Origin of the sequence: Nocardia amamiensis, from assembly GCF_015477605.1 — a bacterium.
Classification (GTDB): domain Bacteria; phylum Actinomycetota; class Actinomycetes; order Mycobacteriales; family Mycobacteriaceae; genus Nocardia; species Nocardia amamiensis_A.
The window spans coordinates 171,969-228,660 of the sequence record NZ_JADLQX010000002.1; the positions used below are offsets into that span (position 1 = coordinate 171,969).

Sequence of the window (56,692 nt, forward strand, 5' to 3'; positions counted from 1 at the left end):
CGGCTGTGGTGACAGTGATGTTCACCGTTCCGGTCCCGGCGGGGGAGACGGCCGTGATCTGCGTGTCGGAGTTGACGGTGAACGACGTTGCCGGTGTGGCACCGAAGGTGACCGCTGTGGCTCCCGTCAGACCGGTACCGGTGATGACCACCGTTGTTCCGCCCGCTTCCACGCCGGCGTTGGGGACCACCGTGGTGAGGGCGGGCACCGCGACGTAGGTGTAGGCGACGCCGTTCGTCGTTCCGCCCGCGGTCGTGGCGGTGACTGCCACGGTTCCGGTCCCCGCTGGGGCGACGGCCGTGATCTGGGTGGCGGAGTTGACGATGAACGAGGTTGCCGGTGTGGCACCGAAGTTCACCGCGGTCGCTCCGGTCAGTCCGGTGCCGGTGAGGACGACGGTTGTCCCTCCGGTCACCGGGCCGACATTCGGCACCACCGTGGTGAGGGTGGGCACCGCGACGTAGGTGTAGGCGAGGCCGTTGCTGGTTCCGCCCGCGGTGGTGACCGTGACTGCCACGGTTCCGGTGCCCGCCGGGGCCACGGCCGTGATCTGGGTGGCCGAGTCGACGGTGAACGAGGCCGCCGGTGTCGCACCGAAGTTGACCGCGGTTGCTCCGGTCAGTCCGGTGCCGGTGATGACGACCGTCGTCCCGCCCGTCACAGGGCCCACATTCGGAACCAACGTGGTCAGTGTGGGAACCGGGATATAGGTGTAGGCGATACCGTTGCTCGTTCCGCCCGCTGTGGTGACGGTGATGTTCACCGTGCCGGTCCCGGCTGGGGCGACCGCCGTGATCTGGGTGGCGGAGTTGACGATGAACGACGTTGCCGGTGTGGCACCGAAGTTGACCGCCGTTGCTCCGGTGAGTCCCGTGCCGGTGAGGACGACCGTAGTCCCTCCGGACACCGGTCCACTGTTCGGAACCGCCGTCGTCAGGGTCGGCGCTCCGACGTAGGTGAAGCCGACGCCGTTACTGGTTCCACCGGCCGTTGTGACGGTGACCTGCACGGTTCCCGATCCGGCCGGGGTGACGGCCGTGATCTGCGTGTCGGAGTTGACGATGAACGAGGTCGCCGGTGTGGCACCGAAGTTGACCGCGGTCGTTGTGGTCAGACCCGTTCCCGTGAGGATTACCGTCGTCCCACCCGTCGTCGGGCCCGTGTTGGGAACGATGCTGGTCAGCGTGGGGACCCCGGCATAGGTGTAGGAGACGCCGTTGCTGGTTCCACCCGAGCCGGTGACCGTGACTTGTACCGTTCCCGGCGAGCCCGGGGGCGCGATCGCCGTGATCTGGGTCGGCGAATTGACGGTGAAAATGGTTGCGTTGGTGCCGAACCGTACCGTCAGGGGGCCAGTGAAGTTGGTGCCGGTGATCACGACACTGTTGCCGCCCGCCGCCGGTCCCGCGGTCGGGGAGATGGAGGTGATGGTCGGGACGATGACGTAGACGAAGGTGACCGGGTTGCTGGTTCCGCCCGGGCCGGTGACGGTAATCGACACGATGCCGGATCCGGCAGGGGAGACGGCGGTGATCTGGGTGTCGGAGTTGACCGTGAACGAAGTGGCCGGTGTGCTACCGAAATTGACCGCGGTGACTCCGGTCAGGCCCGATCCGGTGAGCGTGACGGTCGTTCCGCCCGAGGTCGACCCTTGGCTGGGGCTGACGCTGCTCAGGGAGGGAACCGGGAGATAGGTATAGGGAACCCCGTTGCTGGTACCCTCCGCGGTGGTCACGGTGACCTGCACCGTACCGGCCGAACCGGCGGGTGCGATGGCCGTGATCTGAGTGGGGGAGTCGATCGTGAACGTGGTAGCGGTACTACCGAATCTGACGGTCGTGGGACCGGTGAATCCGGTGCCGGTTATCGTCACACTGGTGCCACCTGTGGTGGGCCCTGATGTGGGGGAGATGGAAGTGATGGTAGGCATGGCGCTGCCTCCTCGTCGCCGTGGTGATCGTTCAACTGCACCGGGGGGTGCCCGACTCGCTCAATGGCCCGGCTATTTCCATTAACACTCCTGAACCAGCGCTGCGGCAATGAGTATCGAATCCGTTTTGGTCCGTTTTCGGATTGTCTGCGTGTCGGTCGTGACCAGGCCGTTAGGCATTGCGGCAGCGGCATTTTCGCCGAGCCGCCGCGACGCCGCCCGCCCAGGGCGCGTGCGGCCGTCGCCGAAAGCTCGGGGCTGCCGCGAGCGTTCGGCAACCACGGACGAAACGGACACGGCGTGGCTCGCCCCGGGGCGTGGTGACCTCGTCACAGGAACAGTTCGGGCGGGTCCTCGAATTCGAGGCCCGCCTGCCGCGCACGCGTCACCATCTTCCGATCCCATTCCCGGTGGGCTCGCAGTGCCATACGGAACTCGCCCATCTGCTCGGACATCAGTTGCGTTTGCGAAATGGCAAGGTCGCTCAGCACCTTCGCGGCGTCGGCCTTCGTCTTGGTCATGGTGGCGTCGACGTCGCCGCGCTTGAACCATGCCGTCACGATTGCCGACAGCACCGAGGAGCTGGCGATCAGCACGAGCGCCGCGAACACCGGCGACTGCTGGGCCATGTTCATGGCTCCTCCTTCATCTTCACCGCGTGCAGGGTCTGCACGTCCTGCAACACCTGCCGGCGCTTCCACAGGAACGCGAGACCCAGCGCGATAGGCAACGGCCCGCCGAGAATCGTGGCGGGCCCGAGAGTTCGATGCTGGAACTGCATCACCAATAGCTGAGCGCCGAATGCCATCAGCGACCAGCCGAGCGCCCCCAATCCGATCTGCTCGACCAGGTAGCCCCACACGCGCCGGGCGAACACGCCGACGAGTGTCGCGAGGCAGCCGATCAACATGAGGACCAGCCACAGCACCCGGAATGCCGGTGGCATGCTCGAGGTGGCGGAACCCGGTGGCGGACCGTAGAAGGTCTGCAACAGGGCTGACATCCCGAAGACAGCGCACAGGACGACTTCGAAGGGATCGTGGCGAGTCGTCGCCTTCGGAGACTTCATGCGGGTTCACCACTGTCCGGCGGCGCCGGGCTCACCCGGTGGCGCGCCGACTCGACGGCCGGAAGTCCCAGCGCCGCCGCGACAACGGCCAGGATGAATCCGGACGCATCGGCCGAAACGACACCCTTGGTGACCCCGTACCCGATGACCGCTACCAGCAGCGGGTACAGCAGGGCGCGAACGGGCTCGCTGCGCAGGGTGGTGAGTACTTTGTTCATTGGTTTCCCTTTCTCATTTGTGTGGGTTGTGCGGAAGAACTGTTTTGGTCGGCGCTGGGGTCGTGTCGTCTTACCGAGCCCGGTTTGTCGGAGTGGTCCGTATCCCAGCGGGTTTCGAACTGGCCGAGGTGGCTCTCGGGTCCGCCGGTTTCAGCGGTTCGCGGATCACCGCGGATACGGCAGGGCTTCCTGCCTTTGCGCCGGTTCAGCGTGTCCGGCTGGAAGTCTCTGCACCTCCCCGCCGCTCGCGGCTGGAGTCGTTCGGCTCGATGCGGTCGGAGCGTCGGATCGTCGACGAACAGCGGAACCTAGTCGAACCCGTATCTGGAAGAAGACGGTTCGTGGTGCCGTTCGTCCGCGCGCACCGAGGGACGGAGATCGGCTACGGTGCGGCCGGTTACGGTGACACGGGGCCCCCACGGGTGCTGCCCCGAGGGCGGGGAGAGGAAAGTCGGCATGCGCTGCCTCCTCGTTTGCTGATTCCTCTACACCGGGGGGCGCCCGACTGTGGTAGTGGCCCGGCTATATACCTCCATTAACACCCCGGGACCTGCACTTACGCAACGCGTCCCGGTATCCGTTTTTGTCCGTTTTCCGTATTGTTGCCAGGTGTTGACGGAGTCGGAACAGTTCGGCGCGGCAGGTGGCCGTCTGGCGTTGTGACAGTGGGTACTCGTGAACCGGTGCGCGGGCTGCCCGCATGCTGCACGACGTCCAGCCGAACCTGGCTATCTGCCACGGACTTTCGCCGCTGGACCTCGTCATCGGTCAGGCCGCCGACCGACCGTCCCCTGGTTTGCTACGGGCAGGTCTGCCAGTACGGCAGATCCGGGACCAGGGTGCGCCCACCGGTCGGAAGGCCAGCGTGCTCACCGCCCCGACATGGCGCACGGTGCCCGCCGATTGCCTCGGCCCGGGTTCGTGACGTCCCGCGGAGGATTCGATGCTTCGGGCCGCTGTCAGTGGTGGCGCGGCTTGGTGGCGATCCAGCGGCCGGTCGACTTCAACGCGGCGAGAACAAGAATGGGCTGCACCGGGATCGCCATTATCAGCAAAGCCGGGTCTTCTGCACGTATGACGGCGGCGAGGACGTAGATGAGTCCGAGCACGGAGTCGATGATCACCAGTATCCGACCGGCTGCGGTGCGACAGAACAGCAGGATCGCGCCGAGTGACCAAAGGATCGCCCCGACCCCCACCAAGCCGATCGACCGGATCGTTCGCCCGACAGGTACTCGTGGTTGTCAAACGCGACCGCGGCCCACGAGAAGGTGCCGAGCGCACATATCAGTCCGATGCCCAGCGCTAATGCAGCCGCGGCAATCGCGGTGGCTCCGCTGCGTTCGGGTTCTGGACGAGCGAAACCATGGCCGTGGTACCTCACCGCCATACGGATACCCCATTGAAATCCCCTCCTCTTCGATCGGAAACCCTACCAGCAGGCCTGACGTCACGTCCTGCCCTACGGCGACGGGCATGAGACCGGGACGCTAATTGCACTGCCATATCGCGCCTGCCAACTGGCGCATCGCAGGTCGGGCCAGGGTTCGGTTCGGTAAAGCAATTACCACTTTCGGGGCGGGCGGCTGCCAGGTGGCGGAGAGGTAGTCGATCGAGGATCTGAAGTAGGTGGGGAAATGTGGTGGCTCGAGAGTGGGACCGGCCGCTGGTTCCAGCCGTCGGACCCGTGGCTACCCGCTGGCGTGCGTGGTGACGCGGGGTTGGATCATTCGATGTCCGCCCGATCTTGGTGCTCTGCGTAGCGACGTCAACCGCTACGATCAGACCATGACCGGGGATGATGAGGATGGGCCATTGTTTCGTCAGGCATACCGTCATGCCGACGCTTTCGACAATTCGCCTGAGTCCGACAGGAGTAAGGGGGCGATCGCTCGTCTCATGGGGTGGGCAGTAGCAGCTTTCGCTGAAGGATTCCTGCGCTTCGAGTTGCTGGTCGGCGCAATATTTTTCTCGATCGTTGTTACCGTGATCGGGGCATCGACGGACAATCCGGCCTGGATGAGCGGCTACATCGCGGCCGGGCTTATCGGGATCGTCTTGGTGGCTGTCGCGTTGAAGCGTCGCTGGTCCTTCGGACGGCAGTGGGCTGTCATTGTCGGAGTGCTGGTCGCCGATTGGATCCTGATGACCGTGTTCTGGACAATTCACTGATTGAGCCATCTTGTACCCGTAGGGAATCGGCGTGGGCCATCGCCACGGCCCTCGTTCTGCTCCACATCGAGCGCGGTGCACCGCCTGATCGAGGGTCGACTGCGAGACTGCTATCAGTAGTCTCGCAGCCGACCGAGGTAGGCGCCGAAGGGAGTTGACGAGCGCGGCCTATCTGTATAGATCGTCAGGCTTTGGATCAAAACTCGTATCACCTTGGATCGACGCGGTTACCGCGCCGCCATGCTCGGCGAGCATGCGACTCACATGGCTGTCGAGCAAGTGGGAGTTGGATGACTTGCCGGAACAGAGTGATAGCCAACTTTCCTGGCCGCTCGAAACCAACGCAGCAGCCGACTGCATATCAGCGCCGAGTTCACCAGCAGCGGCCATTTTCTGCAGTTCTTGAAGATCTGCTGCGGTCGGCTGACCTTGCTGCTTATAGGTGTCGAGATCCTGCTTGGCCTGCGCGATAGCTGCGTCGAGCCGCTGGATCGCCGCCGCGATCGAGGAATCTGGAGTGCTTGTGGCCATCGTAATCCTTAACTGGTCGCCGGGGTGGGCAACGATTCCCTGGTGAACACGGCAGTGGTTGCCACTATGAACGACTTGATCATGACCAGCAATTGCCAGAAGGTCATGATCACCCCCCGGGCCTTATTGATCATGACGATACCGTCTTTTACGCTCTTGATCAGCTTGATTTGCCCGACGACGGGTATTGCCGCATTGGTCAGGGCAGCTGTGACTAAATTGATAACCGTCAGGATGATGTCCACCACCACCTGGGCCAGCTTGATCGCCTCGTCCAGTGCGTCGCTCAAGTGTTCAGCCATCTTCTGCATAGCGTTCTTCTGATTGCTCAGAGCGGTATTCCATTTATCGAACTGCCCAGCCGCGGAAGTCGATGCCTTTCCTGACCACGTTTTGGAGATCGCTTTCTGGCCCTGCTCGAGATTCGCTCGGACGGCCTCGGTGCACTCGGCGAGGTGCCGCCACGCCGAGACCTGTGTGCCAGCCTTGCCGATGTCTCCGGCGAGCCATTTCGTGATGTATTCGCGAGGGTCGGGCCCTCCGACGAGCACGACAAGGTCGGCAATTCGGTTGTAAAAGATACCCAAAGAGATTTCGGCGAGCGCCCGGGAATCGGCAGTCGGTGCAGCCAATTTACCTGCGCCGGACACTAGATCGCCGAATCCGTCGGCCACACCGTCGTCGATTACCGTCAGGGGAGTGTCGTCTAGCTTTGCGATTTCGCTGGCGAAGTTCCTGTCGGTCCTTCTGTATTCCTCGGCGGCATAAATTAGCGACAAACGCGCCTTGTCCTGGCCCTCGCTATCGGCCAGCGTGACATCATGGACCAATGGTAATAGTTTGGTGTACTCCTCTGTTATCAGCTCTAAGATCTTGCCGAAATCTCCATCCGCTATGTTGTGTTTCGCGTAGTTATGGGCTGCGAACATGTCTGTTCCGGCTCGACCCACTTGCTCCGCCCACCCTTTGAGGTCGGCCACCTCAACTGAAAAATTCAATCCCATCCCCTCCAGATACCGCCGCGACGACGTTGCGACCATGTGGCAGTGAACCACCTCAGTGTCGAACAATCAACTGATCGGCACTTTCCGCAGTGCATTCTCGTGTGCGTTAGCGCAGTTGCTACGCGACCGGCGGGGCAGGTGCGGCTGTGGAATCCAAGCGCAGCGCACGCCGGTGGCCCTGTGTCGTCATGGCACGCCCCCGTCAGTTTGCGCCGGTTACCAGGTTTCGGGGCGGGCGTCAGCGAGGTGGTGGAGGGCTTGGTCGATCCAGGTGGTGAAGTGGGTGGTCAGGTCGGTGGGGGTGGTGGGGCGGACGGTGATGTGGTGGGTGCGGTGTTCGGTGTAGCGGCCGTCGTTGGAGATGTCGTGCCACTGGAGGACTTTGGCGGGTTTGGCGGGGGTGTGCAGGGGAGTGGTGAGGAGGACAGCCGTGGCGCCGCCGTCGACTGGGCGGCCGAGGAGGCGGCGGTATTGCTCGCGCGGGGTGTTGCGGGCGTTGTCCTGGAGGTAGGTGTCGCGGCGCGGGGTCAGATCGTCGGGGTGGAAGGTGGCGGGTCGCTCAGTGCCGGGCTTGCAGGCGGGGATCGCGTTCACCAGGCGAGTAGGCAGTTGGTCGGCCGGGAACATGCGCGCGCGTATGGGGCCGTGCTCGTGTTGGTTGCCTGCCTGGCTGAGGACGACGGCGTGGTAGTCGGTGCGGGCGCCGAGGATCCGGTATTCGCGCAGGTCGTCGCGGCCGGTGCTGTTCTTGTGCTTGCAGGTGCCGCCGAGAATTTCGATGCGGAGCGCGGACGTGCCCAGGGTGTGCAAGGCGGCGTTGATCTCGTCGTGCTCGTCGGCGGAGTAGCGGTCCCAGACGGCGGCACGGTGGGCGTGGAACTCGTCGCGGAAAACGAAGCGGCTGGTGTAGCGCACTGGGCTGGGGATGCGGTCGTGGGCGTCGCTGAACCATAGGGCAGCGAAATCGTCTGGTTCCCAAGTCCATTCAGCCATGCGATGGTCCAATCCGGTCGCACCGGGGCGACCCGCTGTCATGCGCACACGCCCGTGGCTGTCGCCTGCGGGCGTGTGTCGAAGTCGAAAGGTTGGATGTCGTCACTCCGGGCGGCCCCGATGTCGATCCCGTGCACGCTGCGCGAGACGATCGGAGGGTGGGCCGCCCAAACCGCTGTCGAGCATCCCTCCAGGGTTGCGGTGCCCGGATTCGCGGGACGATCGGAGGCCGGGGCACCCGAATCGCCCGTGGGTATCCGATCGGGGGTGATGCGGAGTCGGATTCGCGAGTCGATCGGAGGCCGGGGCACCCGAATCGCCCGTGGGTATCCGACCGGGGGTGATGCGGAGTCGGATTCGCGAGTCGATCGGAGGCCGGGGCACCCGAATCGCTCGCGAGTATCCGACCGGGGGTGATGCGGAGTCGGATTCGCGAGTCGATCGGAGGCCGGGGCACCCGAATCGCCCGTGGGTATCCGATCGAGGGTGATGCGGAGTCGGATTCGCGAGTCGATCGGAGGCCGGGGCACCCGAATCGCCCGTGGGTATCCGATCGAGGGCGACGCGTACCCGGTTCTCGAGTCCGTCGAAGGCGTTCTCCGATGGCACGCTCAGTCCGGGATCTGGCCGATGACGCCGCCGGGCAGCGTCCTCGGGAGCTCGCCGAGCAATTCGTCGGTGTTGTCCTGATTGATCAGGTAGTCCGGTGTCTTGTGTTCGGACTCGTCGTCCTTGCCGCCACCGCGCGCGCCGGGAGACATCATGCCGGGGAGTCCCGCCGTTCCGCGTGCACCGGCGGTCGCCGCGGCGGCCGCGGGCTTCGCCGAGGGGGTCGGCGTTCCCGGCGTGCCCGGGATGCTGCGTCCCGGTTGCGGCTGGTTCGGCGTTCCTGGCATGCCGGGTGTGCCTGGGCCGTGAGGGGTTCCCGTACCGGTCGGCACGGTTCTGGCGGGGTCCGTTGTCGTGGTCGGGTTCGTCGCCGTGGGATCCACGCCGGCGGGTGTGGTCGACGTGTTGGCCGGTGTCGTGTCGGACGACTGCTGCTCCTGCGACGACTGGTCGGCAGGCTGCTGCTCCTGGGCGCTCGGTTCGTCGGGCTTGCCGTCGCCGTCCTTGTCGCCTGGGACGCCGGAGTCGGTGCTGCCGGGATTATTGCCCGGGCTGGTCGAGTTGGGACCGCCGTTGTCGCTGCTCTGGTATCCGCCCGGTGGGGGAGCCGGAATGTCCACCGACGCGGTCGGACCGACCGGCGTGGGCAGCACAGGAATCTTGCCGTCCATCTCGCTGAACGGCTGCACGTAGAACTGCTTCATCGCCGCGCGCGCGGCCTGCTCGGCCTCGGATTGCTCACCCGACAGACTCCAGCGGCTCGGGTGGAAAACACGTTCGGTCCAGGGGTAGTGGACGGTGTCCGGAAGCGCCTTCTTCGTATTCTCGATCGCGGTCGCGGCGTCGCGCACGCGGCAGTACAGCTCCTCCAGTGAGTTGGTGAGGTTCTGTGCTTCGCTGGTGTACTTGGCGATCGCGTTCTTGGACTGTTCCGCAGCCGGACCCGACCAGGCTTGGGCGATCGAGGTCTGGATGGACCGGGCGAAGGTTTCGACGCCCTGCTCCCACAGGTTGCGTACCTGCCAATACTTATTCGCTTGGTCGACCGCGTCTGTGACATCGAGCGGCTCGAAAGAGTCATTGATTCGTGAGTGTTCCCAGCTGTCGGGGTGTTCGCCGCCGCTCGGGATCCGTGTGTTCTCGTAGCCGCTCATCTGCCTGTTCCGTCTGGGAGCAGCACCGGTCCGGCCGGGCGTTGGACGGGTGGGCGCTCGGGAAGTGTAGCGTTCACGTGGTTGAACTCGGCGGCAAACTTGCTGTCCGCCTGAATCATCCGATCGCGGGCAATGCGATGTACCTCTTGAATGTCCTCGACGATTCGGTAGTGCTGCTCCGCAATCTCCCAGACCGCGTTGCCGTCTGCCGAGCCGCGAGCCTTTTCTTTAAAGCGCGCGACCAGGGTGCCGCCCGAAACCATGTCGTCGTTGTTCTCCCCCAGGCCCCAAGTGGGCTGATCCGATACCTCGGCCATAATCCGTTGGATCTGTCGAATCGTGCGCTTGAAGTACTCGCAATCTCGATCGATGTACACGAACTCTTCAGCCGTCATCTCAACGCCGATGCTGCCCTCCCGTGCAGCGCTGACCATGTTCATCATTGGCCGCTGCGTTGGGGCATTGTCCTCACCCATCTATCTCTCCCTCCCGGTTGAACAAGTCCTGCTCGGTAGCTTTACGCCGTGTCGGGAATCGTCGGTACCACCTTCTCGGCGAGTGTGCGCGCCAGATCACAGGTGTCGAGATGGCCGGTATTCCGGTTCGATGCAGGGTTTGTGAGACCGAACTCGAGACTCCCGCCCTCCATCTCGACATTGAGGGTGCACTCGGCCTTCGGATGGGCATCGGACTGGCGCGTCGAGACAGCGCGGCGACCGTCGATGGTGAAGTCGCGGGTGTCGGAGAATCCCTTCGCCGACACCATATCGACCGTAATGTTGGTCGTCCGGATGCTTGCAGCGTAGCCGTCTGTTTGGGCCCAGAGGCACCCACGCCACTTGATGCCGCCACTTGCGTTCGAGTCGTCCGGCGTCTTGTCGAGCAACTTCTCCGAACTGAGCACCGCCTGCGGGATGTCCTCACAGGGTCGGTAGCCCGACGGTACGTCGGCGGCGACGGTCGGCGTTGCGGATGCCCGGTTGTCGGTCGGCTGGCCTGTGCCACCATTCGAGCTCCCGCACGCGGCCAGCGCACACGTCAGGCTGGCGGTGAGAACCATTAGCTGCCACGCACTAGGCCTATTTGCCATGGGATCCCCTCTGCCGCCGGGCTTTAGCTTGGAATCTGCAGGGCCGGACCGGCTCCTCCGCCCCCCTCAGTGAATGTTGACGCTACCGGCGGGTTTCCCCGGGTGCAAGCGACCTGAACGCATCGCCCGTCCTGGAACCGCCGCTTGAAGCGAGTGCCCCGAACCTGCCGTGTGGGAGGGTTCGAGGCGGTGGCCGGGCAGCATAGTTAGGGCTGTGGCCGGTCGAGTTCGCCGCCGGTAATGCGGCCAGTGAACGAGTCCCACTCGCTCGGTGTGAACACGAGAGCCGGGCCGGTGGGATCCTTCGAGTCGCGAACGCCCACCGAGCCGCTGCCGAGAAACGCAACCTCGACGCATTCCTTGTCGGAGCTGCTGTAGCTGCTCTTGAACCACGAGGCAGCGGATAGATCGAGGTTCACTTGGCGTACTCCTTTGCGATCTTGCGGAGGAGGGATCGGCTGTGTGCCTCATCAAGTGCCGATCGCTGGATGTCGGCCCAAGCTTGCCGGTATCCCCTTACCTCTTCAGGCTTCTCAAGATACAGGTCGCCGGTGAAGCCCTGCATGTAGATGATCGGAGGCTCGGTGAGATGTGCGGTCGGGTGCTTGGGAAACTCGAGCATCACGAACGGGCCGACACGCAGGCCCGGATATGCCTCCGACTCGAGCGGAACCACCAACACCGAAATGTTCGGTTGCTGCTCACTGACTCTGGCCAGATGCTCGACCTGAGCACCCATGACCGATGGACCACCGATTGGTCGACGCAAAGCAGACTCATCGATGATCGCGTTGAGGCTCAAAGGGTCGGAGTCGCTGCCCAAGCGGGCCTTTCGTCGGGTGAACACCTCGATGCGTCGTTCAACCTCCGGACCGGGCAACATGGGGTAGTCGACCCATATCAGTGCCCGCCGGTATTCGTTGGTTTGCAGCAGTCCGGGCAGAAGAGTCGTTTGGTAGGAGAAGACGCGGCGGGCAGCTGCCTCCAATCCCACATAGTGGCTGAACCCCTTTGGGATCGCATCGTCGTAGTGGTACCACCACTCGGTGTGCTTGGTCTCCTCGGTCAGGTCGAGCAGGATGGCGGTCTGTTCGTCGGATGACCCGTACAGCTTGCACAGCCGCTCGATGAGCGGCGGAAGCAGCCGGACCTGTTGTCCGGTCTCCATCCGCCACAGGGTTTGCTTGCTTACGCCGAGCACGTCGCGGGCGTACTCGGCGCTGACACCCGCGCTGATCCTGAGCGCCCGCAGCTGACGGCCGAGCATGCGGCGGGGCAGGCTGGAACCTGTTGGATTCATGACGAATTCCTTTCGTAGCCAAACTACTGGCCAGGTTGCTAACTGGAACCTTTTGGCGGGGATCCTTGGAACCTGGGCGGTTTCCGCCCGATTCCACAACTGATTACGTTCCCGCCCAGCAATATCCGGTGCTCTACTGAACGCGCCCGGTCCGAATCGAAGAAGTGCTGAAACCTTAACCGCGACAACGGTTCCAGGTCCAGCGATCGGGCATTTGCTCTCATCGGACCAATTGAATCGAGGCTGGCGAATGAACCATGCGGCATTCGCGGATACACCCGCGTCCCGCTGCGCGTTTTACCGCCGTACCTGCGGCCTGCCCGCCGGGATACACCCGGAGATCGGGCGGATCGTCGTGAAGGCGGGTGTGGTCGGCGGCATCACGATGCCCGACCGGCTGGGGCAATGGGTGCGCGACGACATGCTTTTCCGAGGTAACTCGCTGGGTCCGGTTGTCGCGCATACCCGTTCGCGCCGTTGGACTTTCCTGTGCCGCCCTGACCTTCCCGACGACACGCGACTGTTCGCGGCGCTATTCCGGCTCGACGTCTCGGTCGTGCCCTTCGGCGGCGAAATTGCGCTACCGTCCCCCGCCGACGCAAACGGCGGTTTTCGCCGCTGGGTGATCGCACCGCGGGACACTTTCCGTCCATCCGCTGGGATGCTGGTGAATAGTGTGCTCACCTGCACGGGCCGGAGCATCGTCAGTGAGCGCGAGCGAGTAATCCGAGAAGACAGCGCGCGATCGCGCCCGGCGGACCCCAATCCCGGGGAGGCGCGACCGTGAGTACACGTCGGCGAGTGACCCGGGAACGCGGTGCTCGGTCGTGTCCACCGAAGCCGAGCTCGAGCGAGGCCCGGTCGTGAACGATGTGCTGCCGACGCGAAGTCAGCTGCTGCAAGCCTGCCGGGATGGCGAGCCGCCATCGGATCACCCGGTGCTGCTGCGTGCCCGCGCCCTGGCCGACCTGCACGTCCGCCGGCTCGACGCCAACCGGGGTGGCGTGTCCGATATCGATGCGTCTCGCGCCCACTTGGTCCGCGACATCGACCGCTGGGCCGAGCGGCGCTTGCCCGCCGCCCGCGGCGGCGCCTACCTCCACACCGAGTCCCTGGGTTCGGTGATAGACCGCCTAGCCAACCTCAGCGCCACCGCCTACGCGGCCCTTGCGGCCGACGAGGAATGGGACCTGTGGTTCGCCTGGGAGCGGCTGGCCGAACTGGCCATCGCTTATGAGGACCTGGTTACCGAACTGACCGCCGGACGTCGCCGCTTGCCGAACGCGTTCTAGTCCGGGTCGTGTGGATTCGATTGTGCAGGTCAAGGCGATGCTCGGACTATTCGAAGTTCTTGGTTCGACAATGTCGAACCCAGTGATCGCTGCGCCACACCCTTCCCGCCATTTGTGACCTGCGTCATAACACTCCGATTGATAGCAAACGCTGACGTGAGTGACTCAGGCCACTTTCGACGTTCGGCATTGTCGAACTTGCCCGGTGCCCGCGTCGGAAATCCGTCCGTAACGTCGGGGCTCATCACCGTCGCAACCGGCGCGGTAGGGCCACACGAATCCTCGAACCGGCACCACCCGGACCTGGACGAATCCGAAGGGGTGAGAGTCATTCCACTGTTATCCGAGACGCGCCTCATCGGACGTCGTCCAACCTGCTCACCGACGAACTCGTTCCGTGCGAGCCGTGGGATCGGGTCGACGCCGAGGGGTCGACCATGACCGCTGGCATTTCGCCGAGGCCGCAGGAAGCGGACGTTCACCTGTCGGTGTTCCTGCACGGGCTGCGAATGGACTTCCGGGCATGCATGACCGCCGCGAGCGTTTTCGTCCAGGAGTGGCGGCACATGCATTGGCATGAACCAGTCCAGGTCTTCACCGATGATGGCAGTCAGTACCCGAGGCTGCCGTGTGAGCGCCTGTATCTGCACCCTCGATGCCATGCCAGGGGATGCTCGGGCGGCTGGTCGTAGAGCGTCGTTCGTCCAGCTCGAGTCCTGGCCGGTGGCGGTGCGGACAACGGCGGCGATACTCAGCGCGCCTGAACCTCGCGCTCAGTCCCGCCGCAAGGTGGCGGCGAGGTGGTGTTGCAGCGGCTCGCCGACCGCCGCCATGCGCAGTGTGTAGTCGATGGTGTCGCCGGAGAGGCGGATGGAGCGGCCGAGGGCGGTCACCAGTTTCGCGGTGCCGCTGCGGCCGAGGCTGGTGGAGTCCAGTTCCAGGCGCAGGGTGCCGTCTTCGGCGGTGAGTGAACCCTCGCAGATTTCGGTGATCCGGGTGGGATGGGCGAGGATCAGTTGGTCGGCTCAGAATACGGTGTCGCTATCGGAAGTGGCCCGCTGATCCGAGTTACCGGCAGTTTCTGCAGCAGTAGAGTTGGCTCAATTCGGCTTCGATCGCCCGCGCGGCGTAATGGCGTCCGACCGCATGCAGCGAAGCGATCCGCGAGACCACGGCATCGAGTCCATAGGCGGCGACGATATCGACGAGAGTGATGCGGTGGTCGAGGATTCTCCGCAAGCTCGCTGGAGGCATCGTTTCAGACAGTACTTCCGGGCGGTGCGCCGATCTCTCCCCTCCATGCATTTCAGATCGGTGCACCGTCCGGAAGTACTGTTCTGCCCGTAGCCCTTCTCATCGAGAGCTCTCGAGTACCGCCCCTACCGCACGGTCGCTCGTCAATAATCGGCTGGGACGGGACCGGTTGTCGGCGGGGCGCATCGTGGGCACATCCAGGACCAACATCGTGTCCCGCGACATGCGGGCTCGGTGTTCTGGTCGCATCGCGTTCATCTGAATAGGGCCTGCCGGTGGCCCACTTGCCAGCGACGGCAACGACCGCTCGACACCGGCGCGTGGTCGCGCCCATCTCGCGACGGGACCTTGCACTCATACCTCGAATCTAGGGCGCATGGAAGGGCATGTCAACGCATCGGTGTGCATCTATGTGCGCTACGCCTCTGTCGCGTCGTTGGCTGCCGGGTGTGACAAGTCGTCGGAAGCTAAGGTACAGGCCAGGTTTGGTGATGGACTTGTCCAGTGACGATCAGCCGCGGATCGGATGTATGTGCATGGCGACCATCGCTGTGCGTCGAGGCGTTACGATGCAAGCTATGGATGGGCGGCGGTTCAGTCCGGAGCGTACCGATGAGTCCCGCCGGTCCGAGTCGGCTGGGCAACGATTCGGGCGGTTGATAAAGGCCTTCCGTCAGAGGGACCTCCCCGACGAGTTGATAACGCACCAGCGTATCCATGATCTCGGAGGTCCGACGCGGAACGTCCAGTCCCGAATCGAGGCCGGGCAGGTTCATGCGATCAGTGCTACCACCGAGGCGAAGTACAACCGGGCGCTCATGGCTTTGGGATTGCCGCCGGACAGCGCAACCGCGGCCATCTATCACGGCAGCACGTTCGATCCGATCCCTGGCGGGGACTCGACATCGGGAGTGCCGGACGATGTCGAAAGCGGCGTCCGGGCTCTGAAGAAGCTCAACCGTGAGCACAAGTCTGTCGCGGATCTGGTCACCGAGCTCGACCGGCTCGGCATCGAGTTGAAGCAGGCCCGCAGCCACGCGGACGGTTACCAACTGACATTCGCCAGATCAGCAATCGATCAACTGCTCCAGACGTTGCAGAACGCGACCGAGATGACGCGCAAATCCGGTCACGACGATCCGCCGCAGCTCTGAGAGCCGGTTGGCTGCTGTCCTAAGTGCATCCGGGTTCGTGGCAGCAGCGATTTCGCAGGTGCCCACAGCCGGAGCAAGGTGTCCTCGCCGGGCACGTCGGCTGCTTGCGCGGATGGCTCACCAGCCGAGTCGCCCGTGCGGCCTGCAGCACGCCGCTGAGCCGCGATGACCAGCTCGGTCACGAGCCGCGCCAACTCCTGATCGTCCTCGGCGATAGTGCTCTCGATCAACTCGTCGACGTCGGCAGGCAGCGGCCGCACGTACCTGGCGACGATCTCGGCCGCGTCACGTATCTCGATGCGCAGACGCTCCACGCGTTCCGCTGGGGAAGCGCCCCAGCGGTCACGCCAGCGCAGTGACAACACGACCTCCGGTGCGGCCGCGGTCAAGTCACGCCACAGTGGGTATAGCCGGGCCGACTGCCGCAGCCGCGCCGCCGCACGGACGCAGGATGGCACTACCACCAACGCCAGAACCGCCCCGAACAGCAGCTGCGGTTCACCCGAGGCGAGCCCGGCGGACGCGAAGTCGTACATCCGGCGGGTGAAGTCGGTACCGACTCCCAGCGCACCCGGCGCCGCGAAGAGCAGGAGCGAGCTAACCGGGACCACGCTGAGAACAGCGACGACGGCGAGTATGCGAACAATGTTCTTTTCCCGCGGTGAAGTCGCACGCCGTCGCAACGCGGGCAGGGTCCTTAGCATGTAACCGGATACGAATACCGCTGGCGCCGAAAGCAGTCCGACGTAGATGCCGTACCGCCAGCCTCCGTACTCCGCGATCGAGACGCCCTGTGCCCGTGCTGGACTGCTCAGCAACACCATCGTCACGCCGAGGGCTCCCGCCATTGCGATCGTGATCCGGAATCGGGTCTTGTAGCCCACCGGTCCGTACGCACGCAGCAGCCACAGTCCCAGCCCCCACGTCCAGGTCAACACAGTCGTCCAGTGCCACACGTCGAACAGGGTCGATAGTCCGCCGGGTACGAACGGGGCGACCTCGCGTGCGACGGCAGGTTCACGGAGAAGGACACCGACCGCGGTGATACCCGCCATTACATTGATCAGGTGGTCGGCCTCGGAAGCGCGGCGAACCAGCACGATCCGGACAATCGCGAGAGCGATGATGAATACCGTCGCCACGACGGTGACTGGTGTCGGCAACGTTTGCGGCCACATCAGAACACTTTCAGAAATCTGTCCCGGCGCGGACCGCCGGCGCGGACACGGGTCCTGATCATCGTCGCGAAGAGCTCGGCCTCGTACTCTTCCGGCGCGTCGTAGCTGGACGCGCCACGGAAGGCGCGGACCGTAGCGACGTCGTGGTCGAGCTCCACACCAGGCAGCAGCGTCGTCAGCTCCTCGGCCGGCGAATCCTGACCATGATCGAGCAACATGTGGCCGAGTTCATGGAAGACGTCGTGCGGATCCGGCGAACTGCGCAGAAAGAACACGTCATAACCACCGCACGCCAGCCACATCCCGCACAACCCGACCGGCGACTCCGGCGGCAGCGGCAAACGCACGATGCGCCGACCCCGCAGGCGTTCGACCGATGTGAACAGTTCCTCGGCCGTCCAGTCTTCGGGCAAAGTCTCATCGAGGCGATCGACAAGGGTATGCAGTCGGGCGCGTGTAGACCATTTGCGCCACCAGGTCCTCCGCACGCTACTGCCATCCTCGTTCGAACCGCGACGGGAGTTCATCGGGCGCGGCACCTGCCGGGTAGCGAAATGAACGGGGTGCCGGCATGGATCATGCTTCTGTTCGGTCGAGCCGGATTCCGAGCATGCGCTGGACGCGGGAATTCAGCATCGGCGCAATGCCTCCGAGGACTACACCCATCCGCATCTCGAACGGCGCGACCACGGTTTCGCCGATATCATCCTCGATCGCGCGGATCACCGCATCGGCGACCTGTCGCGGAGACGATGTACGGAATCCCGGAGGTAAACGCACACCACTGTCGGCGAACATCCCGGCCTCGCGCACGAATCCCGGCTCGACCAGAGACACTCCAACTCCACTGCCGCGCAACTCCTCGCGCATGCCCAAGGCGAAACCGCGTAGGCCGAATTTCGTCGCGTTGTAGACCGCTGTGTCGCCGGAAGTGACACGACCACCGATGGACCCGAGGAAAACGATGTGGCCCTTCCCCTTGGCCCGCATCGATTCAGCCACTTGCCGAGCCATCACAATCGGTGCCCGCAAATTCACAGCGATCGCATCGTCCAGATCAGCGATGGTGAAATCCAGTACCGGGCCGCCAGCGGGCACACCCGCTCCCGCGACGAACACGTCAATCGGCTCGACCGCCTCCAACAGTTTCGTCACATCGTCGGCGCAACCGAGATCAGCGGCGACAGGTCGAGCATCCAGCTCGGATGCTAAACGATCCAGCACTTCGAAGCGCCGACCCGTCAGAATCAGCTCAGCGCCCCGCGCTTTCAGAGATTTGGCGATCACGTGGCCGAGACCACCCGTGGCACCCGTCAACAGAACTTTCGCTCCCGACAACGTGGAGTTCCGGCTCATACAGTCGCCCCCTCAAAGCTCGAACCGGACGAAACCGACTTCACCGCGCGTCCAGCCACATCTCGCAGTTCACCCGATCGCCGAAGACGTGATCGCGGTCCACTGTCCGCCAAGGCTAATGCAGATGCCGCGCATGTGCGACGGACTCCTTCGGTCGACGCCTGAACCACGGCTTCACGCTCGTGGACGCGGCCCCGGCGCACCAGCCCTCGCGCTCAGTCCCGCCGCAAGGTGGCGGCGAGGTGCTGTTGCAGCGGCTCGCCGACCGCCGCCATGCGCAGTGTGTAGTCGATGGTGTCGCCGGAGAGGCGGATGGAGCGGCCGAGGGCGGTCACCAGTTTCGCGGTGCTGCTGCGGCCGATGCCGGTGGAGTCCAGTTCGAGGCGCAGGGTGCCGTCGTCGATGGTGAGTGAGCCCTCGCAGATTTCGGTGATCCCGGTGGGATGGGCGAGGATCAGTTCGACGCGGTCGGGACGCGGGCAGCGCAGATAGCCGGTTTCGGCGTGCAGCGGCCTGCCGTCGTCGCTGGCGCGGGTCTTCTGCCGGTAGGTGAGGAAGGGGCGGCCGAGATGGCCGAACCGGATCTCCTCGACGTAGCCGAAGGGCTGGATGGTCGGGTATTCACCCTGGCCGTTGCCGCGCCAAGTGCCGAGCAGTGGAGCGAGCGGGGCGATATCAGGATGCGGAGCAATTGGGGGCTGGGGTTCGACCACGGCGAACAGACTAGACCCGTACTCCGAGTACTGCTCATATACTCCCCGAATTGCGCCACGCTAAGGTTAGGTTCACCTAAGCACCAGGGTGCTGCCGGAAAGGAAACAGGAAAGTTGAACGGACGTTGGAATGAGTCGCGGCGCGGTGGTGCGCCCCGGTCGCGGGGCAGAAGCGGTCTGCTGCGCGTGTCGGCGCTGAGCGCCGCGCTGCTCGTCGCGGCCGCCTGCTCGGACTCGAAGTCCGACGAGGTGCCCGCCCTGGACGGCAACAAGTATGTCCAGACCAATCTCGCCGCCAACAACGCGGAGTACAAGGCGCAGTTCACCTTCCCCGACCTGGTGAACGCGTGGGGCCTCGCCGATCGGCCCAAGGGGGCGGGCGGGCACTTCTGGGTGGGCGCGGGCGGCAAGTCGTTCCAGTTCGTCGGTGACGTCACCAAGTCGTCGGACGAGCAGGTGCAGAAGCTCTTCCAGGACGGGCTGAAGCTCGTCACCATTCCCGGCGCCGACGCCGACACCTCGGACAACAGCGTGGGCAAGACCACCGGCGTGGTGTTCAACCCGGCGCCGATCACCTCGGATCTGTTCGTGGTGCACGACCAGCCCGTCGAGGCGGAGGGCGGTCCGCTGAACGGCTCGGCGCGGTTCATCTTCGCCACCGACTCGGGCAAGATCTCGGCGTGGACCGAGCAGGGCTTCGAGGGCCGGATCGTGCGGCACGACGGCCCGGCCAACCTGGTCTTCGACGGCCAGCCACAGGGCATGCAGTTCTTCGGGATCGCGCTGACCCCATCAGGCGACAAGCTGCTCGCCGCCGATTTCGGCGCCGACCCGCAGGTCCGGACGTTCGACAAGAACTGGCAGCTGATTCCCACCGCCGGCTTCGCCAACCCGTTCGCCACCGGTGACGCGATCGACCCGGCCACGCCGGAGAAGGGCAAGAAGGCCAAGCCGGGCGACCCCGCGCCGTTCAACGTCTCGACGATCGGCAACCGCGTTTTCGTCGCCTACGCCACCACGCAGCCTGATGAGGCGGACGCAACCAAATTCGATGCGGGCGAAGAGGATTCGCTGGACGCCGACCAGGAGAAGGCGGCAAGCGGCAAACCGGACAAGGGCAAGCTCGCCGAGTTCGACGCCGAGGGCAAGCTGGTGCGCATCATCGACGACGGCAACCGCCTGAACGCGCCGTGGGCGGTGACCGTCGCGCCGGAGGGCTTCGGCCCGCTCAGCGGCAAGCTGCTGGTCGGCAACTTCGGCGGCGCGGGACACGTGCTCGCCTACGACGACGCCACCGGCAAGTTCACCGATTACCTGCGCGACGCCGACGGCAAGCCGGTGGCGATCGAAGGTCTGTGGGCGCTGATGTTCGGCAACGGCGAGAGCCTGGGCGACGCCGACTCGCTGTACTTCACCGCGGGACCCGACGATGAGAAGGACGGCCTGTTCGGCAAGCTCCGCTTGAAGTAGATCCCCGTCGCAGCGGCCCGCGTCATCCGGCGCGGGCCGCTGCTGCGTCAGCGACCCCGGTCGGGGCCTGATCCAGCGTTCGGTGCGCCGCTCATGGATTGACGACTCGCCCCCATCGGCCGGACCGTCCCGGGGCGGGAACAGGTCGATCGGTGATGGCGCAACAGCAGCGACGTCGCCTTGCGGCCCGGCGGGCGTGCAACCTCCGCGGGCGGCGCGCCGAGGTGGCGCCGCCTCCGCGGTCGGTGCCGGAGATGGTGCGGGGCACTGCTCAGCCGGGTCGGTGCACTGCGCCGTGTTTGGCGCAGGTGAACTGCGCGACGTCGATGTAGCCGCGGCGGAAGTAGTCCGCGGACCCGGTCAGATACCTGAGGTAGGCGTTGTAGGTGTCCGGACCGGCGAGCTCGATCGCCCGGTCGCGGTGTTCACGGAGAGCGGAGGCCCAGTACTCCAGGGTGGTGGTGTAGTGCGGTCCCAGCTTCTGGACGCCGGTGACGCTGAACCCAGCCTCCTGCGCGTACTCGGTAATTCCTTTCGGCGTGTGACCGATGGGTGCGGTGAGCTGGCCGCCGGTGAAGATGGTTCCACGCAGGAACCGCAGGAACGCCAAATCGCTCCTGGTGAGATGTGTCCCTTGCGCACGCAAGTGATCGCGGTCGTAGCCGACGACGGTCTGCAACACCAGCACCCCGTCGGCAGGCATGAGCCGGTACGCGAAATCGAAGAATTCGCCATAGCGGTCCCGGCTCATGTGTTCCAGCGCGCCGATGCAGACGATCCGGTCCACTCGGCGGTCGAATCCCTCCCAGCCTTGCCGACGCACCCCACCGTAGGGGCGGCCTCGGACCAACCGGTCGACGAGCAGATTCCGCACATATCGGTACTGGTTGCGGCTGGAAGTCAGCCCGATCGCGTTCACCCCGTAGGCATCCATGGCGCGCACCATGGTCGAACCCCAGCCGCAACCGACGTCCAACAAGGTCATCCCCGGCCGCAGATCGCACTTGGCCAAGGCGAGGTCGATCTTCGCCGACTGGGCTTGCTCGAGGGTGTCGTCCGGGTGGGTCCAGAACGCGCAACTGTAGGTCAGGGTCGGGTCTAGAAACAGCGTGAAGAACTCATCCGGCAGCTCGGCGCGGGACCGGACCTCTGTGAAGGTCGGCTCCCAGGACAGTTCGGTGATGTTCCGATGGCCCTTGCTGAGGATCTGATGGCTCACACGTCTTCCTTCCTCCTGGTTTGCTGGGTGACGCACATTTCCTGTGCTTATGACACAGCGGAAGCGATAAGCTGACCGTGTCAATCTGAGACACGCCATTCACCAAGACGGCCGCCATCATGGGCAGTGACAAGCGTCGAGGTTACGAGGAGATGCCGGGTCCTCGGGCCGACACCGCCGTGAGCCTGGAGAAGGCACGCGAACAATTCCTCACCGCCGGTTCGCTCGAATTCCCTCCGGTGCGGGACACGGTGCTCGACTCGTGGCACCGATCGCGCGCCCTGAGAATCCATCCCGACCGCGTGGAATTGTCCTATGTGCGGGATCCGAACCTCGATTCTCCACTGGTGAACGCCGCGGCACCCGTGCTGCGGCGGCTGGCGAGCGACCTGGCCGACCATTCGGTCAGTGTCATCCTGACCTCGTCGGACGGGCTCCTGCTCGAGCGCTACGCCGACGATGCCTCGATCATGCGCACGCTCGACGGTGTGCAACTCGCTCCCGGCTACAGCTACGCCGAGGACTTCGTCGGCACCAACGGAATCGGCACCACGCTGGAAACGGCCACTCCGACGTTCATTCGCGGCCGCGAACACTATCTCGGCACTCTCGGCCGGCTCGCGTGTGCGGGCTCGCCCATTCGCCACCCGATGACCGGGTCGATGCTCGGCGTCATCGATCTCACCTGCTGGGCGAGCAGATCCGATCCGCTGCTGCTCGCCCTCGCCAACAGCGCGAGCAGCCAGATCGAGGACCGGCTCCGTATGCTCGCCAGCGAGACCGAGGGTGCGCTGCTCGAGACGTATCGGCGCCACTGCCGCAGGTACCCGCTGGGCGTGCTCGCGATCGGTCGGGATGTGGTGCTGATGAATCAGTACCTGCGCCGAGCACTCGATCCGCACGACCAAGCGGCGTTGCTGCAACATGCGGCCGACTTGGGCCGCCCCGGGGCTGTCGAAACCCTCCTGGCCCCGCTACCGAGCGGCCGGATCGCACGAGTGACAGCAGTCGAACGAATCCGGCTGCGTGGCGACAGTCTCAACATGGTCCTGCACATCCAATTCGCCGCCGAACGGCCCGTGCGACACCCGATCGCCCGCGATGCGCCCGCATTGCCCGGTGTCGCCGGTAGAAGCAGCTCATGGCGGCGCAGCTGCCAGCAGGTCGAGCGCTGCTGCCGGGATCGCGAATGGGTGCTCATCGATGGCGAAACGGGTTCCGGCCGAGCGAAACTCGCGAAATGTGTGGTCACGTACGTCAGTCCGGGCGCCATCGCCCGGGTGCTCCGGATGCCCGACTTCGCCGACGCCGAGGGCCTGCTGGCCGTGCTGAGAACCGAAACTGGCGACCGCGATTTCAACGTGGTGATCACCGATATGGACGGCCTGCCGACCGAGGCGATCAGGCCCCTCGCGGACATTCTCCAGGCCTGCGCCGGTCGTGGATGGATCGCGGCCACGACGCATTCGGCCACATCCACCACGGCCGTCGACGCGCTGCTGCCGCTGTTCACCCACACCGTCGGGGTGCCCGCGCTCCGGCACCGCATCGAAGACCTCGACGACCTGGTGCCCTTCCTGCTGCGCGAGCTGACCAAGGGCGCCGACGTCCGGCTCGCCCCCGACGCCATGCGCCAGCTCCGCAAACTGTCGTGGCCGGGCAACGTCGCCGAACTACGCAGCGTGCTGGCGGAAACGATTTCCGGGCAACGATTCGGTCTGATCCACGTCGACAAGCTGCCGCCGCAGTGCCGGTCGCTGACCCGGCGTCGGCTGAGCCGGATCGAGGCGCTGGAACGCGACGCGATCGTGCGCAGTCTGGCGGAGAACGGCGGCAACAAGACCGAAGCCGCAACGGCACTGGGGATGTCGCGGGCCACCATTTACCGCCGGATCAACGACTTCGGCATCGAGTAGCCGAGCCGCCTGCCTCAATCGAGGAAACGCGGCGGTCACTGTCCGACACCAGATACCGGTCGCCCCCCGGTCGGTGCCGATGCCCGGCGTTCTGTGCGCCGCTCGCGGATAGCCGCCTCGACGTCCTCTACCGCCGTGCGAATGAGAGTGCCGTAGCCGTCGTCGCCGAGGGTGTGCAAACTAGCGCGGGCGGCAGCGATCTCGCGCTGTGCGGCCGCGAACGAGCCGAGCCTTCGATAGTTGTCGGCGAGGTTGAGATGCAATGACGGGTAGAAGCCCGCCACCTGGAGTGAACTCTGGGCGCGATCGTTCGTGAGGCTGTCAGCGGCGTCCAACGCCCGGATATCCCAGGTGAGCGCTTCGGCGGCGTCGTCGTACAGGTCGGCCAGATAGTGGGCGAGTGCGCAGCGATGCAGTGGATCGCCCTGCGGCCCGAGCGAGGACCACAGGGCGAGCAGAGCGTCGCGCGCGTCATCCAGGTGACCGTCGTGACCAAGCGCGACCGCGTCGGTGATGGCGGTCATGGTCTGGTCTGAGGTGCTCATCGATCTCCTACGGGGTGGTGGATGGACTGGGTCGACACGGGGCGGTCGTCACGGTCAGTGGGTCAGACGATCGGACCGCATTCCGGCGGCTCCCGTCGGGGCGGACCGCAGGCCGGGCTGAGCTCGAGTAGGTGCTGAAATCGCTGGTGGCGGCCCATCGTCTGATCGGCTGGTGGGGTCGTTCGCGGCGCCCGGACCAGGCGCGACGGCATGCGGTGGTAGGCGAGCTCTCGTCGGTGGCTGGGGCGTTGGTCCTACGGGTGCGGCCCCGCGTGGTTCTGGTTGTCGGCGGATCGCGTGGGCATTGCCAGCGTGGTGAGGTCGCCGTCGGTGGCCGATCGCAGGACCACGGGCTGATCGGTACTGGTGATATCGAGCATGAGGTCGGGGCCGAGCGCAGTACGCACGGCGGGCAGCAGGGTCGCGGGGTCGAACGACAGGGTGATGGCCGAACCCGTGACGGTGGCGGGAAGACGGTGCGCCGCATCGCCGGCCGACACCTGGATGCCGGTAGGGTCGATTGCGAATCGCACTGTGGTAGGCGCAGATTCGAGTACAGACAGCAGGCAGCCGCGGGCGGCGATCACCCTGGTGCGGGCCGGTCCGAGCCCGGACAGCACGACGCGGTGATCCGGGAAGGGCTCATCGATGACGGCGGACCGATGCTCGGTGCCGTTCCCGGTCAGGACCAAGCCGTCGTCGGTCGGCGTGGCGACGACCTCGTCCACGGTGCGCAACCAGTCGGTGATCGAGCCGAGCCCGTCCGGTGCGAGGACTCGAGACCAGTCGCCGCCGTGCTGCGTGTTCGCTACCACGGTGCGAGTGGATAGGCGGTAGCGATCGGTTGCCGTGAGAGTCAGCGCGTTTCCGGCTGCTTCCAGCAGAACACCTGCCAGCACCGGGATCTCCCGAGTGCGCGCCGCGGCGGTGCGGACCTGCTCGAGTGCCTGGGTCAGGGCCGCCGAGGAGACCGCGACGTACGGCCCGAGTGACCGCTTGACCATCGCGGCGACGCGGGCGGCCTCGCTCGCCCGCCGCGCGAACTCGTCCACGTGACGGTCGAGCAGGTCGCGCGCCCGACCTGCGTCGCCGGAGAGGATCTCCGCGATCGTTTCGAGCGGCAGGTCGATCGCGCGCAACTGCCGGATGAGTGTCGCCCGTCCGCGCTGCGCCTCGGTGTAATAGCGGTATCCGGTCAACGGGTCGACCCGAGCCGGGACGAGCAGCCCGCAATCGTCGTAGAACCGCAGCGCGCTCGCCGTGAGCCCGCTGGCCCGTGCCAGCACGCCGATGGTGATCAATTCCGCCGATTCCGAACCCGTCACCCGGCCATCATGGAGTCTCAACCAACTAGAAGGTCAAACCTGGCAGACCAGCCCGAGGTTTCCGCCGAGCACACCGACAGATCGGACGAGCACTCGTCCGAGGTCGGCGAACGATGGGGGCGCGTCGCCAGTGCGGCGCACGACAGCTTCGGCGTATCACTTTGCACCCCTGCGCAGCGCCTCTGTCCGCCTGCCCGCAAACCTGTGCGAGGTCGGGCAATCAGGAGGCGGATTTCCAACAGCGCATTCCACATGTGAGCCCTAGCCCGCACAGCTCCGGATTCGTGGCTGGGCGGCCGTTGGCGCGGGTTGCTTCAGTCCGCCTGCGAGTCGGTCGGGGTTACGCGCCAGCGGCGGGACCAATCCCAGATCGGGCGCAGTGCCGCGCCGAGTTCGATACCCGCGGTGGTCAATTCGTAAGACTTGTCGGGGTTCTTCGCGATCAAGCCCGCGGATTGCAGGTGTTGCAGTCGCACCGAGAGCATGCTCGACGAGCAGTTGCCCATGCGGCGGCGCAGTTCGAGGAAGCCGAGGCGGTCGGGTTCCAGTTCCCACAGGATGCGCAGCATCCAGCGTTGGCCGAGGAGGTCCATCGTGGCCAGCAGCGGCGCGTTCGCCGGGTCGTCCCGGCCGCGCGGCGGCTTCGGTTCGTTTGCGCTTCTCATTTAGAACCAGCATAGTCGTTCTGAAATAGAAGCGTGGGCCGGGCTTCTCCTGGCGCGAGCGAAAGGGTGACGGTGGACGACACGACCGGACGGCGAATCGTCCTCATCACGGGCGCGTCCCGCGGTATCGGCGCGGAGACCGCGCGGGTGCTCGCGGCGCGCGGCGACCATGTGGTGATCAATTACCGGGAGAAGGCCAGGCGGGCCGAGCGGCTGGCCGACTCGATCCGGCAGGCAGGCGGCAGTGCGTCGACGGCGGGCGCCGACATCTCAGACGCGGATTCCACCGGCGCGCTGATCGCCGGAATCGCCGAGGAGTTCGGTCGCCTGGATGTGCTGGTGCTCAATGCCTCCGGCGGTCTCGAACTGCACGCCGGGCCAGGCTATGCGATGGCGCTCAACCGCGACGCGCAGGAAAGGCTGGTGCGACTCGCTGTGCCGCACATGCCATCCGGCTCCCGGATCGTCTTCGTGACGAGCCATCAAGCACACTTCCACGGCCGCAAGCCGGTTCCGGCCGAATACGAGCCGATCGCCGCGAGCAAACGCGCGGGCGAGGACGCCTTGCGCGCCATGATCCCCGAACTCGGCGCCCGCGGCGTCACCTTGCACGTCGTCTCCGGCGACATGATCGACGGCACGATCATCGTCCAACTTCTGGAACGCCGAAACCCCGACGCCGTCAGCGCCCGCCGCGACCAGGGCGCCTTGCCCACTGTGGCGGAGTTCGCCACCGCGGTCGCCCTGGCCACCACCGGCACGGGCGATTCGGGAAACACCACCTACGTCGGCGGTCAGGACTATTTCGACGAGCGAGAACCCATCGCCTGAAAGGGCTGGGCCGCCGAAGGGCTGGGTCTCCGTGCCGTTCATTCCGTTGCGGCGATGCGCCACGCCAACCACCGATCAGGACCTGCCGTGGTGTTGGGGCGCTTTGGTCTACCCGACGGCCGTGCGTTTCCCGCTGTAGGTACGTGCCGATTGCCGCTTGAACGACGGGCCGAGCGCTGCGAGTTACTAATGCTGGGAATATTCGATACTCAGTGCACAGAGGGTATGCCGCCACGGCGTCCGGCGGTCATGGGCGAGTGAGGTTACGGATGCTATTTGTCGGCGAGCGGAGACCGGCCGTGTGGGCCGCACCGGGTGGAGGGCGTGCATGACGACGACCTTCCAAGACATAGAAATCAATCTCGACCCTCCCGCCTACGCCAGTGCCGGTCTCGCAGCGGTCGTCGAGGCGGCGGAAGAATATATGCAGCGTTCGATCGTGCTGTTCGCGTCCGGTTGGAAGGGCGGACAACAGGACATGATCGCTTGGCTCGCGGACAACGATCTGCTCAGCGAGGAAGGGCGTTCGCTCACCAAGGACGGTGCCCAGAAGCTCGACGCGAAATCGTCGGCGATGACCGGCAACTACGACGACAAGCGCGGCTTGATCCTCGACAAGGCAACACAACTGCGATCGCAGAACAACGGTGTCAACGCAAGCGCCATCGCAAGCTTCGACACGTCGAATAAGGCGTTCCAGGACGTGATGGGGATCGTGGACGGACTCAAAGCCGAGCTGAGTGGGAACCATCAGCTGATCCAGTCGCCAGATGGCAGCTGGCACCTGACCGCCGCCGAGGAAGTCCGGTTGCTGCGCCTGATTCTCGAGGCCGTGGACCGTGTGCACGACAGGATCGAGGATGCGGACAGCGGCATGCAAAGGGACGCCGAGAATATCTACCGAATGATGCCGGACCTTCCCCGGAACCCCTACGGTAGCGCGCCGGATGCCGGGAACCGGGCTCCGTGGGCGCCGACCGCGAGCAGCGCCAGTTGGGCCCCCGGTAAGGGAACCCGGGACGATATTATCGCCAAGGCGCGGGAGCAGCTGAATCTCGATGTTGCTGAACGTGGCGGCGACAATGTTCCGGTCTTTTACGTGGATGGCAAACCCTACAAGGCCCCCTACAACATCAACGACGCGTGGTGCGCGGCCTTCTCCACCTGGGTGTGGGATCAGGCCGGTTACAACGTCGACTGGACCAACCCGAACTACGTGCCCACCATCTGGAACGACGCCAAGCACATGGGGTTGGCGTCGAGTATCGCGAATGCCCAGAAAGGTGACATGATCATCTTCGACTGGGAGGGCGATGGAACCCCGGACCATGTGGGAATCGTGGAATCCGTGGATCCCAGAACCGGCCGGATCCACACCATCGAAGGCAATTCCGGTGATCGTCTACAGACCCAGAGTTATGCCATGAACGCGGGATCGCTCGTCGGCGTCGTCAAGCCGCCACAGTCCTAGGTCCCCGGCCGATCAGCTGGCTGGCCTCCGTACGTCGACGCCTATTTCTGCCCAGTGGTCGTATTGCTCTGCCCGGCAAGCTGACGCGAGGTGACGGGCAGCGTTTCAGGATAATTCGGTAGCGTCCGATGAAGTGGCCTCGGACCATGGTCGGATGGTGGACTACCAGGACACTGCCTGTCGGATCGGCTGGGCGGAGTTGCCGGGCGCCGTACGGGCGGGCATCGAGCAAGTGCTCGGGGACGCGGTATGCGAGGTGGTGGATCAGCGGGGCGGCTTCAGTCACGGGGTGGCGGCGCGAATCAGGACGGTGGGTAACGCCGCCGTGTTCGTGAAAGCGATCGAGGCAGGGGATGGGCTCGCGCCGGTGTATCGGGCGGAGGCGCGGGTCGCCGGGGGGCTGCCCGCAACGGCACCCGCGGCGCGGTGCCGGTTCGCCGAGGAGATCGAGGGCTGGTTCGTCGCGGGGTTCGACGATGTGGCCGGGGCGTATCCGCGGCTGAGCGAACCGGAGGAGTTGCGGGACACCCTCGATCTGGTGGCGCGGTTGGCCACGGAGTTGACGCCGAGTCCGCTGACGGATGTGCCGACCATGGCCGAGGCCTATGGGCCGGTGCTGGTCGGCTGGCGGGAGTACGCGGCGGACGGGCCACCACCGGACCTGGATAGTTGGTCCGTCCGCCACCTGACGGCGCTGGCCGAGCTAGAAGCGACGTGGTCGGTGCACGCGGCGGGAGATACGTTGCTGCACACCGATCTTCGCCCGGACAACCTGCTGCGGCGGGCGGACGGGGTGGTGCTGGCGGTCGACTGGGCGTGGGCCTGCCGGGGCGCTGCTTGGATCGACCTCGTCGCGTTGGCGCCGTCGATCGCGGCTGCCGGTGTGGACCCGGAACCGATTCTCGCTACCCATCCGGTGACGCGCGACGTCGATCCCGCGGCAGTCGACGCCTTCGTCTGTGCGCTCGCCGGTTACTGGGCGGCCGCCTGCCGTAAGCCCGGGCCGCCGCGTTCGCCTCGGCTGCGCGCCCGTCAAGCGGCATATGCCCGACTCGCCGGAGATTGGCTGGCGTGTCGACTCGGCGGCGAGTAGTCGCCGGAAAACCGGACCTGTCTTTGGAAAGGACGAGGTCACTGGATGTTTGCCACGGCTTGGGGCCTGCGGCAGGGCGCCGGAAATCCGGTCGATGGGCGTGTCGTGTGAGCGGAACCGCGTGAAATGGACGCGCAGCAAGCCGGTCTCGTTCACGCTAGGCGCATGTGGATGTTCGGGCAGTGCCGGAACACCGGCACGACAAGGCATCGAGGACGCGATCGCAACGCGTCAGCCGTGGTCGGAATGGGGGTGCTGAGGATGAATCAGACGTCCGAAGATCGGGCGATTCCCGGAAAAGAACTGCTGCTGGCGGCTTTTCGCGGCCTGCCGCACATAGACCACCCGATGCTGGAGGCAGCCGGAGAATTAGCCCAGCTGCACCAGACTCGCGAACGCACTCCGCACAGCCGGTGCGACAAACTCGACCGGCGACGGGCGCAATTGGTGCGCGGGATCGACCGCTGGGTCACCTTGGCGGCGCCGATCCCAGGGCCCGCCGCGCCCGAACACACCGAGACCGTTGGCAGAATGGTGGACCGGCTGGCCATGCTCGCCGCGCAGGCGTTCGTCGCCCTCGCCCACGCGCCCGATGCCGTCTTCTACGACGCCTGGGTCCGGATCGACGAATTGGCCGACGGCTACCAAGATCTCATCGACGACCTGCGCACCGGAGCCAGGCGACTACCCGAGGCGCGCTACGACCGCTGGTAGCTACTTGCCCCGGCCGAACAGCCGGAACGACCGCGAGCGCCGTCGCGGCAACGTCGAGTAGACCATGGTCATGTCGGCGAACACCTCTGCTTCCCGCTCGCGGTCCGCGCCGAATTCGGCACGGCCGAGGACATGTTCGATGGATTGCGGCGAGATCGAGGGCAGGATGACGGCCAGCGCGGGCGGCAGCGGATCGCCGCGCTCGGCGTCTTTGTGATGGCCCAGCAGCATGTGACCGATTTCGTGCAGGATGATGTGATCGGCGTTGCGGCCGGTCGCCGCGGCGTCGTACACGATGATGTCGTCGTGTTTGCGCGCTACCCATAGACCGCCGCCGCCGCAGCCCGTATCGGCCAGCATCGCCTTCGGTACGGGGTGCAGGCTGATCGAGCGGCCGCGGTGCGCGGCCACCGCGGCTAGGTAGACGGTCAGGTTCCACGGGCTGGGGAGCGGCACGCTTCGGGTCGCATCACCCAAGCGCGCTTCCATGCTGGTCATCGGCGCCAACCTTACCTACATCGCGGCCACTCGTCATCCGCGGAACCGGACATACCGCCGGTAGGTAATGCGCTGGCGGAGCATACGATTGGTCACTCCGCGGGTGGCTCGGTGGCCAGGGGTTGCGCCCGCATGGCGCGGATGGCCAGGTAGTTCAGGCCCCACAGCGCGATGCCGATGGCCAGCAGCACGCCGGCGATGGCGTATTGCGCCGGATTGCGGTCGGTGAACGGTGTGACGAGGAAGCCGCAGCTCAGCGCGCCCAGGATCGGCAGCGGCGTCGGCGTGTGGAAGTGCTTGTGTGCCACTTTGTCTCGCCGCAGAACCAGCACGGCAATGTTAACCACGGTGAACACCGCCAGCAGCAGCAGGGCCGTAGTACCGCCGAGTTCGGGCACCTCGCCGACGAACAGGATGAGGCCGAGCGCGAGCAGCGTGGTGAAGATGATCGCGTTGTAGGGCGTCCGGCGCCGCTCGCCGACGTGGCCGAACGGCCGCGGCAGCACATTCTGCCTGGCCATGCCGTAGATCAGGCGGCTGGCCATCAGCATGTTGATCAGCGCCGAGTTCGCCACCGCGAACATGGTGATGTAAGCGAAGATGTGCGTCGGGAAGGCAGGCGCGCCGACTTCGACGACCTTCAGCAGTGGCGTATCGCCCTGGCCGAGCTCGGCGGCGGGGACGAGCGCGATCGCGCTGATGGACACCAGCACGTAGATGAGCCCCGTGAGCAACAGTCCGGCGAGCAGAACCTTCGGGAATATCCGGCTCGGTTCCTTGCACTCCTCGGCCATGTTCACCGAGTCCTCGAACCCGACCATGGCGAAGAACGCGAGCGTGGTAGCCACGATGACGCCGCCGACCGCGGTGCGCTCCCCGGTATCGAATTCCACGATGCGGGAGAAATCGCCGTCGCCGAAGCCCAGTGCCCAGAGGCCGATGGCGATGACGATCAGCAGGCCGGTCAGCTCCACGCAGGTGAGCAGCACGTTGAGCTTCACGCCCTCGCTGACCCCGCGCAGGTTCACCGCCGCCACCACCGTCATGAACACCAGCGCGATCGCCGTCACCGCGATGCCGTTGCCGATGTCCAGGTCGAAGGCTTCGGCGAAGTTGGCCGCGAAGGCTCGCGAGGCGGTGGAGGCTGAGGTGATACCGGAGCTCATCACCGCGAAGGCGACCATGAAGGTGAGGAAGTGGATGCCGAAAGCCTTGTGCGTATACAGCGCGGCACCAGCGGCGTGCGGGTACTTGGTGACCAGTTCCAGGTAGCTGAAGCCGGTGATGAGCGCGACCAGGAACGCGACGAGGAACGGCACCCACACGGCGCCGCCCACTTCGTTGGCCACCTTGCCGGTGAGCGCGTAGATGCCGGTGCCGAGAATGTCACCGACGACGAACAGCAGCAGCAACCCCGGCCCCATCACCCGCTTCAGTTCCGGCTCGGAATGGGCTGGTGGATTCACGGTGACGTCGGACATGCGTCCTCCCCTCGGCAGTAAGGCCGAGAGTACCCACTCCGCGGGGAAATAGTCGTCAGCCGGGCCGTTTACCGATGGGACGAATACGGCGGTGCGGTCGGGTCGCTCAGTCCATCCGGCGGGCGGCTTCCACGATCATGGTCGCGGAGTCGCGCGGGCTCAACGCCATGGCGCGCAACTGGTCGAAGATGACGCCGAAGCGCCGGATCTCGTTGTGGCCCTCGATGAGCTCGTCACCCGCGATGCCCTCGACATAGACCAGTTCGGGGTCGGCGGGGTCGGGGAAATCCAGCAGCGTGAACGGGCCGGCCATGCCCGGATGCGCGCCCGCGTCGAACGGCAGGATCTGCAGGATCACGTTCTTTCGCTTGGTCTCCTGCAGCAGCCGCTCGAGCTGGCCGCGCATCACCGAGGGGCCGCCGACCGTGCGCCGGATCGCGGCCTCATCCATCACCACCCAGAGCTCGAGTGGCTCCTCCTTGGAGAGGTTGGCGGCGCGATCCATCCTGGCCTTCGCCCTGCTCTCCATCACCGACGCCTCCAGCTTCGGCATCGAGGTGTCGATCACCGCCGTCGCGTACTCGTAGGTCTGCAAAAGCCCTGGGATGATGGATGTTTGGTAGTGGCGGGCGGACAGCGCCTCGGACTCGAAGTTGATGTAGGCGGCGTACACCTCCGACACGCTGCCCTCGTAGGCGCGTGACATGCCGGGCTTCAACGCGTCCGACAGCAATTCCAGGGCGTCTTCGCGCTGGTCATCGCCGATCTTGTAGAGGTCGAGCATCGCCATGAGGGTGCGGCGCTGCGGGCGGGCCTGCGCGGTCTCGATCCGGTACAGCGTGGTGACGTTGATCCCGGTCTTCGCGCTGACCTCCTCCTTGCTGAGCTGTGCGTTTTCGCGCATCTCGTGCAGCATTGCCGCCAGACGTCGCAACCGGACGGTCAGTACGGTGCGCTTGCCTGCCATCAGAACAACCCTTTCGGTCTTGCGCACTTGCTGGAACGCGTTACGGCGTTCTTCCGTGAATACGGCCTTCACGCAGCGGATCTGCGACGAAAGCGGGGCACAGCAACAGAGACTACCTCCAGTGATCCGCATTATGGTCAGTGTTTTCCGGGACGCGGACGATTGCGGGGAAGCCAGGGGTCAAACCGGGCCCGAGGGCAGACCGCGCCACGGTACCGATACTCGCGGGATGATCGGCGCCATTCTTCCCATCAAGGGGGATGCCGCCGACCGGCGGTGTGAGTGGGTATCGGCGTCGCTCGGCTTGACGGGATCGGGACCGGGGAAGCGCAAAACCGGCGAACAGGGCGCTCTCCTGCGCTGCTGTGACGGGAGCGGCGTCTGACGGTGATCCACGTCGGTCGGCGGGTTCACCCCGGGGTGCCCGGTCTGCGGACCGCGATATCGGATGCCGCGCGACCTATTCGTTGCGAACGGGTTGCCAACGGGATGTGCGCTGCATCAAATTCCCTATTTTTCTGGGAGATATCCCCGAACTCGGTGGATGCTGAGAGTTTGCTACAGTTCGATTTCGGATTGCGTTCCGCGCTGATGCGAGCCTGGAACGGTTGGATAATGACCCGCGTGACGAGGATGGATGACCTGGCGCTGACAAGCGCCTCCGCGGTCGAGAGCGTCGTCGCGGGCACGCCGCAGAGCGTGGGTAGCTTCCGTTTCTGGTTCGCGGATCAGCGATGGGAATGGTCGGATGGAGTCGCGGCCCTCTATGGCTACGCCGCCGGGAGCGCGCAACCCAGCACCGAGCTGCTGCTGGCGCACAAGCACCCCGACGACCGCTCGCTGGTCGCCCGGTCCATCGACGTCGCCTTGCGTACCGGGGAGCCGTTCTGCGGCCGCCATCGCGTCATCGATACCTCCGGGCGGATCCATCACGTGCTCGTCGTCGCCGACCGCATGCTCGACGAGCGGGGCCTGGTGGTCGGCACGAGCGGCTATTTCATCGACGTGTCCGACACTCTCGAGGAGAACCGGCAGGAGGTCCTCGACGACACCCTGCCCGAGCTCGTCGAATCCCGTGCGGTGATCGAGCAGGCCAAAGGGGTGCTCATGGTGGTCTACGGCATCAACGCCGAACAGGCGTTCCGGGTCCTGCAGTGGCGTTCTCAGGAGACCAACGTCAAACTGCGCACGCTGGCGCAGCGGCTGGTCACCGAGATTCCCGCCATGGGTGGCGGTCCGGCCTCGCAGCGAGCCCGCTTCGATCATCTGCTGCTGACCATGCACGGCGACGTCATGGCGACGGAGTGAGACCAGCCGCTCTCGGCGGACGCGGTGATCGGCAACCGAGTGCGCCGAGTCGCACTCCGCCTCGGGTGAATCCGGCGCAACCGCTCGATGGTGGCGGGTCGACGATGTCGGCAACTTCTGGTCACTCGACCAGTCCCACTGGTGATAAGCCGAGAGAATTTTAGGCGAGTTATCCATTGTGGGACGGAGTCGTTGTGGTCAGCGAGTACACATCGGCGCTCGAGCGGGACATCGTGAACATGCGCGGGCAGCACGAGGAGTTGCTGCGGACCGGTCGGCAGTGGTCGTTGCGCGCGATGTTCAGCACGCCCGACTGGGACATAGCCGACTACTGCCGCGACTTCCGGCCGAACCGGTTCGGGGCGCAGGCCTGTGCGGAGGTCGAACGATTCTGCCGCGCTCATGAGATCTGGCTCGAGCCGGGCGGCGAGCACTACAACAGCATGACGCCCTATCTGCACCCCGGCGCCATCTGCGCCGAGCGCATGACGATCATCGGTCTGTACAACGCAATCCTCTTCTGGCTCAACGACACTGTGGGCCGGGAGAAGTTCGGGCACTTGGACCGCGACGAGCAGCGACGGGCGCGCGTCGCGGTCGACCGGTTGTGCTCGCTGTTGCGCACACGTTCGGCGCCGGACGATCCGACCCCGCTGGAGGCCGCCGCGTCGGGCTTCCTCGCCATGCTGTCCGCACTCGCCGATCCGGCATGGCTCGATCGGTTCATCGAGTCCACCATCGATCACCTGCGGCCGGCGATCCAGGACCAGAATGCCCGCACCCGCGGTGGACTGCTCAGCGTCGCGGAGTACATCGACCTGCGCGCCCGGGTGTCGGGCATGTATCCGGCCATCGCCCTGTGCGAGTTCGGTCGCGACGACTATCTGCCCTGGGACCGGATCCGGCGCGCGGGGCTCGGCACGGACCTGTGCCGGCTGCGGGTGCTGACCGTCGAGATCGGGGCGTTGATGAACGACGTGTTCTCTTTCGAAAAGGAGTGCATCGTCGATCTCGCGGACTTCAACCTGATTCCGGCCGTGCTGCTGAATCAGCGCGGATCGTCTTTCGGGCACGCATCGTCTTTGCAGGACGCCGTGCACGCCGCCGGCGAGATCGTTCGCGCGCGGCTCGCGGAATTCCGGCAGGTCGGCGCGGCCACCGCCGAACGATGCGATCTTCTGGGAGCGGATGAGGCCGCTCTGGCGGCAACCGTCTCGACCCACATCGCCGATCTGGTCGCCTGTGTCCAGGCGACCTGGGCCTGGCAGATCACGACGCTGCGCTATAAAGGCGCCTCGATATTCACCGAGAACGGCTGGGGTTGGACCGCGCATCCTTATCAGCAGTGGGAATAGTTCCACGAGAGAGTACTCGACGGTATCGAACATCTGTGGATACGATGCGTCGGGGGCTATCTCCAGCCTGAATGGTGAGGGGGTTGCGTGGAACAGATCGAATTCGCCAGGTTGGCGAACTCGTGGTGGCGGGCATTGCGGGCCGTCACCGGAGAGTCCGTGTCCGTGCCCGCCCCCGAGATCCTCCTCCACGGCCTGGTCGAGGAGCTGGTTTCCGGGCTCGAAGCCGAACCGTTCGACGCCGGTGTCGGTGCCCGCGTCGGCGCCGCGCTGGCCGCCGCCGGGGTGATCGCCCCGGCTGTACCCAGCGTGTCCGCCGAGGTGCTGTTCGAATTGGCCGAACGCGCCGCGGACCCGAGCGGCGGCCGGCGGCTCGCAGCGCTGCTCGCCGCGGTCGGGCAAGGGTATGAAGCGCACCTGCGCCCGTACGAGCAGGGGCACCCGGATCCGCTGGTTGACGCGACCCGAGCGGCCGACGAGCGGTTCCGTGTCGTCTTCGACAACGCCGCCATCGCCATCGCCATCGGCGACACCGACGGGACGCTACTGGACGTCAACCGCGGTCTGGCCGACATGATCGGAGTCCCGATCGAAGCCCTGCGCGGGGTGTCGGTCTACGACTTCGCTCACCCCAATGACCGCGACGGCATCCGCACGCTGGTCTATGAGCAGCTGGTCCCCGCCGGGCACGGCACCGTGAAACTGGAGCAGCGGATTCGTCGCGCCGACGACAGCTACGGCTGGGCGGCGTTCGCCATCACCTTCGTCAAGGGCGTGGACGGTCAGAGCGACTATCTGCTCGCCGTCGGCGAAGACGTGACCGAGCAGCACCGGATGCGCGAAGAGTTGCACCGCCAGGCCCGCCACGACCCGCTCACCGGCCTGCCCAACCGGCGGCATCTCATCGAACGGATCGACGAGATGATCGCGGGCGCCGGCAATGGCGACCGCGCGGGGTTGTGTTTCGTCGACATCGATCGCTTCAAACACGTCAACGATCGCTACGGCCACGGAACGGGCGATCAGATCCTCACCGCGGTCGCCGCGCGTCTGCAGGACAGCGTGCACGGCTCGGGGTGCCTGATCGCCCGCATCGGCGGTGACGAGTTCGTCGCGCTGATCCCGCCGCCCGCCAGCGACCACCGGGTGGCCGCCGTGGCGAACAGCCTGCTGGAGGCGTTGGTCGATCCGATCATCGCGGGCGACCGGCGACTACGCATGTCCATCAGCATCGGCGCGGTCGTCACCGCGGTCGCGGGCGCGGACGCCGAATCGCTGCTCGATGCCGCCGACACCGGCCTCTACCGCGCCAAAGCCGACGGCAAGGGCCGGTGGGTGCTGCACATCCTCGACACGGATTCCTCTCGGGGGCCCCAGCCTGTGCGGTGAGCGCGGCTGGAAAGTCGGCCTGCGGCAAGGTTTTCAGCGTTCCAGCAACCTGTGCAGAAAAGCTCGGGGGACGATCGGCCATTCGTCTTTCCAGAGTCCTTCGCGCAAGTCGTAATTCAGGGTGTGCAGCAGTGACGTGATCCACGTGCCCTCATCGAGCAACGGCCGGATGAGCCCCACGTCGGCGTGCTTGGCCACCACCGGGACCAAGGCGTCCTTCGCGGCGTCGGTCCTCCCGGCCGCCGCGAGGCAGGAGGCGAGCAGCAGCTGTGCCTGCGCCGCGGCCCGTGGGCGGCGCGCGGTGTCGATCCCGTCGCGCAATTGCTGGGCGCGCGCGACCGCGGCGGCCGCCCGTTTCGCGGCTCCCGACCGCAGCAGCATCCGGATCGCCGAATCCTCGCGCATTTCCGCGACCATCGCAGAGATGCCGTCTTCACCGGTCGGCGGTTCGGTGACGTAAGTCGCGGTCAGTCCGAGCCGGACCTGCTCGTTGGCGATCCGGGTGGCCAGCCGCGGCAGCTTCAGTGCCCGCGCGGCCTCGGCGCCTTCGTCCAGGCGGCGCGCAGCGGCCGCGAGGTCGCCCCGCAGGGCCTTGATCCGCGCCCCCGTGGCGTAGGCGGCCATCATGAATTCGACCGGCCCGCCCTCGGTGCCCAGCCGCCCCGCCTCGTCCAGCAGCCGTTCCGCTGCGGCGAGCTGGTCGCGTTCGTAGAGCAATTCGCCGAGCAGAGCGCCGGCCAACCGGGCGGCGTAGGACTGGGGGCCGGCCGAGGTGCTGGCGATGTGCAGGGCGGTGCGGAAGCTGCGTTCGGCAGCGGGGATGTCGAGCTGCTCCCGCGCCGCGATGCCGACCAGGCTGTTGCTGTACATCAAACTGAACGTGTTGCGGGTCTCCCGGTAGTACGGCGCCGCCCAGTCGTGCCATTCGCGCGCTCGGTCGTAGTCGAACCGGCAGCTGGCGGAGAACGCGGCGAGGTTCGCGGCCGCGCTCAGCGCCCACGGCCCCAGCGTGTCGGCTCGGTTCAGGCACGCGGCGACCACCGCGTCCACGCCTTCCGGGCGGTCGGCGAACACGTGCTCCACGCACTCGACGAGGTCGGCCTCCACCGCGATGTCGGGTGCGGGCTCCGCGGATTTCTCCAGTGACGCCCGGATCAGTCGCAACGCTGCGTGCAGGTCGGTGGTCCGACGCAGCAAGGCATTCGTCCATGCGACGCCGATCTGGAGTTGCGGGCGTGCGCACGCTTCCGCCGGTGGCAGTTTGGCGACCAAACCCAGGAACGTCGCGAGCTGGCCGTCTTGCACCATGGCGCGGGCCTTCGCCTCGACGAAGTCGACGGCCTTCTTCTCGTCGCCGCAGTCCAGCGCGTGATCGATGGCTTCGCTGAGCATTTGGTGCTCGGCGAACCAGGCCGCGGCCGCGCGGTGCAGCTCGGGCACCTGCTCGGGATGGTCGCGTTCGAGTCGCTGCCGGAGGAACTCCACGAACAGATGGTGGTAGCGGAACCATTCACCGCCTTCGTCGATCCGGCGCAGGAACAGATTGCGTCGTTCGAGGTTCTCCAGCACGGCCTGACCGTGCGGCCGGCCGGTCAGCGCGGTCGCCAGGCTGCCGCAAATCCGTTCGGGCAGCGAGGTTTTGAGCAGGACATCGAGCAGATCCGGCTCGACGGTGTCGAGCACATTCTCGGCCAGGTATTCGCCGATGGTGTGATGACGCCCCGACAGGTGAGAGATCAGCGTCGCCGGGTCAGGGTGCTCACGCAGCGACAGCGAAGCCAGCTGCAATCCGGCCGCCCACCCTTCGGTGCAGTCGCGCAGCTCGGCGCTCTCCTTGTCGGCCAGCGCGACACCGCTCTGCTCGGCGAAGAACGCGCGCGCTTCATCGGCGTCGAAACGCAATGCCGCGGCATCGATTTCGACGATCTCATGGCGAACGCGCATGGTGCCGAGCGGCAGACTCTCCACCGATCGGCTGGTCAGAATGATCTGCAGGTGCTGCGAACCCTGCTCGACCAGGAAATGCAATGCGTCGACGGCGGCCGGGTCGGTGACCCGATCCCAGTCGTCGATGACGAGCGCGAAACGATCGCCGCGTTTGTGGATGGTGTTGATCAACGTGGTGAGCACATAGCGAGCGGCGCTGTCGTCACCCTCCTCGAGTATCCGCGCCAACTGCGGCGCCAACTCCGGGACCACCCGGTTGAACGCCTCGATCAGGTGGGTGAGGAACCACACGACGTTGTTGTCGTCCCGGTCGGCGTTCAACCACGCCACCTTGACGCCATCGGTTTCGGCCAGACGCTTCGCCCACTGGGCCGCCAGCGTGCTCTTGCCGAATCCGGCGGGAGCATGAATGACGGCAAGCCGCGGTCGCGGCTCGGTTTGCAACGCGTCCATCAGCCGGTCGCGGCGGACCAGCGGCCGGGAGGACATCGCCGGGCGGAACTTCGTCTCCGGTGTGGGCGGTGTCTTGGGGTGGGCCGATGGGTGTCGAGCTGTGGCCGCCATGGGCCGGGTGCTGAGGTCTTCCTTGATCGAGATCGCGTGGTCGACGGTAGGCAGCGTCATGCTCTGGATGGGCAGGCCGTTGGCGCGCTGGATTTCGCGCAGTGATTCGCCGAATGCGGCGGCGGAGCGCGGACGGTTCGCCGGATCGTGCGACATGCTGGACTCGATGGCGGCGCACACGTCGTCGGGGATGCCGTCGGGCCGCAGGTCCGGGAGCGGATCGGAGGCGATCCGCAGGAACTGGGCGACGATCTGCTCGCCGGAGCGACGTTCGTACGCCGCGTGACCGGTGATCATGGCGAACAGCGTCGCGCCGAGTCCATAGACGTCGGAGGCCACCGACGGAACACCCGAGCGCAGGACCTCGGGCGCGGTGAACGCCGGGGAACCGGTCACCACTCCGGCCGCGGTCTCGAATCCCCCTTCGACACGGGCGATCCCGAAGTCGGTGAGCTGCGGCTCGCCGTAGTCGGTGAGCAGGACGTTGTCCGGTTTGATGTCGCGATGCAGGATCCCCGCGCGATGCGCGGTCTCCAGAGCCCCGGACAGCTTGATGATGATCCCGATGGCCTCCTGCCACGGCAGGAAATTCTCCCGGCGGATGCGGTTGGCCAAGGAACCCTGCGAGTGATACGGCATAACCAGATACGGTCGTCCGCTGTCGGTGGTCCCTACGTGCAGGATCGGCACGATGTTGGGATGCCCCGACAGCGCGCCCATCGCCTGCTGCTCACGGAGGAATCGCTCGACATTCTCCGGCTCCAGATCCGGCCGCCCGGTGAGGACCTTGACCGCCACGCTGCGATTCAGCGCGCGCTGCCGGCAGCGGTAGACCACGCCGAACCCGCCCTTGCCGATCACCTGGGGGTCGTCGAGACCCGCGCCCTCCAGTTCCTGCTCGATACCTGAAGGCCGATCGCGTTGTGTGGCGAACGGGTCCGAACCAGCCATTGCCCTGCTCTGCCTCGGGTGTCTACGGTCCTGCGATAGATACCCAGTTTATGCCTGGCGAACCGTCCGGTTCGGTTATTGCGACCGGTACAGCCGGGAGGGGATCCATCCCGATGCGACGAACAGGATCACGCACATGACCATCGACGTCTGGGCGCAACACCCCACTCAGAGATTCCTCGCCCACGACATGTTCGCCTCACTCCGGCGCTGGACCGGTGACACGATCCCGACCGGCGACATCCCGCTGACGGTCACCTTGGACGCGATGGACGCCGCGGGAGTCGACCAGGCGCTGATCTCGGCCTGGCACGCGCCGGACGGCGTTCTCATCTCCAACGACGAGGTCGCGGCATGGGCCGCCGAGGCGCCGGAGCGCCTGTTTCCGCTCGCGTCGGTGGATCTGCGCAGGCCGATGGAGGCGGTGCGGGAACTGCGCCGCCGCGCCGGACAAGGATTCAAGGGTTTGCGGGTGCTGCCGTGGTTGTGGGAGCTTCCGCCGACCGACCGGCGCTTCTATCCGCTGTTCGCGGCCTGTGTCGACCTGGGGCTCCCGTTCTGTACGCAGGTGGGGCACACCGGTCCGCTGCGGCCGTCGGAGACCGGCCGTCCCATCCCGTATATCGATCAGGTCGCGCTCGACTTCCCGGAACTGACGATCGTGTGCGGACATATCGGCTATCCGTGGACGGAGGAAATGATCGCCGTCGCGCGCAAGCACGAGAACGTCGTCATCGACACGTCGGCGTACACGACGAAACGTCTTCCGGCGGAGCTGGTCTCATACCTGAAGTCGGGCAGCGGCCGCCGAAAGGTGTTGTTCGGTACGAACTACCCGATGATCTTTCCGCAACACGCGCTCGACGGGCTCGATGCTCTAGGCCTCGACGACGAGACACGCGAGCTGTATCTCGACGGCAACGCGCGTCGGGTATTCGGGCTGTAAGAGGCGGCGTGAGCCGCGGCGTGTCGGCGGTGCGTTCCGGAGGGCGACGCGGGCCGGGCCATAGGATGCGCGTCGGCATACCGGAGTCGCCCAGGCCGTCCGCGTCGGCTCGCCGCATGATCCGCGATCGCCGCCGATGTCCTCCGGCCGGTTCACTGCGTGAGGAGGTCACATGCTCTGGGTTGTCCAGGCACTGGCGGTCGCGGCCGCCCTGCTACACGTCGGCATCTTCGTCCTGGAGTCCGTGCGGTTCACCGATCCCAAGGTGTACAAGGGGATCTTTCAGATGTCCGAAGGCGAGATGCCCGCGGCGCGGCCGTGGGCGTTCAATCAAGGCTTCTACAACCTGTTCCTCGCGGTGACGACGCTGGTGGGGGTGGCGCTGCTGCGGCCGGTCCCGGAGGCGGGCTGGGCGCTGGTGTCGACGGGATGCGGGTCGATGCTGGCGGCCGCGGTCGTTCTGGTCGCGCACGACCGCCGGTTCGCCAGGGGTGCCGTCATGCAGGGCACGCTGCCCGCGCTGACGTTGCTGGCCGCGCTGACCGAGCTTTGAGGGTCGCCCCGAAGGACGCCGAAATCGATTGTGCTCGACGGCTTCTGGCATCGAGCGTCGTCAGGAGGCCTTTACCGCAGAAAGGCGGACGCAATCTTGCGTTCGTGCATCTGTACGTGCACTATCCCGCTATCCTTGTTGTGACAACCGATCCGATGACCGGGATAACCGAATCGAGAGCCAATTATGTTGGTACAAAGAGCGTTCGTGTCGGGTGAACTCGGAGTAGGGCGGTGAGCGCGCCGACGGTCGGCGCATTGCCGACCGCGCCGCAACTACTGTGTGCCTTCCAAGGACGCCGTTTCCAAGATCGGGAACTGCTACGGTCCGCACACGCGCTCGCCGAGCTACATCAGCGTCGCGCCGAGCTGAAGGACATCGCCCTCATCGCCGAAATCGACTGCCGGCGCAGAGAACTCGTCGACGACATCAACGACTGGGTGGCACAGGAGATGCCGCAGCACCGCAACGGGGCCTCACTGCACACCGAAAGCCTCGGCGCGGTGGTGGACCGGATGGCGCGTAGCTGGGTGGACGCGAATCAGGTCATCGATAGCGAAGGCGCGCGCAGCGACAACACCCATAAACACTGGTACCAGCTGGCCGAACTCGTCGACGGATACACTGATCTGGTAACCGACGTGGCCGGTGGTCGCCGACGCCTGCCCGAGCAGTGATCAGATCACCGGCGCTGTGACGGCGGGCGCAACGGGGCGCCGTGCCCGGCGTGCCGCGCGGTCGACTGGCGCGGCACGCCCGCCACTCCCGTTGCGCGGCAATCACTCCACGATGGCAGCAAGGTGCGGGGCGACCTTCGCGCCGAGCAGTTCGATGGTGTGCAAAACCTTTTCGTGCGGCAGTGTGCCCACGCTGGTGTGCAGCATGAAGCGGTCCAGTCCGAGTGTTTCGCCGACCGCGGCGACCTTGTCGGCGACGTAGTCGGGCGTACCGACGAACAGCGAGCCTGCGGGTGCGCGCAATGCGTCGAACTGGGCGCGGGTCATGGGACCCCATCCCCGCTCGCGCCCGATGGTGCTCATCGCCAGCGCGTACGGCTCGTAGAAGTCGGCGACGGCTTGTTCGTCGGTGTCCGCGACATAGCCGTGCGCGTGCACCGCGACCGCCTGTCTCGGGTGGCCGCCCTGTTCCAGAGCCCGGTGGTAGAGCTCGATCAGCGGCTTGAACCGGGCGGGCTGTCCGCCGATGATCGCGATGGCCAGCGGAAGCCCGAGCAGTCCGGCACGGATCACCGACTCCGGGCTGCCGCCCACCGCGATCCAGACCGGCAGCGGCCGATGGTCGGTGCGCGGGTAGACGACGGTGTCGCGCAGCGGCGGACGGAACTTGCCGCTCCAGGTGACCGGCTCGTTCTGGCGAATGCGCAGCAGCAGCGCCAGCTTCTCGTCGAACAGTTCGTCGTAGTCGGCCAGGTCGTAGCCGAACAGCGGGAACGATTCGGTGAACGAGCCGCGCCCGGCCATCAGCTCCGCGCGGCCCTCGGACAGGCCGTCCAGCGTGGCGAAGTCCTGGTAGACCCGGACCGGATCGTCCGAGCTCAACACGCTGACCGCGCTGGTGAGCCGGATCCGCTCGGTGCGGGCCGCGATCGCCGCGAGCACGACGGCGGGGGATGAGGCGGCGAAGTCCTTGCGGTGGTGCTCGCCGACGCCGTACACGTCGAGTCCGGCGCGCTCGGCGGCGACGGCCTCCTCGACCACTTCACGCAGCCGCTGGGCCGCCGTCGGTGCGGGCCGGTCCCCGACGGGGTAGAGCTCGGCGAACGTCGTGAGTCCCAGTTCCACGGTTCGAGCCTCTTTCCGAGTTGTTTCGATGTCAACCAACAATCTAAACGGACCGTGGTCCGAGACTATTCCGGCTGGCCTTCGGCGTCGGCCCGACCGGCCGATTACGCTGTTCGCTATGTCTGTCCGCACCCGCAAGCCGCTCGTTCCCGGCACGCTGTCGCCCACCCGTGAAGTCCCGCGCGCGATCGAGCGCCCGGAGTACGCGTGGAAGAAGACCGCCAACGAGGGGCGCGAGCCCTGGGTGCAGACGGCGGAGACGATCGAGAAGATGCGGATCGCGGGCAAGATCGCCGCGCAGGCCCTGGAGGAGGCGGGCAAGGCGGTCGCGCCGGGCGTCACCACCGACGAACTGGACCGCATCGCGCACGAGTACCTGTGCGACCACGGCGCGTATCCGTCGACCCTGGGCTACAAGGGATTTCCGAAATCCTGCTGCACCTCGCTGAACGAGGTGATCTGCCACGGCATCCCGGACTCCACCGTGATCGAGGACGGCGACATCGTCAACATCGATGTCACGGCCTATATCCACGGCGTACACGGCGACACCAACAAGACCTTCCTCGCCGGTGACGTCGCCGAGGAGGTGCGCCTGCTCGTCGAGCGCACCGAGGAGGCCACCATGCGGGCCGTCAAGGCGGTGCGGCCGGGCCGCGCGCTCAACGTGATCGGGCGGGTCATCGAGGCCTACGCCAACCGTTTCGGCTACGGCGTGGTGCGCGACTTCACCGGCCACGGCGTCGGACCCACGTTCCACAGCGGCTTGGTCGTGCTGCACTACGACCAGCCCGCGGTGGAGACCGTCATCGAACCGGGCATGACGTTCACCATCGAGCCGATGATCAACCTCGGCGGCATCGATTACGAGATCTGGGACGACGGCTGGACCGTCGTCACCAAGGACCGCAAGTGGACCGCGCAGTTCGAGCACACCCTGGTCGTGACCGAGTCGGGGGCCGAGATCCTGACCCTGCCGTGACCCGAGGTACGGTCTGGGTCCGTCTCGGGTGGTCGTTCGCGAGTTCGGCTGGTCCACTTCACCATTCGGATACTTGGGTTACCCGGTCGGCGAGCGTCCCGGGTGTGGTGCGATGAAGGGCGCGCTGCTGGTCGCGGGTACGACCTCCGACGCGGGTAAGAGCGTCGTGGTGGCCGGGATCTGCCGGATGCTGGCCCGGCGCGGTGTACGTGTCGCGCCGTTCAAGGCGCAGAACATGTCCAACAACTCCGTCGTCACGCTCGACGGCGGGGAGATCGGCCGGGCGCAGGCGTTGCAGGCGCAAGCATGCGGGCTCGAACCGAGCGTCCGCTTCAATCCGGTCCTGCTCAAGCCCGGCAGCGACCGGCGTTCGCAGCTCGTGGTGCGGGGTACGGCTGTCGGCACGGTCGGGGCGGAGGACTACTTCCGCCACCGCCGGGAGCTGCGCGCCGTCGTGGCCGCCGAACTCGCCGCGCTGCGCGCCGAATTCGATGTGGTGATCTGCGAGGGCGCCGGATCGCCCGCCGAAATCAACCTGCGCGCGACGGATCTGGCGAACATGGGCCTCGCGCGGGCGGCACGGCTGCCGGTGCTGCTGGTCGGCGACATCGACCGCGGCGGCGTGCTGGCCCACCTGTTCGGCACCCTGGCGATCCTCGAGCCCGAAGACCAGAAGTTGATCTCGGGCTTCGTCGTCAACAAGTTCCGCGGTGCCCAGCAGCTGCTGCGGCCCGGTTTGGACCGGCTCACCGAGCTCACCGGTCGCCCGACCCTCGGAGTGCTCCCGTACGCCGAGGGCCTCTGGATCGACGCCGAGGACTCGCTCGGCACCCTCGCCGACGCGCCGGTGGGCCGCCCGCGCCCGCCGATGGGCACCGAATGGCTGACCGTCGCCGCGATCCGGCTGCCGCGCATCTCCAACTCCACCGACATCGAGGCGCTTGCCTGCGAACCGGGCGTCGCGGTGCGCTGGGTGAGCGAGCCTTCCCGGCTCGCGGGCGCGGATCTGGTGATCGTGCCGGGCAGCAAGGCGACCGTGTCGGACCTGGGGTGGTTGCGGCGCACCGGTATCGCCGATGCGCTGCGCGCACGCGCCGCCGCGGGCGGTCCGATCCTGGGGATCTGCGGCGGGTACCAGATGCTCGGTACCCGCATCCTGGACCGGGTGGAGTCCGGCGAGGGCGAGGTGGACGGACTGGGGCTGCTCGACCTCACCATCGAATTCGCCGAGCCGAAGGTCTTGCGCCGCAGTGCAGGACATGCGGCGGGAATCCCAGTGGGCGGATACGAGATCCACCACGGCCGCGTGACACACCGGGGCGACTCGCCCTGGCTCACGGTCGACTGCGAGCCGGAGGGCAGCGTGCGCGGGGCGGTGTGGGGCACCCATCTGCACGGGTTGCTGGAGTCGGACGAATTGCGGCGCAGCTGGCTGCGCACGGTGGCCGCGGCCGCCGGGCGAACGGGTTTCGTTGTGGCCGAAGACGTTTCGGTGGCCGCCGTGCGGGCCGCGCAGATCGATCTGATAGCCGGGTTGGTCGAAGACCATCTCGATGTCGCGGCGATCGAGCGTCTCCTCATCGAGGGTGCGACCGCCGATCTGCCGATCTTGTCCACCGGCGCTGTTCTCGCTGGTGACCGTATCGGTTGACGCCGCGCATCCCGCGCCTTACCTTGCCGTAAGGAATCCGGCCCCAGGTAAGGCGGGGCCGATCGCAGCGAACGATCACGGTCGGGTGAGGAATATGGCGACGGACAAGAAGCCCAACAGCCGAGGGGGAAGCATCGTGTCGGCGACCGTGACCAGCAAAGGACAGATCACCATCCCGATCGACGTGCGCGTCGCGATGGGGCTGCGCGCCGGTGTGCGGGTCGCCTTCGTGCCCACGCCGACCGGCACCTACGAGCTGGTGCCGGAGACGCGCACGATCAAGTCGCTGAAGGGCATCGTCGGCTGGTCCGGCTCGCCGATCGGCCTTGCCGAGATGAACGAGGCGATCGCGGGCAACGTGGTGGAGGGCAAGCGGTGATGATCGGTCTGGACGCGAACGTGCTCATCCGCTACCTCACCCAGGACGACCCGGAACAGTCCGCGCGGGCCAACCAGGTGATCGACGGGCTCAGTGAGAGCAGGCCCGGCTACGTCACGATGATCGTGCTCGCCGAGATCCACTGGGTCCTGCGCCGCGGCTACAAACAGGACCCCGAAGCCGTCACCGATGTGCTGCTCGGCCTGCTCGACTCCAGCGAGATCGTGGTCGAGCGCGCCGACACCGTGCGGCAGGCGCTGCGCCGGGCCGCCGACGGCGCGGACTTCGCCGACGCGCTGATCCAGCAGCTCGGTCAGGAAGCGGGATGTGAGCTGACCGTCACCTTCGATCACAATGCAGGTGAGCGGGCCGGAATGCGGCTGCTCGCCTGAGTGCGGCCCCCAACACGCGCCCGCCGCGCGGTCATCCGTGTAGCGTGATTCGGCATGGAATCTCGGCGGATCACGGTAGGTGACCGGGCGTGGACCGTGCGGATCGACGGGCCGCAGTCCCGGCACAGCGTGCTGCTGCTGCCCGACGCGGGTGATCCGGCGGACGTCTACGACCAGGTCTGCGCCCGCCTGCACACCTCGGACCTGCGCACCTTCGCGGTGGAGTCGATCGAGGGCCTGAACGCGGCCGGTGTGACCGCGATCCTGGACGAACTCGGGCTGCCGTGGGTGAACGTCGCCGGACGCGGTGCGGGCGCCGTGCTGGCCTGGCAGGCGTGCGCACGCGGCTTCGGCCGGTTCCAGAGCCTCGTGGTCGCCGACCGCGGCCATCCGGCCGCTGCCGGCCCCGACGGCACGGTCCTGGACGAGACCACGGGTCCGGTGGAGGTTCCGACCACGCTGCTGGTCACCAAGGGCCTGCCGCGCTCGGTGGCCGACGCGTCCGGGCGGCTCGTCTACGGCGAGTTCCGGGTGATCGAGATCGACGTGACCAACGTGGCGACCGAAGCCGACCACGAGCTGGCCACCGAGATCGTGCTACGCACCAGCCTCTGGTGACTGCTCACGAGCGGCCTGGTAGCCCGCCAGCCAGTCCAGCCAGCTGTCCAACTCGGTGAACGCCTGAGCCAGCGCCGGAGGGCCGGACAGGAAGACGTCGTGCTTGGCGCCGTCGATCGGCACCATATTGGTGCGGTCGCCCAGGCAGCCCGACCAGCGCTGGATCTGCTTGACGTCGAGCACCGCGTCGGCCACGTCCACGGCGGGACCGTACCGCCGGGCGAACTTGGTTATCCGGGAGCGCAGGATCAGCGACGGCACGCCGATATCGAGGCCCTCGTGCAGCCGCGCGTGGCCGTTACGGATGGCGCGCAACCAGCCGAGCCGGACCGGAAAGCCCTCCAGCGGCTTCCAGTCCAGGTTGTAGTCCCACTCGCCGGACACCGATCGGTGCAGGCTGTCGCCGTAGGTGCTGACCTTGCCCCCGGGCAACTCGACCATCTTCCGGAACCGCCCCACGGCCTTGACGAACCGCGTTCCGATGGTCCGGTAGTACGCCGGCCCTTGCAGGTCGAACCACGGGCTGTTGAGCACCACTCCGGTGATTCCCGCGGCGGCCGTTCCCCGGGTGCGGTTGAGCCGGTCCAGCCACAGCGACGCGACCAACCCCCCGGTGGAGTGCGCGTTGATGACCACCGGCGCACCGGTCTCGGCCCGCACGATCCGCAACGACTCGTCCAGTTCCCGGTCGTAGAAAGCGAGATCCGTCACATAGTGCGGCGTGTGCCCGTCCCGCAGTGAGCGGCCGCACTTGCGCAGATCGAGCGCGTAGAACTGGAACCCTCGCTGGGCGAAGTGCTCGGCGAGGTGCTCCTGGAAGAAGTAATCGGTGAATCCGTGGACGTAGAGCACCGCGCCCGCGGTCTGCTCGACGGCACCGGAGGGCACGTAGCGCACCAGCGTGGCGACCACGTCGCCTTCGCCGTCGGGATCGGGGCCCAGCGGGAGCGTGCGCTGCTGGTAGTTCCCGCCCAGGACGTCGGGGCGCCAGCCTCCGCCATCCGGAGAGGTGCTGACCGGCTCGGCAAGCGACTGTTCGTTCGTCACGCGACCAATGTATTGGACGGCGCCGCGCGCCGACAGACCGTTGCGACCGCACTGCGGGGGAAGTGACGACGATCTCTGTCGCATTCCGCACATTCGGCAGGCTGGTCGCGTGCCGAGAGGGTGGTGAGGTGCACAATTGGGCCTAGGTGAACGGCGGGTAACCTAACTCCCGCCATGCAGTTCGGGAACGGCGGAGCCGGACCCGAGGACAACCACACACCGTGCCCAGGCAGGTCCACCCACCCGGTGGGCCCGCGCAGAAGGACAAGGAAGTCGATCTACCCGTGCCGAACGCTGCCCTCACTGAAAAGACCGATGTAGTACTCATCGGTGCCGGCATCATGAGCGCCACCCTCGGCGCGCTGCTGCGGCAGCTGCAGCCGGACTGGTCGATCTCCCTGTTCGAGCGGCTCGACGCCGCCGCGGCGGAGAGCAGCGACCCGTGGAACAACGCGGGCACCGGACATTCCGCTCTGTGTGAGCTGAACTACAGCCCGCAGAACCCCGACGGTTCGGTGGACATCACCAAGGCCGTCGACATCAACGAGCGCTTCCAGGTCTCCCGCCAGTTCTGGTCCTACGGCGTGGAGAACGGCATCCTCGGCGACCCCTCCGGCTTCATCAACCCGGTTCCGCACGTCAGCTTCGTGCACGGCGCCGACAACGTGGCGTACCTGCGCAAGCGGTACGAGGCGCTGGCGCCGCACCCGCTGTTCGAGGGCATGGAGTACATCGACAGCCCCGACGAGTTCGCCCGGCGCCTGCCGCTGATGACGCGCGGCCGGGACTTCTCCGAGCCGGTGGCGCTGAACTGGACCGACGGCGGCACGGACATCGACTTCGGCGCGCTCACCCAGGAGTTGCTCGCCTACCTCGGCGCCACCGGCGCCGACCTGGCCTTCGGCCACGAGGTGCGCGACCTGTCCAAGCGGTCCGACGGATCCTGGCTGGTCACCGTCCGCAACGTCCGCACCCGCGAAACCCGCACGCTGATCAGCAAATTCGTATTCGTCGGCGCGGGCGGCGGCGCGCTGCCACTGCTGCAGAAGGCGAATATCAAAGAAGCCAAGGGATTCGGCGGATTCCCGGTCAGCGGCCAGTTCTTCCGCTGCGTCAATCCGGCGCTGATCCAGCAGCACGAGGCCAAGGTCTACGGCAAGGCCGCGGTCGGCGCGCCGCCGATGTCGGTGCCGCACTTGGACACTCGCGTGATCAAGGGCAGGCCGGGCCTGCTGTTCGGCCCATACGCGGGCTGGACGCCGAAGTTCCTCAAGGACGGCAAGAACACCGACCTGTTCAAGTCGGTGCGGCCGAACAACATCTTCTCCCTGCTCGGCGTCGGCGTCACCGAGCTGGGGCTGACCAAGTACCTGGTCAGCGAGCTGCTGAAGTCCGAGGCGGGCAAGGTGGTCACACTGTCGGAGTTCATCCCGCGGGCCGAGGCCAGGGACTGGGAGCTGATCACCGCGGGCCAGCGCGTGCAGGTGATCCGGCGCAAGGGCGTCGGCGGCGTGCTCGAGTTCGGCACCGCCGTGATCGCCGCGAAGGACGGCTCCATCGCCGGTCTGCTCGGCGCATCGCCGGGCGCCTCGACCTGCGTCACCGCCATGCTCGACGTCTTGCAGCGCTGCTTCCCGCGGGAGTACGCCGAGTGGACGCCGAAGCTGAAGGAAATGGTGCCCTCCCTGGGCGTGAAGCTCTCGGACAACCCGGCGCTGTTCCACGAAGTGTGGGATTGGACATCCAAGGCGCTGAACCTCGTCGACGGTGGCGACAACACGCCGAGGCACACGGGGGTCGCGGCGAACGCCTAGGTTGTGATAGCAAGGCGCGATGATGTCAACGGTTGCTCTAAAACGGTCATGGGCGCAGGATCTCGACACCGCCACGCTCTACCAGCTGTTGAAACTTCGCGTCGAAGTCTTCGTCGTCGAACAGAAATGCGCTTACCCGGAATTGGACGGGAAGGACCTGCTGCCCGAGACCAGGCACTTCTGGCTCGATGACGAGGGCGAGGTGATCGCGACGCTGCGCCTGTGCGAGGAGCACCAGGACGGGGTGAAGAGCTTCCGCATCGGCAGGCTCTGCACGGCGGCGCCCGCGCGCGGGCACGGCTACACCACGCGGCTGCTGCAGGCGGCGCTGGCCGAGGTCGGTTCGGCGACGGTGCGGTTGTTCGCGCAGAGCTACCTGGTCGACCTGTACACCAAGCACGGTTTCAAGGTCGACGGCGAGGAATTCGACGAAGACGGCATCGCGCACGTGCCGATGCGCAGGGGTGGGGAGTAAGCACCGCTGTATCTGATTTCCAGCGCCTGCGGCGCTGGTTGTGCGCGGCCTCTCTATGGCTCGCGTCCGAGCGGGCGAGACTCGCGACTGCGTCACATGCGCTTCGCCCGCTCCGACGTGAGCCAGGCCGCGAACGGTCGCTCGTAAGACTCGCTCCCTGAGGTTGGGTGAGTGGTACAGCCGGCGGCTCCCGGGCGATGCGGTCGGTTGCGGGGCGTAGGGAGGGCACTGCTCGGCGTCCCTCGGGGCGCGCTTTAGAGTTTGGAGCGTGTCCGTGTCCCATGCCGAAACCGCGCCTATGTCCGACCAGCACGCCCGAACGCGTCCGGGTTCGGACGGTGAGGCCGGGTTTCCCTTCTCGGCCGTCGTCGGACAGGAGCGGCTGCAACTGGCGCTGATCCTGTGCGCGGTGCATCCCGGCATCGGCGGCGTGCTGGTTCGCGGCGAGAAGGGCACCGCCAAGTCGACCGTGGTGCGCGCGCTGGCCCAGTTGTTGCCGCCGGTGGTGGACGAGACCGGGGCGCGGCCCGCCCGGCTGGTGGAGCTGCCGGTGGGCGCGACCGAGGACCGCGTGGTCGGTTCCCTTGACCTGGAGCGGGTTCTTCGCGACGGGGAGCAGGCGTTCCGTCCCGGCCTGCTGGCCGCGGCACACCACGGTGTGCTCTACGTGGACGAGGTCAACCTGCTGCACGACCATCTGGTGGACGTTTTGCTCGACGCGGCGGCGATGGGCCGGGTGCACATCGAACGCGACGGCGTCTCGCATTCGCATCCCGCGCGTTTCGTGCTGGTCGGGACGATGAACCCGGAAGAAGGCGAGCTGCGCCCGCAGCTGCTGGACCGGTTCGGGCTGACCGTGGACGTGGCAGCTTCCCGAGATGTGGACGTGCGGATGGCGGTGGTGCGCCGCAGGCTGGACTACGAGGCCGATCCGGCCGGGTTCGCGGCGCGGTACGCCGAGGCCGACCGCGCGGTGGCCGAGCGGATCCTCGCCGCCCGGGAACGGATCGGCCTGGTGGAGCTCGATGACGTGGAGTTGCGCCGGATCGCCGCGCTGTGCGCCGCGTTCGACGTCGACGGGATGCGCGCCGATCTGGTCGTCGCGCGTGCCGCGACCGCGCATGCCGCTTGGCGCGGTGGCGACGCGGTGACCGAGAACGACGTGCGCGTCGCCGCGGAACTGGCGCTGCCGCACCGGCGCAGGCGTGATCCGTTCGACGAGCCCGGCATCAGCGAACAGCAGCTCGACGACGCCATGCGCGACGCGGCGGACGAGGCGCGGCGCGAGGAGCAATCATCTGCACAGACCGATGAATTGGGGCCGCCCGACGCGGAACCGGACGGCGTTTCCGGCGAGAACCCCGATGGCGGGTCCGAGGACCCTTCGCGACCGGGCGGATCGGGCGAGAACCCCGATGGCGGGCCCGAGGACCCTTCGCCACCGGACGGGCCGGGCGGCGGATCGGGCGAAGGGCACAGTGGCGCACCGGTTTCCGCGGCGGGTCGGCCGCCACGCTGGGAGGTGCCCGGCGTCGGCGAGGGCGCGCCGGGGAGGCGGTCGCGCGCCGAGTCGCGGCACGGGCGGGTCGTACGCTCGAGCATCGAGCCCGCGTCGGGGCTGCATCTGCTCGGTACCGTGTTCGCCGCCGCCCCCCATCAACGGTCCCGCGGACGTGACAGGGGGCCGTTGCGGCTGGCCGCCGACGACCTCCGCGGCGCGTATCGCGAGGGGCGAGAAGGCAATCTGATCGTCTTCGTGGTCGACGCGTCCGGCTCCATGGCCGCACGGGACCGGCTGTCGGCCGTCACCGGGGCGGTGGTCACGCTGCTGCGGGACGCCTACCAGCGCCGCGACAAGGTCGCCGTCGTCACCGTGCGCGGCGCGGACGCCGAACTCGTGTTGCCGCCGACCTCGTCGGTCGACATCGCCGTGCGGCGGTTGTCCGGGATGCGCACCGGCGGGAAGACTCCGCTCGCGGCCGGACTGCTGAAGGCGCGGGAGGTGGTGCGGCGCGAGCGCGTGCGCGACCCGCGCCGCAGGCCGATGCTGGTGCTGCTGACCGACGGCCGCGCGACCGGCGGCGCCGATCCGGTTCCGCGCGCCCGCGCCGCCGCGTCCCTGCTCGCGAAGGACGCGGTCACGTCCATCGTGGTCGATTGCGAACGCGGCATGATCCGCCTCGGCCTCGCCGCGGATCTGGCCCGCGAACTGCGCGGCGGATACCTGAGACTGGCCGAGCTGACCGGAGAGTCGGTGGCCGGCGTCGTCCGCGCGAGTTCGGGGAGCGTGCGCGGTGCCCCGGTGCGGGCCGCTTGAGCAGCGGGACAACGCCCTCGCACGCAAGGCATTCGGCCGCTGCGGGGGTGCTGACGTCACCCGGTGGTCGTGGTGCCCGGCCGACTGGTCGGCGATGGAGCCTTTCGACGCGGAATGCGGATCCAACCGCGCCGGCGGGCGGCGGGGCGGCACGAAGGCCCGGAACCGGTTTCGGAGTGAGCCGACAACAGCAAGGAGATGTCGATGCCCAAGGGTGTTCCGGAGACAGTTCCCGACGACGGGCTGACCACGCGGCAACGGCGCAATCAGCCGGTGCTCGCGGTGCATACCGGGCCGGGCAAGGGTAAGTCGACGGCCGCGTTCGGGATGGCGCTGCGGGCCTGGAATCAGGGCTTCGACGTGGCGGTGTTCCAATTCGTGAAGAGCGCCAAATGGAAAGTGGGTGAGGAGGCGGCTTTCCGCGCCCTCGGCGCGCTGCACGAGCAGAGCGGTGCGGGCGGGCCGGTCGAGTGGCACAAGATGGGCGAAGGCTGGTCTTGGACCCGCAAGCAGAGCACCGAGGAAGACCACGCCGCGGCCGCGCTGGCCGGCTGGCGGGAGATCGCCCGGCGCCTGAAGGCCGAGCAGCACCGCTTCTATGTCCTCGACGAATTCACCTACCCCTTGAAATGGGGTTGGGTGGACCTGGCCGAAGTGGTCGAAACCCTGGTCAACCGTCCCGGCAACCAACATGTCGTCATCACCGGCCGTGACGCCCCCGCCGCCCTCATCGAAGCCGCCGACCTCGTCACCGAAATGACCAAACTCAAACACCCCATGGACGCGGGCCGCAAAGGTCAACGAGGCATCGAATGGTAATCCGGTTCTCGATCGCGAGTGGCACATCCCTGCGGCGTATTGCGAGATGCCCACACCGTGGTGTGCCACTCGGCGAGCGGGGGACGGGATGAGGGCGGTGGTGGTGGCGGCTCCGGCGTCGGGGAGTGGGAAGACCACGGTCGCTACCGGTTTGGTAGGGGCGTTGCGGCGGGCGGGGCATCGGGTCGCGCCGTTCAAGGTGGGGCCCGATTACATCGATCCGGGATATCACGGGCTGGCGGCGGGGCGGCCAGGGAGAAATCTGGACCCGGTGCTGGTGGGGGCGGAACGTGTTGTGCCGCTGTTCCGGCATGGTGCGCAGGGGTGCGACCTGGCGGTTGTCGAGGGCGTGATGGGCCTGTTCGACGGGCGGATCGACGAGCGGCATTCCGGCCCGGTGGCGGAGGGGTCGACGGCCCAGGTCGCGGGTCTGCTCGGCGCGCCGGTGGTGCTGGTGGTGGACGCTCGCGGGCATAGTCAGAGCCTCGCGGCCCTGCTGCACGGGTTCGCTACGTTCGACAGCGGTGTCCGGCTCGGCGGGGTGGTCCTGAACCGGGTCGGCAGCGAACGGCACGACCAGGTATTGCGGGCGGCCTGCGACCGGGTCGGGTTGCCGGTGCTCGGATCGCTGCCGCGGATGGCCGAATTGGAAGTTCCCTCCCGGCATCTCGGCCTGATTCCCGCCGTGGAACACGGCCCCGCCGCCACGGCGGCCGTGGCGGCGATGACGGATCTCGTGGCCGCCCATGTGGACCTGCACGCGATCGCGGCGCTGGCCCGCTCGTCGGTCACCGGGCCGTCCTGGGACCCCGCCGCCGCCGTGCGCGATCTCGGCGGCGATGCCCTGGCATCCGCTGATGCGACCATGAGCGGTGCTGACTCGCGGGCATACGCCCGGGCAACGCGCAGTCGTCGTGATGCGCGGGGGCATGCCGAGGCGGCGCTCGATGGTGGTGGTGCGTGGGGGCATGGCGAGGCGGCACTTGGTGGTGGTGCGCCGGGAGATGCCGGGGCGGCGCTGAGGAGTGGTGGTGCGCGGGGAGATGGCGAGGCGGCACTTGGTGGTGTGCGGGGGCATACCGAGGCGGTGCGCGGTGGTGGCGCGCGGGGAGATGCCGAGAAGTCACTCGATCGTGGGAGCGCTCCCGATGCAGCCGGTGGCATCGTCGATCAGGAGGGACCGCTGATCGCCGTCGCGGGCGGGGCGGCATTCACATTCGGGTATGCCGAGCATCGGGAGTTGCTGGCGGCGGCGGGGGCGCGGGTGGCCGTATTCGATCCGCTGCATCAGGGATTGCCCTCTGCGACCGCGGGTTTGGTGTTGCCTGGCGGCTTCCCCGAGGAACATGCGGCTGAGCTGGCGGCGAACGTCCCGCTGTTGCGGGCGGTGGCCGAGGCCGCGCGGCGCGGGATGCCGGTGCACGCGGAATGTGCCGGGCTGCTGTACCTGGCGCGCTCACTCGACGGCAATTCGATGGCGGGGGTGATCGACGCCGACGCCGAGTTCGGCCCGCGACTGACGCTCGGCTACCGAGATGCCGTCGCCCTAGGCGACTCGCCGCTGTGGCGGGCGGGGGAACGGGTCCGCGGGCACGAGTTCCATCGAACCCGTCTGCTATCGCCCCCCTCGGCGACGCCCGCCTGGGGGTGGCACGGCAGCGAGGGCGAACGGATCCGTGAGGGCGTGCTCGTCGGCAATGTGCACGCGTCGTATCTGCACACCCATCCCGCAGGAAACCCGGACGCGATACGTCGTTTCGTCGCGGCGGCAGCGGTTTACGCCCGAGCTCGTGTCACGACCTGACCTAGCCGTCGGCGTCGGCATGCGCCCGGGCACCGACGAGGCCAGAATCCGTGCGGCATTGCGAGAAGCGCTGGGCGAGGACGACGTCATCGCCTGCTTGGCGACCATCGACCGGCGCGCCATCGAACCCGGCTTGCAAGCCGTTGCCGCGGACTTGGGAGTGCCGGTTCGCACCTACACCGCTCTGCAACTCGCCGACATGCGAGTGCCGAACCCGTCCGCACGCACCGCGGGCGCGCTCGGCACCGCGAGCGTCGCCGAAGCATCCGCCCTGCTCGCCGGAGATGGTCCGCTGCTGGTCTCGAAGACGACGATCAATGGGGTTGTGATCGCTGCGGCTGCCGCGCGCTGAGTTTTGGTTTGTCCG

The 56,692-nt window shown here is 66.7% G+C and carries 55 protein-coding genes and 1 pseudogene (1 of these 56 running past the window's edge); 27 read left to right on the top strand and 29 right to left on the bottom strand.

Annotated elements, in window-relative coordinates; all coding sequences use genetic code 11:
* The 5 genes from IU459_RS03265 to IU459_RS03285 form a co-directional block, all read right to left on the bottom strand.
* Window positions 1-1,930, bottom strand: partial view of a beta strand repeat-containing protein gene (locus tag IU459_RS03265; protein WP_195127934.1) — the 5' portion only. It extends 1,760 nt beyond the left edge of the window; only the first 1,930 of its 3,690 coding nucleotides appear in the window; it begins with the start codon at window positions 1,928-1,930; its stop codon lies off the left edge, out of view.
* 329 nt (window positions 1,931-2,259) lie between these two features.
* Window positions 2,260-2,559 carry a hypothetical protein gene (locus IU459_RS03270; RefSeq protein WP_195127935.1) on the bottom strand — a complete coding sequence of 100 codons (300 nt, stop codon included), beginning with the start codon at window positions 2,557-2,559 and terminating at the stop codon, window positions 2,260-2,262.
* Window positions 2,560-2,561: 2 nt separating this feature from the next.
* Entirely contained in the window at window positions 2,562-2,999 is a 438-nt protein-coding gene (locus tag IU459_RS03275; RefSeq protein WP_195127936.1) for a hypothetical protein, read from the bottom strand.
* Window positions 2,996-3,217 carry a hypothetical protein gene (locus tag IU459_RS03280; protein ID WP_195127937.1) on the bottom strand — a complete coding sequence of 74 codons (222 nt, stop codon included), beginning with the start codon at window positions 3,215-3,217 and terminating at the stop codon, window positions 2,996-2,998. Before IU459_RS03280 ends, IU459_RS03275 begins: the two co-directional genes overlap by 4 nt.
* Window positions 3,218-4,176: 959 nt before the next feature.
* On the bottom strand, window positions 4,177-4,341 hold the full coding sequence (locus tag IU459_RS03285) for a hypothetical protein (RefSeq protein ID WP_195127938.1): 165 nt from the start codon (window positions 4,339-4,341) through the stop codon (window positions 4,177-4,179).
* Window positions 4,342-5,005: 664 nt separating this feature from the next.
* On the opposite strand from IU459_RS03285, the gene IU459_RS03290 reads away from it, so the two are divergent.
* Window positions 5,006-5,389 carry a hypothetical protein gene (locus IU459_RS03290; RefSeq protein WP_195127939.1) on the top strand — a complete coding sequence of 128 codons (384 nt, stop codon included), beginning with the start codon at window positions 5,006-5,008 and terminating at the stop codon, window positions 5,387-5,389.
* A 168-nt stretch (window positions 5,390-5,557) separates the two neighbouring features.
* Here IU459_RS03290 and IU459_RS03295 read toward each other — a convergent pair whose 3' ends face one another.
* From IU459_RS03295 to IU459_RS03330, 8 genes are all read right to left on the bottom strand, one after another.
* Window positions 5,558-5,920, bottom strand: a complete 363-nt coding sequence (locus IU459_RS03295) for a hypothetical protein (protein WP_195127940.1) — start codon at window positions 5,918-5,920, stop codon at window positions 5,558-5,560.
* 8 nt (window positions 5,921-5,928) lie between these two features.
* Window positions 5,929-6,960: a WXG100 family type VII secretion target gene (locus IU459_RS03300; protein ID WP_195127941.1), complete on the bottom strand. Its 1,032-nt coding sequence runs from the start codon at window positions 6,958-6,960 to the stop codon at window positions 5,929-5,931.
* Between the two features lie 180 nt (window positions 6,961-7,140).
* A complete protein-coding gene (locus IU459_RS03305) occupies window positions 7,141-7,917 on the bottom strand; it encodes an ESX secretion-associated protein EspG (protein ID WP_195127942.1) in 777 nt (258 codons plus the stop codon).
* A 611-nt stretch (window positions 7,918-8,528) separates the two neighbouring features.
* A complete protein-coding gene (locus IU459_RS03310; protein ID WP_195127943.1) occupies window positions 8,529-9,680 on the bottom strand; it encodes a WXG100 family type VII secretion target in 1,152 nt (383 codons plus the stop codon).
* Window positions 9,677-10,156: a hypothetical protein gene (locus IU459_RS03315; protein WP_228837286.1), complete on the bottom strand. Its 480-nt coding sequence runs from the start codon at window positions 10,154-10,156 to the stop codon at window positions 9,677-9,679. Before IU459_RS03315 ends, IU459_RS03310 begins: the two co-directional genes overlap by 4 nt.
* A gap of 41 nt (window positions 10,157-10,197) precedes the next feature.
* On the bottom strand, window positions 10,198-10,770 hold the full coding sequence (locus IU459_RS03320; RefSeq protein ID WP_195127944.1) for a DUF3558 domain-containing protein: 573 nt from the start codon (window positions 10,768-10,770) through the stop codon (window positions 10,198-10,200).
* Window positions 10,771-10,976: 206 nt separating this feature from the next.
* Complete coding sequence (locus tag IU459_RS03325) at window positions 10,977-11,189, bottom strand: DUF397 domain-containing protein (RefSeq protein ID WP_195127945.1); 213 nt, start codon at window positions 11,187-11,189, stop codon at window positions 10,977-10,979.
* Window positions 11,186-12,070 (bottom strand): helix-turn-helix domain-containing protein, encoded by an 885-nt coding sequence (locus IU459_RS03330; protein ID WP_195127946.1) that lies wholly within the window; start codon window positions 12,068-12,070, stop codon window positions 11,186-11,188. Before IU459_RS03330 ends, IU459_RS03325 begins: the two co-directional genes overlap by 4 nt.
* A gap of 355 nt (window positions 12,071-12,425) precedes the next feature.
* On the opposite strand from IU459_RS03330, the gene IU459_RS03335 reads away from it, so the two are divergent.
* Both IU459_RS03335 and IU459_RS03340 read left to right on the top strand, forming a co-directional pair.
* Complete coding sequence (locus IU459_RS03335; protein WP_195127947.1) at window positions 12,426-12,857, top strand: DNA-directed RNA polymerase subunit beta; 432 nt, start codon at window positions 12,426-12,428, stop codon at window positions 12,855-12,857.
* 40 nt (window positions 12,858-12,897) lie between these two features.
* Window positions 12,898-13,362: a DUF4254 domain-containing protein gene (locus tag IU459_RS03340; RefSeq protein WP_195127948.1), complete on the top strand. Its 465-nt coding sequence runs from the start codon at window positions 12,898-12,900 to the stop codon at window positions 13,360-13,362.
* Between the two features lie 773 nt (window positions 13,363-14,135).
* Here IU459_RS03340 and IU459_RS03345 read toward each other — a convergent pair.
* Together IU459_RS03345 and IU459_RS03350 are read right to left on the bottom strand one after the other, a co-directional pair.
* Window positions 14,136-14,375 (bottom strand): annotated as a pseudogene (locus IU459_RS03345) (FABP family protein); the annotation flags it as partial.
* 55 nt (window positions 14,376-14,430) lie between these two features.
* The gene (locus IU459_RS03350; protein ID WP_195127949.1) at window positions 14,431-14,616 is read right to left on the bottom strand and encodes a hypothetical protein; all 186 of its coding nucleotides are present in this window, start codon (window positions 14,614-14,616) and stop codon (window positions 14,431-14,433) included.
* Between the two features lie 536 nt (window positions 14,617-15,152).
* On the opposite strand from IU459_RS03350, the gene IU459_RS03355 reads away from it, so the two are divergent.
* Complete coding sequence (locus tag IU459_RS03355) at window positions 15,153-15,770, top strand: hypothetical protein (protein ID WP_195127950.1); 618 nt, start codon at window positions 15,153-15,155, stop codon at window positions 15,768-15,770.
* Here the strand turns inward: IU459_RS03355 and IU459_RS03360 are convergent.
* From IU459_RS03360 to IU459_RS03375, 4 genes are all read right to left on the bottom strand, one after another.
* A complete protein-coding gene (locus IU459_RS03360; RefSeq protein WP_195127951.1) occupies window positions 15,746-16,948 on the bottom strand; it encodes a DUF6545 domain-containing protein in 1,203 nt (400 codons plus the stop codon). The genes IU459_RS03355 and IU459_RS03360 overlap by 25 nt on opposite strands.
* Entirely contained in the window at window positions 16,948-17,487 is a 540-nt protein-coding gene (locus IU459_RS03365) for a hypothetical protein (protein ID WP_195127952.1), read from the bottom strand. The genes IU459_RS03360 and IU459_RS03365 overlap by 1 nt, the downstream gene beginning before the upstream one ends.
* Before the next feature lie 37 nt (window positions 17,488-17,524).
* Window positions 17,525-18,304, bottom strand: coding sequence for an SDR family NAD(P)-dependent oxidoreductase (locus tag IU459_RS03370; RefSeq protein ID WP_195127953.1), 780 nt, complete (start codon window positions 18,302-18,304; stop codon window positions 17,525-17,527).
* A 215-nt stretch (window positions 18,305-18,519) separates the two neighbouring features.
* A complete protein-coding gene (locus IU459_RS03375) occupies window positions 18,520-19,017 on the bottom strand; it encodes a peroxynitrite isomerase (protein WP_195127954.1) in 498 nt (165 codons plus the stop codon).
* A 186-nt stretch (window positions 19,018-19,203) separates the two neighbouring features.
* On the opposite strand from IU459_RS03375, the gene IU459_RS03380 reads away from it, so the two are divergent.
* Window positions 19,204-20,487: a TIGR03118 family protein gene (locus IU459_RS03380; protein WP_440446457.1), complete on the top strand. Its 1,284-nt coding sequence runs from the start codon at window positions 19,204-19,206 to the stop codon at window positions 20,485-20,487.
* Window positions 20,488-20,758: 271 nt separating this feature from the next.
* Here IU459_RS03380 and IU459_RS03385 read toward each other — a convergent pair whose 3' ends face one another.
* A complete protein-coding gene (locus IU459_RS03385) occupies window positions 20,759-21,706 on the bottom strand; it encodes a class I SAM-dependent methyltransferase (RefSeq protein ID WP_324198718.1) in 948 nt (315 codons plus the stop codon).
* A 152-nt stretch (window positions 21,707-21,858) separates the two neighbouring features.
* On the opposite strand from IU459_RS03385, the gene IU459_RS03390 reads away from it, so the two are divergent.
* Window positions 21,859-23,622 carry a sigma-54-dependent Fis family transcriptional regulator gene (locus tag IU459_RS03390; protein WP_195127957.1) on the top strand — a complete coding sequence of 588 codons (1,764 nt, stop codon included), beginning with the start codon at window positions 21,859-21,861 and terminating at the stop codon, window positions 23,620-23,622.
* A gap of 35 nt (window positions 23,623-23,657) precedes the next feature.
* Here IU459_RS03390 and IU459_RS03395 read toward each other — a convergent pair whose 3' ends face one another.
* The 3 genes from IU459_RS03395 to IU459_RS03405 form a co-directional block, all read right to left on the bottom strand.
* Window positions 23,658-24,167, bottom strand: a complete 510-nt coding sequence (locus tag IU459_RS03395) for a hypothetical protein (RefSeq protein ID WP_195127958.1) — start codon at window positions 24,165-24,167, stop codon at window positions 23,658-23,660.
* Between the two features lie 254 nt (window positions 24,168-24,421).
* Window positions 24,422-25,492, bottom strand: a complete 1,071-nt coding sequence (locus IU459_RS03400) for a MerR family transcriptional regulator (RefSeq protein WP_195127959.1) — start codon at window positions 25,490-25,492, stop codon at window positions 24,422-24,424.
* Between the two features lie 314 nt (window positions 25,493-25,806).
* Window positions 25,807-26,157 (bottom strand): winged helix-turn-helix transcriptional regulator, encoded by a 351-nt coding sequence (locus IU459_RS03405; RefSeq protein WP_195127960.1) that lies wholly within the window; start codon window positions 26,155-26,157, stop codon window positions 25,807-25,809.
* Between the two features lie 72 nt (window positions 26,158-26,229).
* Here IU459_RS03405 and IU459_RS03410 point away from each other — a divergent pair, with 72 nt between their 5' ends.
* From IU459_RS03410 to IU459_RS03425, 4 genes are all read left to right on the top strand, one after another.
* A complete protein-coding gene (locus IU459_RS03410) occupies window positions 26,230-26,988 on the top strand; it encodes an SDR family oxidoreductase (RefSeq protein WP_440446458.1) in 759 nt (252 codons plus the stop codon).
* 328 nt (window positions 26,989-27,316) lie between these two features.
* Entirely contained in the window at window positions 27,317-28,459 is a 1,143-nt protein-coding gene (locus tag IU459_RS03415) for a C40 family peptidase (protein WP_195127962.1), read from the top strand.
* Window positions 28,460-28,613: 154 nt separating this feature from the next.
* Window positions 28,614-29,552 carry a phosphotransferase gene (locus IU459_RS03420; protein WP_195127963.1) on the top strand — a complete coding sequence of 313 codons (939 nt, stop codon included), beginning with the start codon at window positions 28,614-28,616 and terminating at the stop codon, window positions 29,550-29,552.
* Window positions 29,553-29,813: 261 nt separating this feature from the next.
* Window positions 29,814-30,266 (top strand): DUF4254 domain-containing protein, encoded by a 453-nt coding sequence (locus tag IU459_RS03425; protein ID WP_195127964.1) that lies wholly within the window; start codon window positions 29,814-29,816, stop codon window positions 30,264-30,266.
* Here IU459_RS03425 and IU459_RS03430 read toward each other — a convergent pair whose 3' ends face one another.
* From IU459_RS03430 to IU459_RS03440, 3 genes are all read right to left on the bottom strand, one after another.
* A complete protein-coding gene (locus IU459_RS03430) occupies window positions 30,267-30,764 on the bottom strand; it encodes a hypothetical protein (protein ID WP_195127965.1) in 498 nt (165 codons plus the stop codon).
* Between the two features lie 92 nt (window positions 30,765-30,856).
* Window positions 30,857-32,245: an APC family permease gene (locus tag IU459_RS03435; protein WP_195127966.1), complete on the bottom strand. Its 1,389-nt coding sequence runs from the start codon at window positions 32,243-32,245 to the stop codon at window positions 30,857-30,859.
* A gap of 106 nt (window positions 32,246-32,351) precedes the next feature.
* The gene (locus IU459_RS03440) at window positions 32,352-33,212 is read right to left on the bottom strand and encodes a helix-turn-helix domain-containing protein (protein ID WP_195128172.1); all 861 of its coding nucleotides are present in this window, start codon (window positions 33,210-33,212) and stop codon (window positions 32,352-32,354) included.
* Window positions 33,213-33,845: 633 nt separating this feature from the next.
* Between IU459_RS03440 and IU459_RS03445 the strand changes: the two genes are divergently transcribed.
* From IU459_RS03445 to IU459_RS03455, 3 genes are all read left to right on the top strand, one after another.
* A complete protein-coding gene (locus tag IU459_RS03445) occupies window positions 33,846-34,520 on the top strand; it encodes a PAS and ANTAR domain-containing protein (protein WP_195128173.1) in 675 nt (224 codons plus the stop codon).
* Window positions 34,521-34,714: 194 nt separating this feature from the next.
* Entirely contained in the window at window positions 34,715-35,875 is a 1,161-nt protein-coding gene (locus IU459_RS03450) for a terpene synthase family protein (protein WP_324198719.1), read from the top strand.
* A gap of 87 nt (window positions 35,876-35,962) precedes the next feature.
* Window positions 35,963-37,264, top strand: a complete 1,302-nt coding sequence (locus tag IU459_RS03455) for a diguanylate cyclase domain-containing protein (RefSeq protein ID WP_195127968.1) — start codon at window positions 35,963-35,965, stop codon at window positions 37,262-37,264.
* Between the two features lie 33 nt (window positions 37,265-37,297).
* Here IU459_RS03455 and IU459_RS03460 read toward each other — a convergent pair whose 3' ends face one another.
* Entirely contained in the window at window positions 37,298-40,726 is a 3,429-nt protein-coding gene (locus IU459_RS03460) for a serine/threonine-protein kinase (protein WP_195127969.1), read from the bottom strand.
* 136 nt (window positions 40,727-40,862) lie between these two features.
* Between IU459_RS03460 and IU459_RS03465 the strand changes: the two genes are divergently transcribed.
* The 3 genes from IU459_RS03465 (at window position 40,863) to IU459_RS03475 (ending at window position 42,902) form a co-directional block, all read left to right on the top strand.
* The gene (locus tag IU459_RS03465; protein ID WP_195127970.1) at window positions 40,863-41,672 is read left to right on the top strand and encodes an amidohydrolase family protein; all 810 of its coding nucleotides are present in this window, start codon (window positions 40,863-40,865) and stop codon (window positions 41,670-41,672) included.
* A gap of 172 nt (window positions 41,673-41,844) precedes the next feature.
* The gene (locus IU459_RS03470) at window positions 41,845-42,225 is read left to right on the top strand and encodes a DUF1304 domain-containing protein (RefSeq protein ID WP_195127971.1); all 381 of its coding nucleotides are present in this window, start codon (window positions 41,845-41,847) and stop codon (window positions 42,223-42,225) included.
* Window positions 42,226-42,542: 317 nt separating this feature from the next.
* The gene (locus IU459_RS03475) at window positions 42,543-42,902 is read left to right on the top strand and encodes a DUF4254 domain-containing protein (RefSeq protein ID WP_195128174.1); all 360 of its coding nucleotides are present in this window, start codon (window positions 42,543-42,545) and stop codon (window positions 42,900-42,902) included.
* Between the two features lie 102 nt (window positions 42,903-43,004).
* Here IU459_RS03475 and IU459_RS03480 read toward each other — a convergent pair whose 3' ends face one another.
* The gene (locus IU459_RS03480) at window positions 43,005-44,027 is read right to left on the bottom strand and encodes an LLM class flavin-dependent oxidoreductase (RefSeq protein WP_195127972.1); all 1,023 of its coding nucleotides are present in this window, start codon (window positions 44,025-44,027) and stop codon (window positions 43,005-43,007) included.
* A 118-nt stretch (window positions 44,028-44,145) separates the two neighbouring features.
* Between IU459_RS03480 and map the strand changes: the two genes are divergently transcribed.
* From map to IU459_RS03505, 5 genes are all read left to right on the top strand, one after another.
* Complete coding sequence (map, locus tag IU459_RS03485) at window positions 44,146-45,009, top strand: type I methionyl aminopeptidase (RefSeq protein WP_195127973.1); 864 nt, start codon at window positions 44,146-44,148, stop codon at window positions 45,007-45,009.
* A gap of 112 nt (window positions 45,010-45,121) precedes the next feature.
* On the top strand, window positions 45,122-46,660 hold the full coding sequence (locus IU459_RS03490; RefSeq protein ID WP_195128175.1) for a cobyric acid synthase: 1,539 nt from the start codon (window positions 45,122-45,124) through the stop codon (window positions 46,658-46,660).
* Window positions 46,661-46,754: 94 nt separating this feature from the next.
* Window positions 46,755-47,039, top strand: a complete 285-nt coding sequence (locus IU459_RS03495; RefSeq protein WP_228837287.1) for an AbrB/MazE/SpoVT family DNA-binding domain-containing protein — start codon at window positions 46,755-46,757, stop codon at window positions 47,037-47,039.
* The gene (locus IU459_RS03500; RefSeq protein ID WP_067472047.1) at window positions 47,039-47,431 is read left to right on the top strand and encodes a PIN domain-containing protein; all 393 of its coding nucleotides are present in this window, start codon (window positions 47,039-47,041) and stop codon (window positions 47,429-47,431) included. Before IU459_RS03495 ends, IU459_RS03500 begins: the two co-directional genes overlap by 1 nt.
* Window positions 47,432-47,485: 54 nt before the next feature.
* The gene (locus tag IU459_RS03505; protein WP_195127974.1) at window positions 47,486-48,049 is read left to right on the top strand and encodes an alpha/beta hydrolase; all 564 of its coding nucleotides are present in this window, start codon (window positions 47,486-47,488) and stop codon (window positions 48,047-48,049) included.
* Here the strand turns inward: IU459_RS03505 and IU459_RS03510 are convergent.
* Entirely contained in the window at window positions 48,029-49,096 is a 1,068-nt protein-coding gene (locus IU459_RS03510) for an alpha/beta hydrolase (RefSeq protein WP_324198720.1), read from the bottom strand. The genes IU459_RS03505 and IU459_RS03510 overlap by 21 nt on opposite strands.
* A gap of 284 nt (window positions 49,097-49,380) precedes the next feature.
* Between IU459_RS03510 and mqo the strand changes: the two genes are divergently transcribed.
* The 6 genes from mqo (at window position 49,381) to IU459_RS03540 (ending at window position 56,677) form a co-directional block, all read left to right on the top strand.
* A complete protein-coding gene (gene mqo / locus IU459_RS03515) occupies window positions 49,381-50,910 on the top strand; it encodes a malate dehydrogenase (quinone) (protein ID WP_195128176.1) in 1,530 nt (509 codons plus the stop codon).
* 19 nt (window positions 50,911-50,929) lie between these two features.
* Window positions 50,930-51,385: a GNAT family N-acetyltransferase gene (locus IU459_RS03520; RefSeq protein WP_195127976.1), complete on the top strand. Its 456-nt coding sequence runs from the start codon at window positions 50,930-50,932 to the stop codon at window positions 51,383-51,385.
* Between the two features lie 298 nt (window positions 51,386-51,683).
* A complete protein-coding gene (locus tag IU459_RS03525; protein WP_195128177.1) occupies window positions 51,684-53,702 on the top strand; it encodes a VWA domain-containing protein in 2,019 nt (672 codons plus the stop codon).
* A 204-nt stretch (window positions 53,703-53,906) separates the two neighbouring features.
* Window positions 53,907-54,521 (top strand): cob(I)yrinic acid a,c-diamide adenosyltransferase, encoded by a 615-nt coding sequence (gene cobO / locus IU459_RS03530; RefSeq protein ID WP_195127977.1) that lies wholly within the window; start codon window positions 53,907-53,909, stop codon window positions 54,519-54,521.
* Window positions 54,522-54,609: 88 nt separating this feature from the next.
* Window positions 54,610-56,325, top strand: coding sequence for a cobyrinate a,c-diamide synthase (locus tag IU459_RS03535; protein WP_195127978.1), 1,716 nt, complete (start codon window positions 54,610-54,612; stop codon window positions 56,323-56,325).
* Window positions 56,312-56,677, top strand: a complete 366-nt coding sequence (locus tag IU459_RS03540) for a cobalamin biosynthesis protein (protein WP_324198721.1) — start codon at window positions 56,312-56,314, stop codon at window positions 56,675-56,677. Before IU459_RS03535 ends, IU459_RS03540 begins: the two co-directional genes overlap by 14 nt.
* The last annotated feature ends 15 nt before the right edge of the window (window positions 56,678-56,692 follow it).

Bases quoted from the DNA above. Each gene is read 5' to 3' on its own strand.
- IU459_RS03270 (WP_195127935.1), bottom strand. From the start codon at position 2,559: ATGGCCCAGCAGTCGCCGGTGTTCGCGGCGCTCGTGCTGATCGCCAGC.
- IU459_RS03275 (WP_195127936.1), bottom strand. From the start codon at position 2,999: ATGAAGTCTCCGAAGGCGACGACTCGCCACGATCCCTTCGAAGTCGTC.
- IU459_RS03280 (WP_195127937.1), bottom strand. From the start codon at position 3,217: ATGAACAAAGTACTCACCACCCTGCGCAGCGAGCCCGTTCGCGCCCTG.
- IU459_RS03290 (WP_195127939.1), top strand. From the start codon at position 5,006: ATGACCGGGGATGATGAGGATGGGCCATTGTTTCGTCAGGCATACCGT.
- IU459_RS03295 (WP_195127940.1), bottom strand. From the start codon at position 5,920: ATGGCCACAAGCACTCCAGATTCCTCGATCGCGGCGGCGATCCAGCGG.
- IU459_RS03300 (WP_195127941.1), bottom strand. From the start codon at position 6,960: ATGGTCGCAACGTCGTCGCGGCGGTATCTGGAGGGGATGGGATTGAAT.
- IU459_RS03305 (WP_195127942.1), bottom strand. From the start codon at position 7,917: ATGGCTGAATGGACTTGGGAACCAGACGATTTCGCTGCCCTATGGTTC.
- IU459_RS03310 (WP_195127943.1), bottom strand. From the start codon at position 9,680: ATGAGCGGCTACGAGAACACACGGATCCCGAGCGGCGGCGAACACCCC.
- IU459_RS03315 (WP_228837286.1), bottom strand. From the start codon at position 10,156: ATGGGTGAGGACAATGCCCCAACGCAGCGGCCAATGATGAACATGGTC.
- IU459_RS03320 (WP_195127944.1), bottom strand. From the start codon at position 10,770: ATGGCAAATAGGCCTAGTGCGTGGCAGCTAATGGTTCTCACCGCCAGC.
- IU459_RS03330 (WP_195127946.1), bottom strand. From the start codon at position 12,070: ATGAATCCAACAGGTTCCAGCCTGCCCCGCCGCATGCTCGGCCGTCAG.
- IU459_RS03350 (WP_195127949.1), bottom strand. From the start codon at position 14,616: ATGCCTCCAGCGAGCTTGCGGAGAATCCTCGACCACCGCATCACTCTC.
- IU459_RS03355 (WP_195127950.1), top strand. From the start codon at position 15,153: ATGGCGACCATCGCTGTGCGTCGAGGCGTTACGATGCAAGCTATGGAT.
- IU459_RS03360 (WP_195127951.1), bottom strand. From the start codon at position 16,948: ATGTGGCCGCAAACGTTGCCGACACCAGTCACCGTCGTGGCGACGGTA.
- IU459_RS03370 (WP_195127953.1), bottom strand. From the start codon at position 18,304: ATGAGCCGGAACTCCACGTTGTCGGGAGCGAAAGTTCTGTTGACGGGT.
- IU459_RS03390 (WP_195127957.1), top strand. From the start codon at position 21,859: ATGCCGGGTCCTCGGGCCGACACCGCCGTGAGCCTGGAGAAGGCACGC.
- IU459_RS03395 (WP_195127958.1), bottom strand. From the start codon at position 24,167: ATGAGCACCTCAGACCAGACCATGACCGCCATCACCGACGCGGTCGCG.
- IU459_RS03405 (WP_195127960.1), bottom strand. From the start codon at position 26,157: ATGAGAAGCGCAAACGAACCGAAGCCGCCGCGCGGCCGGGACGACCCG.
- IU459_RS03415 (WP_195127962.1), top strand. From the start codon at position 27,317: ATGACGACGACCTTCCAAGACATAGAAATCAATCTCGACCCTCCCGCC.
- IU459_RS03420 (WP_195127963.1), top strand. From the start codon at position 28,614: ATGGTGGACTACCAGGACACTGCCTGTCGGATCGGCTGGGCGGAGTTG.
- IU459_RS03425 (WP_195127964.1), top strand. From the start codon at position 29,814: ATGAATCAGACGTCCGAAGATCGGGCGATTCCCGGAAAAGAACTGCTG.
- IU459_RS03430 (WP_195127965.1), bottom strand. From the start codon at position 30,764: ATGACCAGCATGGAAGCGCGCTTGGGTGATGCGACCCGAAGCGTGCCG.
- IU459_RS03435 (WP_195127966.1), bottom strand. From the start codon at position 32,245: ATGTCCGACGTCACCGTGAATCCACCAGCCCATTCCGAGCCGGAACTG.
- IU459_RS03440 (WP_195128172.1), bottom strand. From the start codon at position 33,212: ATGGCAGGCAAGCGCACCGTACTGACCGTCCGGTTGCGACGTCTGGCG.
- IU459_RS03445 (WP_195128173.1), top strand. From the start codon at position 33,846: ATGGATGACCTGGCGCTGACAAGCGCCTCCGCGGTCGAGAGCGTCGTC.
- IU459_RS03460 (WP_195127969.1), bottom strand. From the start codon at position 40,726: ATGGCTGGTTCGGACCCGTTCGCCACACAACGCGATCGGCCTTCAGGT.
- IU459_RS03465 (WP_195127970.1), top strand. From the start codon at position 40,863: ATGACCATCGACGTCTGGGCGCAACACCCCACTCAGAGATTCCTCGCC.
- IU459_RS03470 (WP_195127971.1), top strand. From the start codon at position 41,845: ATGCTCTGGGTTGTCCAGGCACTGGCGGTCGCGGCCGCCCTGCTACAC.
- map (WP_195127973.1), top strand. From the start codon at position 44,146: ATGTCTGTCCGCACCCGCAAGCCGCTCGTTCCCGGCACGCTGTCGCCC.
- IU459_RS03490 (WP_195128175.1), top strand. From the start codon at position 45,122: ATGAAGGGCGCGCTGCTGGTCGCGGGTACGACCTCCGACGCGGGTAAG.
- IU459_RS03495 (WP_228837287.1), top strand. From the start codon at position 46,755: ATGGCGACGGACAAGAAGCCCAACAGCCGAGGGGGAAGCATCGTGTCG.
- IU459_RS03500 (WP_067472047.1), top strand. From the start codon at position 47,039: ATGATCGGTCTGGACGCGAACGTGCTCATCCGCTACCTCACCCAGGAC.
- IU459_RS03505 (WP_195127974.1), top strand. From the start codon at position 47,486: ATGGAATCTCGGCGGATCACGGTAGGTGACCGGGCGTGGACCGTGCGG.
- IU459_RS03520 (WP_195127976.1), top strand. From the start codon at position 50,930: ATGATGTCAACGGTTGCTCTAAAACGGTCATGGGCGCAGGATCTCGAC.
- IU459_RS03525 (WP_195128177.1), top strand. From the start codon at position 51,684: ATGTCCGACCAGCACGCCCGAACGCGTCCGGGTTCGGACGGTGAGGCC.
- cobO (WP_195127977.1), top strand. From the start codon at position 53,907: ATGCCCAAGGGTGTTCCGGAGACAGTTCCCGACGACGGGCTGACCACG.
- IU459_RS03535 (WP_195127978.1), top strand. From the start codon at position 54,610: ATGAGGGCGGTGGTGGTGGCGGCTCCGGCGTCGGGGAGTGGGAAGACC.